This is a genomic window from Streptomyces sp. NPDC005402 (genome assembly GCF_040606575.1).
In the GTDB taxonomy this organism is placed as follows: Bacteria; Actinomycetota; Actinomycetes; order Streptomycetales; family Streptomycetaceae; genus Streptomyces.
Genome location: NZ_JBEXFB010000039.1, coordinates 1 through 55604, shown reverse-complemented (window position 1 = coordinate 55604; position 55604 = coordinate 1). Strand labels below are relative to the sequence as shown.

The 55604-nt window shown below is 70.2% G+C and carries 51 protein-coding genes, 5 tRNA genes and 1 pseudogene; 23 read left to right on the top strand and 34 right to left on the bottom strand.

From position 1 onward, the window contains the following. Positions 1-273 precede the first annotated feature (273 nt). On the top strand, positions 274-990 hold the full coding sequence (ndgR, locus tag ABZT02_RS42510) for an IclR family transcriptional regulator NdgR (RefSeq protein WP_286064918.1): 717 nt from the start codon (positions 274-276) through the stop codon (positions 988-990). Positions 991-1216: 226 nt separating this feature from the next. Here the strand turns inward: ndgR and ABZT02_RS42505 are convergent, their stop codons facing one another. Continuing rightward, the gene (locus ABZT02_RS42505; protein ID WP_356027980.1) at positions 1217-1729 is read right to left on the bottom strand and encodes a DUF4188 domain-containing protein; all 513 of its coding nucleotides are present in this window, start codon (positions 1727-1729) and stop codon (positions 1217-1219) included. Between the two features lie 80 nt (positions 1730-1809). Between ABZT02_RS42505 and ABZT02_RS42500 the strand changes: the two genes are divergently transcribed. After that, complete coding sequence (locus ABZT02_RS42500) at positions 1810-2454, top strand: MerR family transcriptional regulator (RefSeq protein ID WP_356027977.1); 645 nt, start codon at positions 1810-1812, stop codon at positions 2452-2454. Positions 2455-2521: 67 nt separating this feature from the next. On the opposite strand, the gene ABZT02_RS42495 is transcribed toward ABZT02_RS42500, so the two are convergent. The 9 genes from ABZT02_RS42495 to ABZT02_RS42455 form a co-directional block, all read right to left on the bottom strand. Then, positions 2522-2594 (bottom strand) — tRNA-Glu (locus ABZT02_RS42495). Between the two features lie 46 nt (positions 2595-2640). Then, positions 2641-2712 (bottom strand) — tRNA-Gln (locus ABZT02_RS42490). Between the two features lie 20 nt (positions 2713-2732). Beyond that, positions 2733-2805, bottom strand: a tRNA-Glu gene (locus tag ABZT02_RS42485). Between the two features lie 62 nt (positions 2806-2867). Then, positions 2868-2940, bottom strand: a tRNA-Glu gene (locus ABZT02_RS42480). Positions 2941-2980: 40 nt separating this feature from the next. Next, positions 2981-3052: transfer RNA gene (locus ABZT02_RS42475), tRNA-Gln, on the bottom strand. A gap of 91 nt (positions 3053-3143) precedes the next feature. Beyond that, complete coding sequence (locus tag ABZT02_RS42470) at positions 3144-3878, bottom strand: HAD family hydrolase (RefSeq protein WP_356027975.1); 735 nt, start codon at positions 3876-3878, stop codon at positions 3144-3146. 106 nt (positions 3879-3984) lie between these two features. Next, on the bottom strand, positions 3985-5499 hold the full coding sequence (gene gltX / locus ABZT02_RS42465; protein WP_356027973.1) for a glutamate--tRNA ligase: 1515 nt from the start codon (positions 5497-5499) through the stop codon (positions 3985-3987). Further along, complete coding sequence (locus tag ABZT02_RS42460; RefSeq protein WP_356027971.1) at positions 5492-6277, bottom strand: fumarylacetoacetate hydrolase family protein; 786 nt, start codon at positions 6275-6277, stop codon at positions 5492-5494. Before ABZT02_RS42460 ends, gltX begins: the two co-directional genes overlap by 8 nt. 135 nt (positions 6278-6412) lie before the next feature. After that, positions 6413-6595 carry a hypothetical protein gene (locus ABZT02_RS42455; protein ID WP_007384915.1) on the bottom strand — a complete coding sequence of 61 codons (183 nt, stop codon included), beginning with the start codon at positions 6593-6595 and terminating at the stop codon, positions 6413-6415. A 566-nt stretch (positions 6596-7161) separates the two neighbouring features. Here ABZT02_RS42455 and ABZT02_RS42450 point away from each other — a divergent pair. From ABZT02_RS42450 to ABZT02_RS42415, 8 genes are all read left to right on the top strand, one after another. Next, positions 7162-11028, top strand: coding sequence for a nitrate- and nitrite sensing domain-containing protein (locus ABZT02_RS42450; RefSeq protein WP_356027969.1), 3867 nt, complete (start codon positions 7162-7164; stop codon positions 11026-11028). A gap of 9 nt (positions 11029-11037) precedes the next feature. After that, on the top strand, positions 11038-11451 hold the full coding sequence (locus ABZT02_RS42445; protein ID WP_003993189.1) for a roadblock/LC7 domain-containing protein: 414 nt from the start codon (positions 11038-11040) through the stop codon (positions 11449-11451). Between the two features lie 110 nt (positions 11452-11561). Further along, positions 11562-11960, top strand: a complete 399-nt coding sequence (locus ABZT02_RS42440; RefSeq protein ID WP_031054058.1) for a DUF742 domain-containing protein — start codon at positions 11562-11564, stop codon at positions 11958-11960. Further along, a complete protein-coding gene (locus tag ABZT02_RS42435) occupies positions 11941-12516 on the top strand; it encodes an ATP/GTP-binding protein (protein WP_123991819.1) in 576 nt (191 codons plus the stop codon). Before ABZT02_RS42440 ends, ABZT02_RS42435 begins: the two co-directional genes overlap by 20 nt. A gap of 402 nt (positions 12517-12918) precedes the next feature. Continuing rightward, on the top strand, positions 12919-16206 hold the full coding sequence (locus ABZT02_RS42430; protein WP_356027966.1) for a nitrate- and nitrite sensing domain-containing protein: 3288 nt from the start codon (positions 12919-12921) through the stop codon (positions 16204-16206). A 10-nt stretch (positions 16207-16216) separates the two neighbouring features. Beyond that, entirely contained in the window at positions 16217-16630 is a 414-nt protein-coding gene (locus ABZT02_RS42425) for a roadblock/LC7 domain-containing protein (RefSeq protein ID WP_007384910.1), read from the top strand. Positions 16631-16731: 101 nt separating this feature from the next. After that, positions 16732-17322 carry a DUF742 domain-containing protein gene (locus ABZT02_RS42420; RefSeq protein WP_356027964.1) on the top strand — a complete coding sequence of 197 codons (591 nt, stop codon included), beginning with the start codon at positions 16732-16734 and terminating at the stop codon, positions 17320-17322. Beyond that, positions 17303-17884, top strand: a complete 582-nt coding sequence (locus ABZT02_RS42415) for an ATP/GTP-binding protein (RefSeq protein WP_009314218.1) — start codon at positions 17303-17305, stop codon at positions 17882-17884. The genes ABZT02_RS42420 and ABZT02_RS42415 overlap by 20 nt, the downstream gene beginning before the upstream one ends. 151 nt (positions 17885-18035) lie before the next feature. Here ABZT02_RS42415 and ABZT02_RS42410 read toward each other — a convergent pair whose 3' ends face one another. The 3 genes from ABZT02_RS42410 to ABZT02_RS42400 form a co-directional block, all read right to left on the bottom strand. Then, entirely contained in the window at positions 18036-18227 is a 192-nt protein-coding gene (locus ABZT02_RS42410; RefSeq protein WP_037712356.1) for an acyl-CoA carboxylase subunit epsilon, read from the bottom strand. A 57-nt stretch (positions 18228-18284) separates the two neighbouring features. Then, positions 18285-19880 (bottom strand): acyl-CoA carboxylase subunit beta, encoded by a 1596-nt coding sequence (locus ABZT02_RS42405; RefSeq protein WP_356027961.1) that lies wholly within the window; start codon positions 19878-19880, stop codon positions 18285-18287. 151 nt (positions 19881-20031) lie between these two features. After that, entirely contained in the window at positions 20032-22359 is a 2328-nt protein-coding gene (locus ABZT02_RS42400) for a polysaccharide lyase 8 family protein (RefSeq protein ID WP_356027959.1), read from the bottom strand. Positions 22360-22493: 134 nt separating this feature from the next. Between ABZT02_RS42400 and ABZT02_RS42395 the strand changes: the two genes are divergently transcribed. The 3 genes from ABZT02_RS42395 to ABZT02_RS42385 are packed head-to-tail and all read left to right on the top strand — an operon-like array spanning position 22494 to position 23514. Then, positions 22494-23048 carry a YceI family protein gene (locus ABZT02_RS42395; protein WP_356027957.1) on the top strand — a complete coding sequence of 185 codons (555 nt, stop codon included), beginning with the start codon at positions 22494-22496 and terminating at the stop codon, positions 23046-23048. A 28-nt stretch (positions 23049-23076) separates the two neighbouring features. After that, a complete protein-coding gene (locus ABZT02_RS42390) occupies positions 23077-23268 on the top strand; it encodes a hypothetical protein (RefSeq protein WP_356027955.1) in 192 nt (63 codons plus the stop codon). Between the two features lie 24 nt (positions 23269-23292). Next, positions 23293-23514 (top strand): hypothetical protein, encoded by a 222-nt coding sequence (locus tag ABZT02_RS42385; RefSeq protein ID WP_356027953.1) that lies wholly within the window; start codon positions 23293-23295, stop codon positions 23512-23514. Here the strand turns inward: ABZT02_RS42385 and ABZT02_RS42380 are convergent. Together ABZT02_RS42380 and ABZT02_RS42375 are read right to left on the bottom strand one after the other, a co-directional pair. Beyond that, complete coding sequence (locus tag ABZT02_RS42380; RefSeq protein ID WP_356027951.1) at positions 23502-24281, bottom strand: FUSC family protein; 780 nt, start codon at positions 24279-24281, stop codon at positions 23502-23504. The genes ABZT02_RS42385 and ABZT02_RS42380 overlap by 13 nt on opposite strands. After that, entirely contained in the window at positions 24281-24631 is a 351-nt protein-coding gene (locus tag ABZT02_RS42375; RefSeq protein ID WP_356027949.1) for a hypothetical protein, read from the bottom strand. The genes ABZT02_RS42380 and ABZT02_RS42375 overlap by 1 nt, the downstream gene beginning before the upstream one ends. 62 nt (positions 24632-24693) lie before the next feature. Here ABZT02_RS42375 and ABZT02_RS42370 point away from each other — a divergent pair, with 62 nt between their 5' ends. Next, entirely contained in the window at positions 24694-25125 is a 432-nt protein-coding gene (locus tag ABZT02_RS42370) for a MarR family transcriptional regulator (protein WP_356027947.1), read from the top strand. A 143-nt stretch (positions 25126-25268) separates the two neighbouring features. Then, entirely contained in the window at positions 25269-26051 is a 783-nt protein-coding gene (locus ABZT02_RS42365; RefSeq protein WP_356027945.1) for a serine protease, read from the top strand. Between the two features lie 281 nt (positions 26052-26332). On the opposite strand, the gene ABZT02_RS42360 is transcribed toward ABZT02_RS42365, so the two are convergent. From ABZT02_RS42360 to ABZT02_RS42350, 3 genes are all read right to left on the bottom strand, one after another. Beyond that, positions 26333-27730, bottom strand: a complete 1398-nt coding sequence (locus ABZT02_RS42360) for a hypothetical protein (RefSeq protein WP_356027943.1) — start codon at positions 27728-27730, stop codon at positions 26333-26335. A 49-nt stretch (positions 27731-27779) separates the two neighbouring features. Beyond that, positions 27780-30800 carry a glycoside hydrolase family 3 N-terminal domain-containing protein gene (locus ABZT02_RS42355; protein WP_356027941.1) on the bottom strand — a complete coding sequence of 1007 codons (3021 nt, stop codon included), beginning with the start codon at positions 30798-30800 and terminating at the stop codon, positions 27780-27782. Positions 30801-30877: 77 nt separating this feature from the next. Beyond that, positions 30878-31327 carry an ATP-binding protein gene (locus ABZT02_RS42350; protein WP_356027939.1) on the bottom strand — a complete coding sequence of 150 codons (450 nt, stop codon included), beginning with the start codon at positions 31325-31327 and terminating at the stop codon, positions 30878-30880. A gap of 112 nt (positions 31328-31439) precedes the next feature. Between ABZT02_RS42350 and ABZT02_RS42345 the strand changes: the two genes are divergently transcribed. Together ABZT02_RS42345 and ABZT02_RS42340 are read left to right on the top strand one after the other, a co-directional pair. Continuing rightward, positions 31440-32246, top strand: a complete 807-nt coding sequence (locus ABZT02_RS42345) for a helix-turn-helix transcriptional regulator (protein ID WP_356027937.1) — start codon at positions 31440-31442, stop codon at positions 32244-32246. Next, a complete protein-coding gene (locus ABZT02_RS42340; protein WP_356027935.1) occupies positions 32243-32431 on the top strand; it encodes a DUF397 domain-containing protein in 189 nt (62 codons plus the stop codon). Before ABZT02_RS42345 ends, ABZT02_RS42340 begins: the two co-directional genes overlap by 4 nt. A gap of 277 nt (positions 32432-32708) precedes the next feature. Here the strand turns inward: ABZT02_RS42340 and ABZT02_RS42335 are convergent, their stop codons facing one another. Then, a complete protein-coding gene (locus ABZT02_RS42335; protein WP_356027933.1) occupies positions 32709-32843 on the bottom strand; it encodes a hypothetical protein in 135 nt (44 codons plus the stop codon). A gap of 33 nt (positions 32844-32876) precedes the next feature. Between ABZT02_RS42335 and ABZT02_RS42330 the strand changes: the two genes are divergently transcribed. Next, the gene (locus ABZT02_RS42330; RefSeq protein ID WP_356027931.1) at positions 32877-33233 is read left to right on the top strand and encodes a hypothetical protein; all 357 of its coding nucleotides are present in this window, start codon (positions 32877-32879) and stop codon (positions 33231-33233) included. 12 nt (positions 33234-33245) lie between these two features. Here the strand turns inward: ABZT02_RS42330 and cimA are convergent, their stop codons facing one another. The 10 genes from cimA to ABZT02_RS42280 all read right to left on the bottom strand — a co-directional run bounded on the left by cimA (position 33246) and on the right by ABZT02_RS42280 (position 43895). Beyond that, complete coding sequence (cimA, locus tag ABZT02_RS42325; RefSeq protein ID WP_356027929.1) at positions 33246-34850, bottom strand: citramalate synthase; 1605 nt, start codon at positions 34848-34850, stop codon at positions 33246-33248. Between the two features lie 310 nt (positions 34851-35160). Continuing rightward, on the bottom strand, positions 35161-36375 hold the full coding sequence (locus ABZT02_RS42320) for a hypothetical protein (RefSeq protein ID WP_356027927.1): 1215 nt from the start codon (positions 36373-36375) through the stop codon (positions 35161-35163). A 26-nt stretch (positions 36376-36401) separates the two neighbouring features. Beyond that, positions 36402-36626 carry a hypothetical protein gene (locus tag ABZT02_RS42315; protein ID WP_356027925.1) on the bottom strand — a complete coding sequence of 75 codons (225 nt, stop codon included), beginning with the start codon at positions 36624-36626 and terminating at the stop codon, positions 36402-36404. Next, positions 36623-36988: a hypothetical protein gene (locus ABZT02_RS42310; protein WP_356027923.1), complete on the bottom strand. Its 366-nt coding sequence runs from the start codon at positions 36986-36988 to the stop codon at positions 36623-36625. Before ABZT02_RS42310 ends, ABZT02_RS42315 begins: the two co-directional genes overlap by 4 nt. Before the next feature lie 298 nt (positions 36989-37286). Next, positions 37287-37892, bottom strand: a complete 606-nt coding sequence (locus ABZT02_RS42305; RefSeq protein WP_356027921.1) for a TetR/AcrR family transcriptional regulator — start codon at positions 37890-37892, stop codon at positions 37287-37289. Between the two features lie 15 nt (positions 37893-37907). Continuing rightward, a complete protein-coding gene (locus ABZT02_RS42300; RefSeq protein WP_356027983.1) occupies positions 37908-38924 on the bottom strand; it encodes an agmatine deiminase family protein in 1017 nt (338 codons plus the stop codon). A gap of 28 nt (positions 38925-38952) precedes the next feature. Next, entirely contained in the window at positions 38953-40662 is a 1710-nt protein-coding gene (locus ABZT02_RS42295) for an urease subunit alpha (protein ID WP_356027919.1), read from the bottom strand. After that, positions 40659-41357, bottom strand: coding sequence for an urease subunit gamma (gene ureA, locus ABZT02_RS42290; protein ID WP_356027917.1), 699 nt, complete (start codon positions 41355-41357; stop codon positions 40659-40661). Before ureA ends, ABZT02_RS42295 begins: the two co-directional genes overlap by 4 nt. Before the next feature lie 150 nt (positions 41358-41507). Next, the gene (locus ABZT02_RS42285) at positions 41508-42596 is read right to left on the bottom strand and encodes a branched-chain amino acid aminotransferase (protein WP_356027915.1); all 1089 of its coding nucleotides are present in this window, start codon (positions 42594-42596) and stop codon (positions 41508-41510) included. Between the two features lie 255 nt (positions 42597-42851). After that, positions 42852-43895 carry a 3-isopropylmalate dehydrogenase gene (locus ABZT02_RS42280; RefSeq protein WP_356027913.1) on the bottom strand — a complete coding sequence of 348 codons (1044 nt, stop codon included), beginning with the start codon at positions 43893-43895 and terminating at the stop codon, positions 42852-42854. Between the two features lie 141 nt (positions 43896-44036). On the opposite strand from ABZT02_RS42280, the gene ABZT02_RS42275 reads away from it, so the two are divergent. Further along, entirely contained in the window at positions 44037-45599 is a 1563-nt protein-coding gene (locus ABZT02_RS42275) for a metallophosphoesterase family protein (RefSeq protein WP_356027911.1), read from the top strand. 51 nt (positions 45600-45650) lie between these two features. On the opposite strand, the gene ABZT02_RS42270 is transcribed toward ABZT02_RS42275, so the two are convergent. Next, positions 45651-45782, bottom strand: a complete 132-nt coding sequence (locus ABZT02_RS42270; protein WP_020121043.1) for a hypothetical protein — start codon at positions 45780-45782, stop codon at positions 45651-45653. A gap of 277 nt (positions 45783-46059) precedes the next feature. Here ABZT02_RS42270 and ABZT02_RS42265 point away from each other — a divergent pair. Then, positions 46060-46258 (top strand): annotated as a pseudogene (locus ABZT02_RS42265) (maleylpyruvate isomerase N-terminal domain-containing protein); the annotation flags it as partial. 142 nt (positions 46259-46400) lie between these two features. Here the strand turns inward: ABZT02_RS42265 and pruA are convergent. After that, on the bottom strand, positions 46401-48032 hold the full coding sequence (pruA, locus tag ABZT02_RS42260) for an L-glutamate gamma-semialdehyde dehydrogenase (RefSeq protein WP_356027909.1): 1632 nt from the start codon (positions 48030-48032) through the stop codon (positions 46401-46403). Positions 48033-48070: 38 nt separating this feature from the next. Then, the gene (locus ABZT02_RS42255) at positions 48071-48997 is read right to left on the bottom strand and encodes a proline dehydrogenase family protein (protein WP_356027907.1); all 927 of its coding nucleotides are present in this window, start codon (positions 48995-48997) and stop codon (positions 48071-48073) included. A 107-nt stretch (positions 48998-49104) separates the two neighbouring features. Here ABZT02_RS42255 and ABZT02_RS42250 point away from each other — a divergent pair, with 107 nt between their 5' ends. Next, positions 49105-50682 (top strand): helix-turn-helix domain-containing protein, encoded by a 1578-nt coding sequence (locus ABZT02_RS42250; protein WP_356027905.1) that lies wholly within the window; start codon positions 49105-49107, stop codon positions 50680-50682. 82 nt (positions 50683-50764) lie between these two features. Continuing rightward, entirely contained in the window at positions 50765-51397 is a 633-nt protein-coding gene (locus ABZT02_RS42245; RefSeq protein ID WP_356027903.1) for an HAD family hydrolase, read from the top strand. Between the two features lie 63 nt (positions 51398-51460). On the opposite strand, the gene ABZT02_RS42240 is transcribed toward ABZT02_RS42245, so the two are convergent. Then, a complete protein-coding gene (locus ABZT02_RS42240; protein WP_356027901.1) occupies positions 51461-52033 on the bottom strand; it encodes a TetR/AcrR family transcriptional regulator in 573 nt (190 codons plus the stop codon). A 76-nt stretch (positions 52034-52109) separates the two neighbouring features. Between ABZT02_RS42240 and ABZT02_RS42235 the strand changes: the two genes are divergently transcribed. After that, positions 52110-53633 (top strand): MFS transporter, encoded by a 1524-nt coding sequence (locus ABZT02_RS42235; RefSeq protein WP_356027899.1) that lies wholly within the window; start codon positions 52110-52112, stop codon positions 53631-53633. A gap of 55 nt (positions 53634-53688) precedes the next feature. Here the strand turns inward: ABZT02_RS42235 and serA are convergent, their stop codons facing one another. Next, positions 53689-55278, bottom strand: coding sequence for a phosphoglycerate dehydrogenase (gene serA / locus ABZT02_RS42230; protein ID WP_057616389.1), 1590 nt, complete (start codon positions 55276-55278; stop codon positions 53689-53691). Positions 55279-55604: the final 326 nt, after the last annotated feature.

The window sequence follows — 55604 nt, the reverse complement described above, 5'->3', positions numbered from 1 at the left end:
CGATGTAGAGGAGGTCGGGCTCGCCCTCGGCGCGCCGGACGACATGGTCGTCCCAGACCTTCTCCGCGAGTGTCCTACCCATCGCTTTCCCTCCGGTCGGCCAGAGCTGCGCCGACCCAACTAGAAGCTCTTGTGGAGGCGACGCCCACGGCCCCTGTTCCCGGGCACCCGCCGCCTGGCCCGTTGGTCTGCGGGCCGCTGTGCCTACAAGGGTTGCGCGTCTCACGAAAAAAGGAACTTGCGTTTCACAGAGTGAGACGTGAGTATCGTTTCATGGACAACAGTAGCGGCGTCGGCGTCCTGGACAAGGCAGCCCTTGTCCTGAGCGCCCTGGAGTCCGGTCCGGCCACCCTCGCGGGCTTGGTCGCAGCGACCGGACTGGCACGACCCACGGCCCACCGGCTGGCCGTGGCTCTGGAACACCACCGCATGGTGGCACGCGACATGCAGGGCCGTTTCATTCTGGGCCCGCGCCTCGCCGAGCTGGCCGCGGCCGCAGGCGAGGACCGACTCCTCGCGACGGCCGGCCCGGTGCTCACGCATCTGCGGGACATCACGGGCGAGAGCGCTCAGCTCTACCGCCGCCAGGGCGACATGCGGATCTGCGTCGCCGCGGCGGAGCGCCTTTCGGGCCTCAGGGACACGGTCCCGGTCGGCTCGACGCTCACCATGAAGGCGGGCTCCTCGGCACAGATCCTGATGGCCTGGGAGGAGCCCGAGCGCCTGCACCGCGGTCTCCAGGGCGCCCGCTTCACGGCCACCGCCCTCTCGGGCGTCCGGCGCCGCGGCTGGGCGCAGTCCATCGGCGAGCGCGAGCCGGGCGTCGCGTCCGTCTCCGCGCCGGTACGCGGCCCCTCCAACCGTGTGGTGGCCGCCGTCTCCGTCTCGGGCCCCATCGAGCGCCTGTCGCGCCACCCGGGCCGTATGCACGCCCAGGCGGTCATCGACGCGGCGGCTCGCCTCTCCGAGGCGCTGCGCAGGACGGGCTGAGCAGCAGGGGACGGTCGTATCCCCGTCGGCTCAGGACCGGCCTCAACGCCGCGGCAGGACTTGGACCGACGGGAAGATGCCCCACCCAGGGGCGCGGGGAACTGCGCGATCAGCCCCACGGGCCCGCACGTGCCCCCTTCCGAAGCGCGCACGGCGCAGACTCCGCCACCACAGGCAGTCGCCCGTCCGACCCGCCGTCGCGGCTGGTCGCGCAGTTCCCGCGCCCCTAGGGAGTCACACTCCCGGACTTGTGGGCGAACCGCTCCTTCGCGGACCGACCCCGGCGCTCGACCGGCACCTGCCCATGCGCCGCCGCCAGCCCGAACGCCGGCATGTCCGCGTAGATCGACTCGTACGACCCCTCCGGCACCACGTACGCCTCGTGCCACAGGCCCACGTGCTGACGCGCCTTCCCCGCCTTCTCCTTGCGGTTGATCATCGTCCACGCCCGGTGGTGGAACATCTCCGGCGAGTGCGCGTACGCGTACAGCTTCTCCTTCGACTCCCAGTACTGGACGACGTAGTACGTCCGCGGTGACGCCGTCAGCAGTACGTGGGAGAGCAGCCCCCGCTCCGGCGCCCGCGACAGCTCCCGCAGCATCCGGGGCATGGCCAGCAGGACCGGGAGCCAGTGGTGCACGGCCCAGAAGTGGTTGATGCGCATCCCGATCAGCAGGACGACCACGTCACCCTTCGTGGACGCGGTGGTGCGGCCTGCGGCGACCTTCTTCCCGAACATGGGACCCCCCTTGTTGGCAAGCAGCACTATCCGAGTGCGGATGCTTGGATAGTGCCGGTATCCGAGAGGGGCCACAAGAGATGCGGCTGGCCGAACTCAGCGAGCGCAGCGGTGTGTCCACCGCGACGATCAAGTACTACCTGCGCGAAGGGCTGTTGCCGCCCGGCCGCCAGATCAACGCGACGACGGCCGAGTACGACGAGGACCATCTGCGGCGGCTGCGGCTGGTGCGCGCGATGATCCAGGTCGGCAAGGTGCCGGTGGCCACGGTCAGGGAGGTACTGGGCCACGTCGACGACGACTCCCTGCCCCGCGCGATGCGCCTGGGCGCAGCGGTCTGGGCGTTGCCGCAGGTACCGGAGCCGGACGCGGACGACGAGTTCGTGCTGGGCGCCCGGGCCGCGATGGAGGAGCTGCTCAGGACGCTGGGGTGGTCCAACGCGCAGGCCATGACGAACGTCTCCCCCGCGTTCCGTTCCCTGGTGGTGGCGGCGGCCGCGCTGCGGCGTCTCGGCTACGACTGGAGTCCCGAAATCCTCGTGCCCTACGCACGGTTGATGCGCCAGGTGGCCGAACTGGACATGGCGTTCATGGAGTCACACATGTCGGAGGCGGAGAAGGCCGAGGTCGCGGTGCTGGGCGTGGTGCTCGTCGAACCGATGCTGCAGGCACTGCACCGGCTGGCCCAGGAGGAGGAGTCGACCCGCAGATACGGTTGCGAATGAACCCGGGACGCGACTGAACCCGGAACGCAGCGAAGGCCCTCCGCCACAGCGAAGAGCCTTCGTCTCGTACCCCCGACCGGATTCGAACCGGCGCTACCGCCTTGAGAGGGCGGCGTGCTAGGCCGCTACACAACGGGGGCCCTAGCGATCCTGCACGCGTTCAATTTACAACGCCGCAGGTCCGAGCTGGTCTACCTGGACTCGAACCAAGAATGACGGTACCAGAAACCGTAGTGTTGCCAATTACACCATAGACCAATGCAATTCAAGGTAAAGCGTACCCCCGACCGGATTCGAACCGGCGCTACCGCCTTGAGAGGGCGGCGTGCTAGGCCGCTACACAACGGGGGCCCTAGCGATCCTGCGTGAGAGTCAGCGGGTGCGACCCGGACTGACCCTCCGGGAAGGATCTGTACCCCCGACCGGATTCGAACCGGCGCTACTGCCTTGAGAGGGCAGCGTGCTAGGCCGCTACACAACGGGGGCTTCGCGGAGTTGATCTCCGCCTGCAGATGAGCTCTGCGAGCTGGCCTACCTGGACTCGAACCAAGACTAACTGAACCAGAATCAGTCGTGCTGCCAATTACACCATAGGCCACTGGAACGCAAGCCCCTGAGGGGATCTTGTTCTAGTTCGCTCCTCCGGTTCCCGGCCTTTCGGCCCGCTCCCCGGCGGCGCAGGAAGAACATTACCTGAAGGTGGACGGGGCTCCAAAACGGGTATCCGCGCCGAGGATCGCGGGGAGTTCGGCGAGCGAGGCGATGCGGCGTGGCCCGGCGGGCGTGGGGACCTGGGCGTGCACACCGCCGTCGCGGTCGATCCAGACCGACAGCAGTCCTGCCTCGGCGGCGCCCCGGCCGTCGATCTCCGGGTGGTCGCCGACGTACGCCACCTGGTGCGGGTCCAGCTCCAGGGCGTCGCAGGCCGCGAGGAAGGCGCCGGCCTCCGGCTTGGAGACGCCCAGCTCGGCGGCGCACAGGATGACCTCGAAGCGGTCGTGGACGCCGAGGACGCGCAGTTTGTGGTCCTGGACGTGGATGCTGGAGTTGGACAGCACCGCGTGCCGGTGGCTGCCGGCGAGGGCGTCCAGGGCGGGCAGGACGTCCGGGAAGAGGGCCCAGGCGGTCTCGTAGTGCGCGATGTACCGCTGGAACCAGGCGTCGGCCTCCGCGTCGGTCAGCTCCTCGCCGAGGAACACCCGCACCCGCTCGCGTCGCTGCCCCTGGAAGTCGACCTCGCCCGCCGAGAACCGCGCCCACTGGGCGTCGGTGACCGCCCGCCACCTCACGATGGCCCGCTCGACGCTCTCGTACGCCTCCAGCAGCCCCTCGGCCGTCAGATGCAGGCGCATGCCGATGCGGTCGGCACCGGTGTAGTCGAAGAGGGTGTCGTCGACATCCCAGACCACGGCTTGGATGCTCATGTGCCGACGGTAGCCTGCGGCGGCCGCCGGCACACCGGGCCGGCGGCCGATACGCGAAGGGGTGGAGCCCGGAAGTCCGGGCTCCACCCCTTCGCGCGGGCGTGACCTACGCGGCGAGCTTCGCCAGCGCCGCGTCGATCCTCGCCAGCGTCGTCTCCTTGCCCAGGATCTCCAGGGACTCGAAGAGGGGCAGACCGACCGTGCGGCCGGTGACGGCCACCCGGACCGGGGCCTGGGCCTTGCCGAGCTTGAGGCCGTGGGTCTCGCCGGCGGCCAGGACGGCCTCCTTGAGGGACTCCGGCGAGGTCCAGTCCGCCGACTCCAGCTTCTCGCGGGCCGTGCGCAGCAGGGCGTCCGAGCCCTCCTTCATCGCCTTCGCCCAGCTCGCCTCGTCGAAGACCGGCTCCGCGAGGAAGAGGAAGTCGACGTTGTCGGTGATCTCGGAGAGGACCTTCAGGCGGGTCTGGGCGTGCGGGGCGATCGCCTGCCACTTCGTCTCGTCGAAGTCCTCCGGGGACCACGGGGCGAAGGGGGCCCGCAGCCACGGGGCGCAGCGCTCCGTGAAGTCCTTCACGTCGAGCAGGCGGATGTGGTCGGCGTTGATCGCCTCGCACTTCTTCAGGTCGAAGCGGGCCGGGTTGGGGTTCACGTCGGCGATGTCGAAGGCCGCGACCAGCTCGTCGGTGGTGAAGATGTCCTGGTCCGCGGAGAGCGACCAGCCCAGCAGGGACAGGTAGTTGAGCAGGCCCTCGGGCAGGAAGCCTCGCTCCCGGTAGAGGTTGAGCGAGGCCTGGGGGTCGCGCTTGGAGAGCTTCTTGTTGCCCTCGCCCATCACGTACGGCAGGTGCCCGAAGGCGGGCACGGTCTTCGCGACGCCCAGCTCGATCAGCGCCTTGTACAGGGCGATCTGGCGCGGGGTGGAGGACAGCAGGTCCTCGCCGCGCAGGACGTGCGTGATCTCCATCAGCGCGTCGTCGACCGGGTTGACGAGCGTGTAGAGGGGCGCCCCGTTGGCTCGTACGATCCCGTAGTCCGGAACGTTCTCCGGGGTGAAGGTCAGCTCGCCGCGGACCAGGTCCGTGAAGGTGATCGTCTCGTCGGGCATGCGGAAGCGGACGATGGGGGTACGGCCCTGGGCCTTGTACTCCTCGACCTGCTCGGCGCTCAGGTCGCGGCAGTGGCCGTCGTAGCCCGACGGCTTGCCGGCCGCGCGGGCCGCCTCGCGGCGGGTGTCCAGCTCCTCCTGGGAGCAGTAGCAGTGGTAGGCGTGGCCGGCGTCGAGGAGCTTGGCTGCGACGTCCTTGTAGAGGTCCATGCGCTGCGACTGGCGGTACGGCGCGTGCGGGCCGCCGACCTCGGGGCCCTCGTCCCAGTCGAAGCCCAGCCAGCGCATCGAGTCGAGGAGCTGGTGGTAGGACTCCTCGGAGTCGCGGGCCGCGTCGGTGTCCTCGATGCGGAAGACGAGCGTGCCCTGGTGGTGCCGGGCGAACGCCCAGTTGAACAGGGCAGTGCGGACCAGGCCCACATGGGGGTTACCGGTGGGCGAGGGGCAGAAACGTACGCGTGGGGGTACCCCCAGCGCGAGCGAAGTCGAGAGCCTGGGGGAGGGTGCGCTAGCCACGCTTGACAACCTTGTTGGTGAGAGTGCCGATGCCTTCGATGGTGACGGCGACCTCGTCGCCGACGGTGAGCGGCCCGACGCCTGCCGGGGTGCCCGTGAGGATCACGTCGCCGGGGAGCAGCGTCATGGCCTCGGAGATGTTGACGATCAGATCCTCGATCCCGTGGATCATCTCGCTGGTGCGGCCGAGCTGGCGTTGTTCGCCGTTCACGGTGAGCTGGATCGTCAGGTCGGATGCCGTCTCCAGGTCCAGGTCCGTCTCCACCCAGGGGCCCAGCGGGCAGGAGGTGTCGAAGCCCTTGGCCCGCGCCCACTGCTTCTCGCGCTTCTGGACGTCGCGGGCGGTGATGTCGTTGGCGCAGGTGTAGCCGAAGATCACGTCCTTGACGCGCTCGCGCGGGACCTCGCGGCACATACGGCCGATGACGACGGCCAGTTCGGCCTCGTGGTGGACGTCCGCGGAGAAGGACGGGTACTGGATCTCGTCGCCGGGGCCGATCACCGAGGTGGAGGGCTTGAAGAAGGCGAACGGGACGTCCGGGACGTCGTGGCCCAGTTCCCTGGCGTGGTCGGCGTAGTTACGGCCGTACGCCACGACCTTGTTGGGGAGCACCGGCGGCAGCAGACGCACCTTGTTGACCGGGACCTTCGTACCGGAGAGCTCGAAGTCCGCGAACGGGATGCCCTTGATGATGTCGAGGACGAGCTCGTCCGGCCTGTCGCCCTCGACCGCGCCGAAGGCGACGTTCCCGTCGATGGAGAATCTGGCGATGCGCACGGGATCTGGGCGCCCCTCTACTCGGCCGACTGGAGTCTGACGCTCCAGGCTAACGCGGGAAGGGTGCCCCGAGGCTCAGGACCGCGCGGCGCCCGGGCCCCCTCCCCGCAGGGCGGTGATCCGGGCGCGCTACGGTTACTTGGCCGCGGAGACCGGGATCTCCATCAGGACCGTGCGCCGGGGGTTGGCGGTCTGGGCGGGGAGGTCGAGCGGGTGCTCCGGCTGCTCCGGGATCTGCAGTGCGTCGGCGTCCTCGAGGTGCGCCAGCGTCGTGCGCCGCGGGTTGGCAATGTTGCGGAACATCATCGTCGTCTTCACGGTTGTACTCGACCTCGGCTGTGGTGGGTTGGACAGATGCGGCCTTCTTGTAAAGCGTCAGGCTAAACATGCCATTCCCTTCAGAACGCGCGAAGACCCTGTGATCGTCATGTGAGTTTGCTCACTGACCTATGGGCAAACCGGACAATTGCCAGCCTCGACTCACCCCAATGAAACGGACATTGACTCCCTGAAGCCATCATTCCGCTCCTGATCATGGCGACTGGGACACCTACCCCTGCGGGGTGACTCGCGGACCTATGTCCGATATCGACAGGAACGCTTTCCACACCCGGTGACACGACCCTCACGTGGTGTCACGTAGGTCACGGTCTGACCCTCGGACCTTGTTGGAGATCCTGCACTGTGCTGGAATTCCACGGACCGCCGCGGGATCGAACCGGCGCACAGGGGGCGCTGAGAAGCGCCGAGCGGCGGTGAGAAGGGGGAGCCAGCGCCGGTCACTCACGACCATCCGGGGTGCGTATTCAGGGCGCTCCCCACAACGCCGACACCGTGCTCCGCCGTCCTGCGGAGGAGCGCCTGGTCCAGAGGTTGCGACGCTAGTGCAGGGACGTTTCAAGAGGGATGGCAGCGCTTCGGCCGAGCCGGAGCGGCACGGCGGGACTGGCCCCAATGTCGGCAGTTCCTCCCCCCAGCACGCCCAGAACCCGGGCCCGAACCCGTCGGCCGACGGTGGTTCCGGCCCCGGGCGCCCCGGCACGTCGGCGTCCTCGGGCCCGGCGGCCACGCCGCCGGTGAAGCCCCCGAAGGGCCCGAACGGCCCGGGGTCGCGCGTAGCCCTGCGCAACTGGCGCATCTCCACGCGCCTGGTGTCGCTGCTCGCGCTCCCCGTGGTGGCGGCCACCTCGCTGGGCGCGCTGCGCATCAACGACTCCATGAACGACATCCAGCAGCTCGACAACATGAAGCTGCTGACGGAGATGACCAAGCAGGCCACCGAGCTGGCCGCCGCCCTCCAGGAGGAGCGCGACCAGTCGGCCGGACCGCTGGCGCACAACTCCACGGCGAGCAACATCACGGTCAAGGGCTACCGGGACAAGACGGACCGGGCCGCGACCAACTTCATCAACGCCGCCGAGGACATCGACACCTCCAGCAAGGACGGCAACCTCCAGGGCGTCCGCGACAGCCTCGTCGGCCTGGTCCGCGACCTGGACACGCTCAGCAAGATCCGCAGCGACGCCTACGAGACCAAGGGCAACGCGACCCAGACGGTGGAGTCCTACCACCGGCTGATCACCCACCTGCTGGACCTCTCGCAGGACATGGCCGAGGCCACCAGCAACCCGGACATGATCCAGCGCACCCGCGCCCTGGCGGCCTTCTCCTCCGCCAAGGAGTACGCGTCCATCCAGCGCGCGATCCTCGCCGCGGCCCTGCCGGCCAACAACACGACCCTCGGCAACCTCACCGAGAACGACCGGCTGTACGCCCAGGGCGCCCTGGAGAGCGAGGAGTCCGACCTCAGCAGCTTCCGGAGCATCTACGGCGACGACGGCGCCGAGGAACTCCTCAAGCCGGTCGAGGACGGCAGCTCCACCATCGAGGCGTCCGACCAGTACGCCGGCCGTGCCTTCGGCCGGCCCGAGGGCCTCGCCGACCTCGACCGGCGCTCCTACAAGGACTGGGTCGACGACAGCTCGACCAAGATCCAGCAGATGGGGAACATCGAGCACACGCTGCTCGAGGACATGGAGCAGAAGGCCCGCGAGCTGCGCAGTGCCACCGAACGCGACGCGATCATCGCCGGTGCGCTGATCCTGATCGTGCTCGGTGTCTCCCTGGTCGGCGCCTTCGTCGTGGCCCGGTCCATGATCCGCTCGCTGCGCCGCCTGCAGGAGACCGCCACCAAGGTCGCCCAGGACCGCCTGCCCGAGCTGGTCAAGCAGCTGTCCGAGGCGGACCCGCAGGACGTCGACACGTCCGTGGAGTCGGTCGGTGTGCACTCCCGGGACGAGATCGGCCGCGTGGCCGCGGCCTTCGACGACGTGCACCGCGAGGCGGTCCGCCTCGCCGCCGAGCAGGCCCTGCTGCGGGGCAACGTCAACGCGATGTTCACCAACCTCTCGCGCCGCTCCCAGGGCCTCATCCAGCGTCAGCTCTCGCTCATCTCCGAACTGGAGTCCCGCGAGGCCGACCCGGACCAGCTGTCCTCGCTCTTCAAGCTCGACCACCTCGCGACGCGTATGCGCCGTAACGGTGAGAACCTCCTCGTCCTCGCCGGTGAGGAGCCCGGCCGCCGCTGGACCCGCCCGGTCCCGCTGGTCGACGTGCTGCGCGCCGCGGCCTCCGAGGTGGAGCAGTACGAGCGCATCGAGCTGTCCTCCGTGCCGACCACCGAAGTGGCCGGCCGGGTCGTCAACGACCTCGTGCACCTGCTCGCCGAGCTGCTGGAGAACGCCACATCGTTCTCCTCCCCGCAGACCAAGGTCAAGGTCACCGGTCACGCGCTGCCCGACGGCCGCGTCCTGATCGAGATCCACGACACCGGCATCGGCCTCTCCCCCGAGGACCTCGCCGCGATCAACGAGCGGCTCGCCTCGCCGCCCACCGTGGACGTCTCCGTCTCCCGCCGCATGGGTCTGTTCGTGGTCGGCCGGCTGTCCCAGCGGCACGGCATCCGCATCCAGCTGCGCCCGTCCGACTCCGGTGGCACGACCGCGCTGGTCATGCTGCCCGTCGATGTCGCCCAGGGCGGCAAGAAGCCCCAGCCCAAGCCCGGTCAGGGCGCCCCCGGTGCCCCCGCGGCGGCGCAGGCCGCCGCCGGTGTGGCCGCGGCCCGTCGTGGCGGCGGCAACGGCCAGGGCGGCGGCGTTCTCGGCGGTGCGCCCGGTGGCGCGGGCGGCGGCGCTCTCGGCGCCGGTGCCCCGTCGGGCGGGCGGCTCAACGCCGGTCAGGGACCGCGGGCCGCGCTGCCCGGCAGTGGCCAGGGCGGTCGCCCCGGTGCGCCGGGCGGGCAGCGTGGACCGCAGGGTCCCGGTATGCCTCCGCAGGGCCGGCCCGCTCCGGCCGGTGCCGGGTTCGGCGGCCAGGCGCCGGGTGCCCCGCAGGGTCTCCAGGCCGCGGGCACGAGCGGTCCGGGCCAAAACGCCTTCAGTGGCCAGGACGCTTTCGGCGGCGGACAGGACGCCTTCGGCGGCCGGGGTTCCGTGCCCCCGCCGGCGCAGGCCCCGAACGCCGGCCAGGCCCCCGAGCCGGGCGGCCGGCGCCGTCGGCCGCAGCTGCCGGGCCGCGGTGGTCCGCGGGCCGAGCTGCCGGGCGGCAACCAGCCCCGCACGCCGAGCTGGAGCGACGAGAACGCGCAGCCGCCGGTGCCGCGCGCCTCGCTCGACGTCCCGCGCGGCCACGACGAGCAGGACCCCGCCGCCACATCACGCATGCCGCGGATCGAGGACCACCGGGGTCCGGCGAGCACCTCCGAGTTCCCCCGCCCGGACTTCGACGCCCCGCAGAACACCGGTCAGTTCCCGATGCAGGGTGCGAACGGCCCGCAGGGCGACTTCCCCCGTCCGGGCGCGGTCGGCCCGCAGAACACCGGCCAGTTCCCGCGGCCGGGATCCAACGGCCCCCAGGACACCGGCGAGTTCCCCCGTCCCGGCGCGAACGATCCGCAGAACACGGGTGGCTACGTCCGCCCGGACGTCTTCGGCACTTCGCCCGCGCAGAACGGCAGCTCGCAGACCGGGCAGTTCGCGACTCCGTCGGCGTACGACAACGGCTCGACGGGCCAGTTCGCGATGCCGGGCTACGACGGGAGTTCCACCGGGCAGCACTCGCTGCCCGGCCGTCAGGACCCCGCGTCCACGGGCCAGTTCGAGCGCCCCCAGACCAACGGTGCCGACTTCGGTGCCCCGCGGCCGCCCGTGCCGCCGCGGCCGCAGCAGCGGCCGGTCCGCCAGGAGCCCGAGGCGCTGCCGCCCGCGGGTCCCGGTGACGGCCGTACGCCGCTGTACGACACGTTGGAGACCAACTGGTTCCACGGCAGCCAGCAGCAGGAACAGGAGCAGTCGGCCAACGGCAACGGCTCCTCCCCGGCTCAGGCCCCGCGGCAGCAGCAGGCCTCGGCGTCCCCACAGAGTTCTGCCGGCGCTCCGCAACGGCCCGCGGCCTCCGCGGCCTGGCGCAGTTCGCCGAACGACGACCTCGTCCGGCAGGCGGAGCGTGTCCGCCAGCCGGCCGCGGGCGGTGTCACCACCTCCGGTCTGCCGCGCCGGGTACCCAGGGCGAACCTCGTCCCGGGTACGGCTCAGCAGCAACAGCACCAAAGCGGTCCGGCTGTCTCGCGTGCGCCTGATGACGTGCGCGGTCGGCTGACCAATCTCCGTCGGGGTATCGCGCAAGGTCGTCAGGTCGGCGGCAACGGCCAGACGGGCAGTTTCCCGAACCCCACTCACCAGCAGGAGCGTTAGTTGAGCCCGATGAGCCAGGCGGCACAGAACCTCAACTGGTTGATCACCAACTTCGTGGACAACACCCCCGGGGTGTCCCACACCGTCGTCGTGTCCGCCGACGGCCTTCTGCTGGCGATGTCCGAGGGCTTCCCGCGCGACCGTGCCGACCAGCTGGCGGCCGTCGCGTCGGGGCTGACCTCGCTCACGGCGGGTGCCTCGCGGATCTTCGAGGGCGGCAGCGTGGCCCAGACCGTCGTGGAGATGGAGCGGGGATTCCTCTTCCTCATGTCCGTCTCGGACGGTTCCTCGCTCGCGGTCCTCGCGCACCCGGAATGCGACATCGGCCTCGTCGGCTATGAGATGGCACTGCTCGTCGATCGCGCGGGGGCCGTCCTCACGCCCGATCTGCGAGCCGAGCTGCAAGGCAGTCTGCTCCACTGACCCCACCGGATCCACCCGTCTCACCAAATCACCGTCCGGCCGCCACAATCCCCCCACCGGCCTCACCAGACGGCTAGCCAGACCGACTTGCTGTCCCGCCCGGAGGATTCATGACCCCGCCCACCGCCTCTCATGATCCGTACGCGGAGCCGTACGAGGATGAGGGCGACCAGCCGCTGGTACGTCCGTACGCGATGACCGGCGGCCGGACCCGGCCGCGCTACCAGCTCGCCATCGAGGCCCTGATCAGCACCACGGCCGACCCGGCGGCAATGATGGGGCTCCTCCCCGAGCACCAGCGCATCTGCCACCTGTGCCGTGAGGTGAAGTCGGTCGCCGAGGTCTCGGCGCTGCTCGCCATGCCGCTCGGGGTGGCCAGGATCCTCGTCGCGGACCTCGCCGAGGCCGGCCTGGTGGCCATCCACCAGCCGGGCGGCGACGAGAACAACGGCGGCGCTCCCGATGTGACGCTGCTCGAAAGGGTGCTCAGTGGACTTCGCAAGCTCTGACGCGGGGCGGACCACCACCTCCGCGAAGATCGTGGTGGCGGGTGGCTTCGGCGTGGGCAAGACCACGTTCGTCGGGGCCGTCTCGGAGATCAACCCGCTGCGTACCGAGGCCGTCATGACGTCCGCGTCAGCGGGCATCGACGACCTCACCCACACCGGGGACAAGACGACCACCACGGTCGCCATGGACTTCGGCCGCATCACCCTGGACCAGGACCTGATCCTGTACCTCTTCGGTACACCCGGCCAGGACCGCTTCTGGTTCATGTGGGACGACCTGGTCCGCGGCGCCATCGGCGCGGTCGTCCTGGTGGACACCCGGCGTCTCGCCGACTGCTTCCCCGCGGTCGACTACTTCGAGAACAGCGGCCTGCCGTTCGTCGTGGCCCTCAACGGCTTCGACGGGCACCAGCCGTACGCTCCCGAGGAGGTGCGCGAGGCCCTGCAGATCGGGCCGGACGCGCCGATCATCACGACGGACGCCCGGCACCGGTCGGACGCCAAGAGTGCCCTGATCACACTGGTCGAGCACGCCCTCATGGCCCGCCTGCGGTAACGCCCCAGGGACGTGTCGACCCGCTCCCAAATCAACATCGCCATACGGCAGTTGTCGTAGATGTCCCGGAGCCGGCTGTGGCCTTGGACACGGTCGGCCCCGGTGTTCATAACGTTTCGGCAGAGGAATCGGGTGGTACGGCCACGCGTGGTTGCCAACCGGTCTCGCTGCGCTCACAACGGCCCCGTCTTTTGACGGGGCTCGCTCTTTATGACCGTTTTATCTGGGGTTTACATCACGCGGAATCCGCGCGTACCACTGTTTGGAGGTGTGCAGGCCGTCGTGCTGGAATGCCTGAACTGCCCAATAGTCAAAGACGTACTCATCAGTCGATGACGTATTGGGCGCTGAGAGACTGCGGCACAACGTAGGTGCCGACCCCTCCGAGAGGTTGTTGGTCGAGTGAGGCGAAGCAAGAACGGTCCCGAGCCGTCGGCCCGGGGCAACTTCACCCCGCCGCCGCGCGGAGCGGCGTCCGCCCCTGTGTCCGGTCCGGAGCCGACGGCTGCGCCGCCGTCCGGCGGTGGACGGTTCTCCCCGCGCAACTGGCGGGTGCCCACCCGGCTGAACGCGATCCTGCTCATACCCGTGATCGTCGGCCTCGTCATGGGCGGCTTCCAGGTCAAGAGCTCGATCGACACCTGGCGGGAAGCCGAGGACGCGGAGAACACCGCGCGCCTCGTCCGGGCCTCCCTCAGCTACGCCGACGCCCTCTACCAAGAGCGCGACAGCACCGCCGCCCCCCTGCTGAGCGGGGAAGGCCAGGACAACGCCACGGTCGTCGCCGCCCGCAAGAAGACCGACCAGGCCGCCGACGCCTTCGACGAGGCCGCCCAGAACATGCCGCAGAAGGCGGGCCTCGAGCGCCGCCTCCAGCTGTTCCGGGACGGCGAGGGAGGGCTCCAGACGCTGCGCGCGGGCGCCTACACCTCCTCCAAGCTCACCGGCGTGAAGACCGAAGAGGGCTACACCCAGATCGCGCACCCGCTGACGGAGTTCGCCAACGAGCTCGGCCTCGGCACCGGCAACATCACCAGCTACGGCCGTACGGTCTACGCCATCGAGCTCACCAAGGCGGCCCTGTCGCTGCAGCGCTCCATCGGCATGCACCTGCTGATCAAGCCCGGCCCGGGTCTGAGCAGCTTCGCCAGCCAGAAGGTCGCCCTCTCCTCGTACGCGTACCTGGAGGGCATCGCCGTCGAGGAGTACGTCGGCGGTGGCACCGCGGCCGACGCGGCGAAGCTCGACGCCGCCAAGAAGCAGATCCAGACGGACGGAGCGGCGCTGGCCAAGGAGGCCGCCGCCAAGAACCCGGACTACGTCCCGCCGCCGTCCAACCCGACGGACATGGTCTCCAGCATCGCCCAGCTGCCGTCGATGGACGACAGCGCCCGTGGGGCGCTCGCCAAGGACGGCATCACCGCCGAGAACTGGTGGGCGGTCAACACCCTCAAGTACAACGCCTACCGGCAGATCGAGACGGACCTGGCCGACACCGCGGTGAACGAGGCCGCGAACATCGCCGACGAGGCCAAGCGCGACGCGTTCATCGTGGGTGCCGCCGTCGTGGTCGCCCTGCTCCTCGCGTTCATCCTGGCCGGTGCGGTCGCCCGGCAGATGTCCCGCTCGATGCGCCAGCTGCGCAACGCCGCCTTCGGCATCGCCGAGCAGCGGCTGCCGATGCTGGTCGACCAGCTCTCGCGCACCGACCCCGGCCGGGTCGACACCCGGGTCGCGCCGATTCCCATCAACACCAGGGACGAGATCGGCGAGGTCGCCCGCGCCTTCGACCAGGTCCACCGCGAGGCCGTACGACTGGCCTCCGAGCAGGCCCTGCTGCGGGGCAACATCAACGCGATCTTCACCAACCTGTCCCGGCGCAACCAGTCGCTGATCGAGGGCCAGCTGACCCTGATCACCGAGCTGGAGAACAACGAGGCCGACCCGGACCAGCTGGAGAACCTCTTCCGCCTGGACCACCTCGCGACCCGTATGCGCCGCAACGGCGAGAACCTCCTGGTCCTCGCCGGCGAGGAGCCCGGCCGCCGCTGGGACCAGCCGGTCCCGCTGGTCGACGTCCTGCGTGCCGCCTCCTCCGAGGTGGAGCAGTACGAGCGTGTCGAGCTGTCGGGTGTTCCGGAGGCCGAGATCCACGGCCGGGCCGTGACCGACCTCGTGCACCTGCTGGCCGAGCTGCTGGAGAACGCCACGACGTTCTCCTCGCCGCAGACCAAGGTCCGCGTCACCGCGACCCGGCTGCCCGACGGCCGCATCATGATCGAGATCCACGACAAGGGCATCGGCCTCACCGCCGAGGACTTCGCGGACATCAACCACAAGCTGGCCAACCCGCCGACCGTGGACGCCGCGATCTCCCAGCGCATGGGCCTGTTCGTGGTCGGCCGGCTGTCCGACCGGCACGGCATCCGCGTCCAGCTGCGCCCCTCGGGCGAGCAGGCCGGCACCACCTCGCTGGTCATGCTGCCCGACGCGATCACGCACGGCGGTGGCGGCGAGCACCAGCCGGCCGCCGACGAGTTCACCGTCTCGCAGATCATGCCGGAGCAGCAGTACCAGGGTGAGGACTTCAACAACGGTCTGCCCATGCGTACGGCAGCGGAGCTCGGCTTCGACGACAGCCGCTACTCCGAGGTCCCGGACGACATACGCGAGCTGGACCCGGTCGGCCGCTCCCTGATGCGCGAGGAGCGCCGGGCGGCCCTGGAGGCCCAGAGCCAGGACGAGCCGCCGGCCCTGCAGGGTCCGGAGTCGTCGTACACCGACGCGTTCGACGCTTCCCGCGCCGCCCCGCAGGCCGGCTACGACAACAGCCGCAACGGCTACCCCGAGCAGCAGCCCGCCGCGTACGACCAGCAGACGTCGTACGAGGAGGCTCCGCAGGCGCCGTACGAGGGGCAGCGGCAGACGGCGTACGAGGAGCCGAACCGTCCGGCGTACGAAGAGCCGTACTTCGCGCAGAACGGCGGCCTGCCGCAGAACGACACCTTCTCCCCGGCCGGCGGCTACCCGGAACCCTCCTATGCGGAGCCGGTCCAGGAGGAGCCCGCGGCGGTGCACGCCACCGCCCCGGAGCCCTTCTCGGGCTTCGAGGAGCGCCGCTACCAGGATGACTGGCCGCAGTCGGACGGCTACCAGGGCGGCTACCCGGACCAGTACGCTCCGGAAGCGGAATCTGCGCAGGCCGCTGACGTGAGTGAGCGCGACCGCGTAGGCTTCGACCGTCCGGGGCCGGCCCCCGCCTCCGTGGGTCACAAGCTGACCGACGCCGGGCTTCCCCGCCGTGGCTCCACCGGGAGCGGCGCGAACGGCTCGAACGGCACGCGGAACGCGAACCAGGAGCCGTCGGCTCCGGCGCCGGAGAGCAACGGCAGCGGCGACAGCTGGCGCTCGGCCAACGACGCGCGGTGGCAACAGGCCTCCCAGCTCCGGAAGCCCAAGGCGGGCGGGGTCACCTCCTCCGGTCTGCCGCGGCGGGTACCCAAGGCCAACCTGGTCGAGGGAGCCGCCGAAGCCACTCACCAGGGGGGCCCATCGGTCTCCCGTGCTCCCGAGGACGTCCGGGGCAGGCTGAGCAACCTGCGTCGCGGTGTCCAGCGGGGCCGCAACGCAGGCAGTGAAACGAACGGTCAGGGCTTCGGTTCTGACAGCACCTACAACCAGGAGCGTTAGTGTGAGCCCGATGAGCCAGGCGGCGCAGAACCTGAACTGGTTGATCACCAACTTCGTGGACAACACCCCGGGGGTGTCCCACACGGTGGTGGTCTCCGCCGACGGACTCCTTCTGGCGATGTCCGAAGGCTTTCCGCGCGACCGAGCCGACCAGCTTGCGGCCGTCGCCTCCGGTCTGACCTCGCTGACCGCGGGTGCCTCGCGCATCTTCGAGGGCGGCGCGGTGAACCAGACTGTTGTGGAGATGGAGCGGGGATTCCTCTTCATCATGTCCGTATCCGACGGTTCGTCCCTCGCGGTTCTCGCACATCCGGAGGCGGACATCGGTCTCATCGGGTACGAGATGGCTCTTCTGGTGGACCGCGCCGGTTCGGTCCTGACGCCCGATCTGCGTGCGGAGCTCCAGGGCAGCCTGCTCAACTGACAAACAGACGGTGCGTTTTGGCGTCCCGGGGCCGTAAGGTTTCGGGACGCGGCTCCACACAGCGTGATGGGTGCCCCGGCACAGTCGGAGGAGGAGAGAGAGTGGCAACACCCCCAGGTGGTTCATCTGGCAATTGGTCGTACGGCCCTGGCCAGGGCCAGAACGACGGTTCCCAGAACTCGAACCGCTACAACTTCCCCTCCGCACCCAGCCAGCGGCGTCAGCAGCCGTACGCGCCCCAGGGCCCGCAGGGTCCCGGTCCCTCGCCGTACGACCAGCCGCCCGCCCCGCGCATCCAGCCCGTGCAGCCGCAACGACGCTCCTCCGAGCCTTCACCCGCGGGAGGCGCCAGCAACCCCCTGGTGCGTCCGTACGCCATGACAGGCGGCCGGACTCGCCCGCGCTACCAGCTCGCCATCGAGGCGCTGGTGCACACCACCGCGCAGCCGCATCAGATGCAGGGCCAGTTGCCCGAGCATCAGCGGATCTGCAATCTCTGCCGAGAGATCAAGTCGGTAGCCGAGATTTCGGCGTTGCTGACCATTCCCCTCGGCGTGGCCAGGATCCTCGTCGCCGACTTGGCGGAGGCGGGACTGGTCGCCATCCATCAGCCCGGCGGCGACGAGAGCGCCGGCGGCCAGCCAGACGTGACACTGCTCGAAAGGGTGCTCAGTGGACTTCGCAAGCTCTAGCGGCGGTCCTTCCCGCTCCACCACCTCGGCGAAGATCGTGGTGGCGGGTGGCTTCGGCGTGGGCAAGACCACGTTCGTCGGGGCCGTCTCGGAGATCAACCCGCTGCGTACCGAGGCCGTCATGACGTCCGCGTCAGCGGGCATCGACGACCTCACCCACACCGGGGACAAGACGACCACCACGGTCGCCATGGACTTCGGCCGCATCACCCTGGACCAGGACCTGATCCTGTACCTCTTCGGTACACCCGGCCAGGACCGCTTCTGGTTCATGTGGGACGACCTGGTCCGCGGCGCCATCGGCGCGATCGTCCTCGTGGACACGAGGCGCCTTGCCGACTGCTTCCCGGCGGTCGACTACTTCGAGAACTCGGGGCTTCCTTTTGTGATCGCCCTGAACGGCTTCGACGGCCAGCAGCCGTACAACCCGGACGAGGTGCGCGAGGCGCTCCAGATCGGCCCGGACACCCCGATCATCACGACGGACGCGCGGCACCGGGCGGATGCCAAGTCTGCGCTCATCACCCTGGTCGAGCACGCGCTGATGGCTCGCCTGCGGTAGTAGGCGGCTCTTGCGGCCACTGGGCTGCCACGGACGGTTGTACGCCGTCTGCGGGTGCTCGGTGGCCGTTCGCGCAGTTCCCCGCGCTCCCTGGGCAAGACTGAGGGCCCCTCTTTCGAGAGGGGCCCTTAGTCGTTCGTACGGAAAGAGCTCAGTGCCAGCTGTGCGGGGCGCGGAAGCCGCCCTCGCGCTCCAGGCGGCGCCAGCCGGCCCTGGGGCGGCCTCGGTGGGCCGGGGTCTCGGAGGGCTGGGCCGCGGCGCGAGCCAGCAGGATCGCCGTGATCGCGGCGACTTCCTCGGGCTCGGCGTGGCCCTTCTCGACGCGGATGTCAGGGGTGCTCATAGGTCACAGTCTCCGTGAGAGAGGTTTCCGCGAGGGTGTCGCGGAGGGTCCGCTGGGTTACTGCGGAGGGTTGCCGTGCTTACGGGAGGGCAGGTCGGCGTGCTTGGACTGGAGCATCGCCAGGGACCGGATCAGGACCTCGCGGGTTTCCGCCGGGTCGATCACGTCGTCCACCAGGCCACGCTCCGCCGCGTAGTACGGGTGCATGAGCTCGGACTTGTACTCCTTGACCATGCGGGCCCGCATGGCCTCGGGGTCCTCGGCCTCGGCGATCTGACGCCGGAAGATGACGTTGGCGGCACCTTCGGCACCCATCACGGCGATCTCGTTCGTCGGCCAGGCGTAGGTGAGGTCCGCACCGATGGACTGGCTGTCCATGACGATGTAGGCACCTCCGTACGCCTTGCGCAGGATCAGGGAGATCCTCGGCACGGTGGCGTTGCAGTAGGCGTAGAGCAGCTTGGCGCCGTGCCGGATGATGCCGCCGTGCTCCTGGTCGACGCCCGGAAGGAACCCGGGGACGTCCAGGAAAGTGACGATCGGGATATTGAAAGCGTCACACATCTGGACAAAGCGTGCAGCTTTTTCCGATGCCTCGATGTCCAGGACACCGGCGAGCGTCGAGGGCTGGTTCGCCACGATGCCGACGACCTGGCCGTCCAGGCGGGCCAGCGCGCAGATGATGTTGCGGGCCCAGCGCTCGTGGACCTCCAGGTAGTCGCCGTCGTCGACGATCTCCTCGATGACCTTGGCCATGTCGTACGGCCGGTTGCCGTCCGCCGGGACCAGGTCGAGGAGGACCTCGCCGCGCCGGTCGGCCGCGTCGGCGGACTCCACCCGCGGCGGGTTCTCCCGGTTGTTCTGCGGGAGCATCGACAGCAGGTAGCGCACCTCGGCGAGGCACGTCTCCTCGTCGTCGTAGGCGAAGTGGCAGACGCCCGACGTCTCGGCGTGCACGTCCGCGCCGCCGAGGCCGTTCTGGGTGATCTCCTCGCCCGTCACCGCCTTCACGACATCCGGTCCCGTGATGAACATCTGGGAGGTCTCGCGGACCATGAAGACGAAGTCGGTGAGGGCGGGGCTGTAGGCCGCGCCGCCGGCGCACGGGCCGAGCATCACGCTGATCTGCGGGATGACACCCGACGCCCTGGTGTTGCGCTGGAAGATGCCACCGTAGCCCGCGAGGGCACTGACACCCTCCTGGATACGGGCGCCCGCGCCGTCGTTCAACGACACCAGCGGCGCTCCGGCCGCGATAGCCATGTCCATGATCTTGTGGATCTTCGTGGCGTGGGCCTCGCCCAGCGCGCCGCCGAAGATGCGGAAGTCGTGGGCGTAGACGAAGACCGTACGGCCCTCCACCGTGCCCCAGCCGGTGATGACACCGTCGGTGTACGGCTTCTTGGCCTCCAGGCCGAATCCGGTCGCCCGGTGCCGGCGCAGCTGCTCGACCTCCTGGAAGGACCCCGGGTCGAGGAGGAGCTCGATGCGCTCCCGTGCGGTCAGCTTGCCCTTGGCGTGCTGCGCCTCGGTCGCCTTCTCGCTGGGGCCGGCCAGGGCCGTCGCACGGATTTCGTGCAGCTCGGCCACCCGCCCGCGCGCGTCCGTCGGCTCGCCCGTCGACTCACTCGGCGCCTCATCCAAAACGGTCATGTAGCGACCATACGAACACCCGCGAGAAAAGCGAGCCGTCGACTCCTCACAGTCTCCGGCCCGTTTTCCTGGTGCGACCGAACAGAACCCTGGAAGCATGCAGGCGTTCTGACTGCTCAGGGGGCCTGCTGCTTGTAGGGGTCGAACAAAGTCAGAGCGTGAGAGCCACCTCACATCCGTGTGGGGCGCATGCCTTCCCCGGAGTGACGCGCAGGTGCAGCAGGCGGCCGGTGGCAAGCACCTCGACCGTGTCGTCGGCCCGCACGACCGAGCGCACGGGCCGGTTCCAGACGATCTCCAGCGGTTCGCCCGAACGGGGTGGCTCGCCGACGCAGAGGGTAGCGGTACGGCCGCTGCGGCGGACCAGCACGCTCGCCCCCGCCGACGCGGTGAGCGGGCCCGCCGTACCGGCCCGCCAGAAGTTCGCGGCGGTCAGGCCCAGGCGGTCGACGCGGACGGCCTGACACGTGCTGTCGTTGGCGAGGACCGACAGCCAGTGCCGGTCGGCGGCGCGAGCGGCGACGGTGCGGCGGGAGGCGCCGGGCAGCAGGACATAGGCGTACGAGGCGTCGACGGGGTCGGTGCCGTGGTCGAGCCAGAGGGTCTGCCAGCGCCGGGTGCGCCGTTCGGTCGTACTGGAGGTGTTGATGTCGGACCAGGCGCCGGTGCGGTCCTCGCGCAGGGTGTGCAGGCCATCGGGGACGAGCCAGCCTCCGTGCCCCTCCAGATGCGCCCAGCCCCGCCCCCGCGCGAAGGACTGGGTGCCGCCCTCCCCCAGGTTGCGGTTGTCGACGATGGTCTCGACCGGGACGCCGTCGGCGCAGGTGATGCCCGCGCCGAGGCAGATCACCGCGTCCGCGACGCAGAACCACGACGTGCGGGCCTCCAGCGTCGACCCCAGCCCCTTGAGGTGCTGGCCGATCGCCGCGTACTCGCCGTCGGTCGTGCCGCCGACCCAGCGGACGTCCGGCTTGGGCTCGCCCCACTCGCCGCCGGCCCGGTCGGGAAGGCGCTTGGTGGAGACGGTCGTCCCCGGGAGGCGGTACCAGTCGACGGTGGGCCAGTACCAGTCCGTGTACTGATCACTGCGGCCCGCGGCCCACCAGGAGAGCATTCCGGCGCCGGTGTGCCAGCCGCGCGGGTTCTCGCCGTTGCCGCATTCGTAGGCGGCGATGCGGTCGCTGGCCATGGCGATGTTCGCGACGAAGCCGGGGCGGCGGTGGACGGCTCTGTCCATGGCGGCGAAGAGTGTGTGCCCGACGGGTTCGGGGACGGCCGGGACGGAGGAGGCGGCCACCGCGTGCAGCCGGGCGAGGTCGGCGACCCCGAACTGAGGTGCCGCCAGAATCGGCGTGACCGTGTCCCGTTCGATCCAGCCCTTCACCAGGCCGTGCCAGCGGGTCCGCTCCTCCTCGCTCGCCCCGCCCGCGAGCAGCGCGATGGCGGCGATGACCCCCTGGCCGTGGTAATGGTCGCCGCGCATCACATGGCGGTCGTCGCTCTTGAGGTAACCGCGGCTGATGGCACGGCCGTTGACGCTGTCCATCACCAACCCGTCGTGGATCAAGGGGGCGTAGGCGTGCTCGACGCTGTCGAGGACGGTCTGCCTGTTCGGGTCGGTCACCTCCCACTCGGAGCCCGCGAGAAGGGCGAAGAGACGGCCGAGACCGTCGAGCATGACCTGGCCGTAGGTGCCGGAGTAGGCGACCCAGGTGTGCTGGACGAAGGAGCCGTCGGCGTAGAGACCGTCTCCCTTCGTGACGTACGGGAAGACCGGCGAGAGGGCGTCTCTGGCGAGGGTGATCCGGTCGGGGGCCCTGCCGAGGATGCCGCGCAGGGCGACGGAGCGGCAGAGGTCGACGCGGTTGGCGCCGGTGGAGGTGCCGGAGTAGTCGGTGAGCATGGTGTCGGGGATGAAGTGGTCGACGGCGGCGCAGGCCGCGGTCTTCTGAGCGTCCGTGAGGTGGTCGTGGAGGGCGGCCGTGATGTCCATGAGGAGGCGGGGGCTGCCGATCTGCCATTCCCACCAGTTGCCGTACCGGGTGGTGGAGGGGTTGTAGACGGTGGCGGAGAGGTGGTCGAGGCCGCCGAGGACGTCCGCGAGGAGCGTCTCGTCGCCGGTCGAGCCGGTGCCCCGCTGGACGTAGGCCTGGGTCATCGTCCACAGGCGGCTGTAGCTCCGGGTGATGCCGCCCGGGGGGTCGTAGGGCAGGCCGGCCCAGAGGGAGGTGGGCGTCGGGGCCATGGTGGCGCGGAAGCCGCGGGCGAGCTCGCCGGTCTCGGCGAGGCGGGAGGCGTACGGCTCCGACGCCGGGTCGTAACCGGTGCCGAGGGCGATGTCGAGCCAGCGCCGGCGGAGGGTGCCGTAGGGGTCGGCCGCGTCGGCGCGGGCGGGCGGGGCGGCGGTGGCCAGGAGCGCCGCCGCGAGTAAGACGGCTCTGCGAGTGGGTCGCACGGGGGCTCTGCGCTGCGGGTTCATAACGGGCCATGTACCACCGCGGGGCGATCGCGCCAACACCGCGCGGATGATGTTGAAACCTGTATGGAATAGGTCTACGGTCGTTCGCGTTGAGTGGTTCAAGATTCAACATCCTCACTCCAAGGAGCTCCGTCATGGCGAACACCGACCTGACCGCACTGACCGGCGACTACACGATCGACACCGCCCACTCCACGATCGGCTTCACCGTCCGGCACGCCATGGTCACCAACGTCAAGGGCAAGTTCGACGAGTTCAGCGGCTCGCTGCACCTGGACGGCGGCGACCCGTCCGCGTCGACGGCCTCCATCGACGTCAAGATGGACAGCATCGACACCGGGTCCGAGGACCGCGACGGGCACCTCAAGAGCGCGGACTTCTTCAAGATCGAGGAGTTCCCGACGATGACCTTCCGCTCCACCAAGGCGGAGGCGCTCGGCGACGAGGACTACCGCATCACCGGCGACCTGACGATCCTCGGCACCACCAAGCCGCTCACCATCGACCTCGAGTTCAACGGCGCCGCGAAGGACCCGTTCGGCAACGAGCGCGTGGGCTTCGAGGGCAAGGCGGAGATCAAGCGCTCCGAGTGGGGCCTGACCTGGAACGCGGCCCTGGAGACGGGCGGTGTCCTGATCTCCGACAAGATCAAGCTGACCTTCGACATCTCCGCGATCAAGAACGCCTGACGCCTTTGCCGCGGATCAGGTGGTGCGGATGCAGGTCGTACCGCTGTACGGAGCCGTGGGTGCCGGAGAGACCGGTGGCCGTAGTGCTCAACAGGCGTGCGCCGCGCGGTCGTATCGCCGCATCATGGGCCGTATGACCAACACCCCCGCCTGGATCACCGTCGCGTCGTACGAGAACGTCCGCGGCCGCCCGACCCCCCTGGCCGCCGTGCGGGCTTGACTGCGGGAGCGCGGGATCGACTGGATGCCCTTCGTCGTCGAGCGCGAGGTGCGGTTCGGTCTCGCGTGCGGGCCCGGGGAGGACGGGCGGTGGCGGGGGTGGTTCACGGTGGACGTGGCCGCGGAGGCGTTGTGGCGGCTCGGGTTGCACCCGGGCCAGCCGTCCTCCGTGGTCGACGGGCCCTCACCGCCGGGGTGGTGGCATGCCGCCGGGGAGCGGTACGCGCTCGGCCGTCAGGTGTCCTGAGCGGCGCCGGACCGCAGGACGGCGGGCTCGGCCGGGTTCCCCGTGGCACGGCCCGCCTCGTTCGGCCGCACGGCACCCCGTGTCGCCGTCCGCCGTTTCGGGACCGGCAGCAGCCACCACGCCGATGCCACCGTAAGTACGGCGCCGACCGCGATCGCCGCGAGGCGGATGGGCAGGAGGCTCGTCGCGTCCTGGCCGAACCAGGCCAGGAGGAGCGAGAGCGCGGTGGTCATCCCGGCCGCCCAGTAGGCGTAGTTGAGGGGGCGCAGCCACAGGGCGATCGCCAGGACCGTGAACATCAGGACCACCGAGTCCGGGCCGGTGATCCCGGCCGCGGCGACACCGGTCGCCAGCACGGTGCCCGCACAGGCCCCCGCGAGGCGCTCGATTCCCTTGCGTACGACGTCCGTTCGGCCGCGGTTGCCGCTCGCGGCGACGTACGCCGTCAGGACCGCCCAGGGCCAGTGGTCGTCGAAGAGGAGCCGGCCGGCGACGAAGGCGGCGGCGATCGCGGCCGCCATCTGCAACGCCATGCGGGTACTCGGGCGCGGGCGGAGACGGGACGGGCGGCGGGGCGCCGGATTCGGCGGCTCGGGATCGGGCCGCCAGGGACCGTACCGGTCTCCCAGCCCCTGCACCAGCCACACACAGCACACCGCGAGCACCCCTATCAACGCCGCCCAGGCCCAACTCACCAGCGCGCCCTGGGCCTTGGGCGGCAGCGCCGGTCCGGGGACGACCAGGAGGGCGACGAACGGGAGGGTCATCAGGGTGCCCGCCTTCGTGGCGGTGGGGCCGTAGCGGCGGATCCAGACGGGGCCGAGATCCCGGCCGTGAAGACGGCCGCGCCGAGAACAAAGTGCGCGGAGATCAGTCGGCCGACCGGGATCGAGACCGCCGCCGTCGCGGGCAGCAACGCGAGCGCGATGAGTCGGCGGCGGATGTCCGCGGTGCGCTGGGTTCCGGCCAGGGTGAGGGTGAGGGCGACCGCGAGGACGAGGACATCGGTGTGCAGTCCGGCGACCGCCTCCAGACAGAGGGCGAGAGACCAGGAGAGCAGCACGGAGGTCATGGTCAGAGCGGCTTCGTACGCGTTGCGTATGAGTTTGACCGTCACTTGAGCGAGAGTACGGCCATTGGGCGAGGCGCAGGTAGTAAGTATCTGCGTACGATTTACCCATGGAATCCCTCGCCTCCGCCGCCCGTATCCGTCGGGGCGTCGTGCGACTGAACCGGCGGCTTCGGCAGGAGCGCGGTGACGGCAGCCTCCCTCCGAGCCAGTTGGAAGTGCTCGGGCACCTCCATCGGCACGGGCCCGCCACCCCTGGCGAGGTCGCGGCGGCGCTGCGGCAGCGACCGCAGTCGCTCACCCGGGTCTTCGCCGAGCTGGAGGCCGAGGGGCTGGTGGCACGCGAGGCCGGGACCGTGGACCGGCGTCAGTCCGTGCTGTCCGCCACGGAGGCGGGGCGGCTGGCGCTGGAGCGGGACATGGCCGAGCGGGACGCGTGGCTGGCGGGGGCGTTGGCTTCCTTGAGCGCCACCGAGCGCGGGGTGCTGGAGCTGGCCGCGGAGTTGATGGAGCGGGTCGCCGACACGGAGACGCCTGGCTGAATCGCACTCCTTGTGCGCGAGGTCACAGGATTCCCATAATCCATCAACAGATTTGACCGGCCCATGTCATAACTTGGGCGTTCCTTTTATGGCCCTGATTGGCATGAGCACGTCAAAGCCACCCCCACCTGGGAGGCATCACCTTGAAGAGACTCCTCACCGCCCTCAAGAGATGTCTGGCGGTCGGAGCCGCCGCGCTCGCGATCGCCAGTCTCCAGCCCGTGTCGGCCGCGCAGGCCGCGCCCTCGCCCGTCGTCGGCGGCAGCCGTGCCGCACAGGGCGAGTTCCCGTTCATGGTGCGGCTGTCCATGGGGTGCGGCGGGGCGCTGTACACCCAGCAGATTGTGCTCACCGCCGCGCACTGCGTGAACGGGACCGGGGCGAACACCGGCATCACCGCGACCGCGGGTACCGTCGACCTCCAGTCGAGCACCGGGCGGGTCCAGGTCAGGTCGACGTACGTCTACCGGGCGCCCGGATACAACGGGGACGGCAAGGACTGGGCGCTCATCAAGCTCGCCTCGCCGATCAACCTTCCCACGCTGAAGATCGCGACGACGACGCAGTACAACACCGGGACCTTCACGGTCGCGGGGTGGGGTGCGGCCACCGAGGGCGGGGCTCAGCAGCGGTATCTGCTGAAGGCCACCGTGCCGTTCGTGAGCGACGCGACCTGCCGGGGATACAGCGGGTACAGCGGGCTCATCGCCAACGAGGAGATCTGCGCGGGGTACGCCTCGGGTGGGGTCGACACCTGCCAGGGAGACTCCGGCGGGCCGATGTTCCGGCGCGACTCGGCGAACGCGTGGGTGCAGGTGGGCATCGTGAGCTGGGGCATAGGGTGCGCCCGGGCGAACGCACCCGGGGTCTACACCGAGGTGTCCACGTTCGCCTCGGCCATCGCTTCGGCGGCTGCGTCGCTGTGAGGTGACGCGGGTCTCGTACGGTCTTCCGCGGGTCCGGTGCGTTGGTGCCGGGCCTGCGGTTTTCCGCCCCCGCCGCCCCTACCCGTCCCGTCCTTCAGGGGGCGCTGCCCCCTTCGCCCCCCCGTTTCCGGGGGCCAGCCCCCGGGCCCCCGCTCCTCAAACGCCGGAGGGGCTGGATTAGGCGGAGGGGTTGGATTGCCGAGGGGTTGGATAACTGAACGGGTTGGATTACTGGACGGGCTGAATAACTGGACGGGCTGCATTGTCATGCGGGCCCTCGCTCAGAAGCCGCCGCCTCCGAAGTCCCCTCCCCCTCCGCCGAAGTCTCCGCCGCCTCCGAAGTCGCCGCCCCCGCCGAAGTCTCCGAAGTCCCCGGAGTCGAAGTCCGAGCCGGAGAGGTCGCCGCCCTCGTAGCCGCCGCCGAAGTCGCCGTAACCGGAGCCGTAGTCGGCCGCGTAGGCGGGCGTGGCCATCATGCTGCCGAGGACCGTGCCGACCAGCAGCCCGGGGAGGAGGCCGCCGCCGAAGTAGCCGCCTGCCCAGGGGCCGTAGGCCGGGCCCGCGTCCCAGTAGGGGCGGCGGCCCTGGTCGGTGTCGACCTCACGCATCACCGGGTCGCGGCCGTCGGCCAGGCGGGTGGCGTCCGCGGCGCAGACCGGGACCTCGCGCGGGGCACCGCCCGGCGGCGTCCAGGTGGCGTCGGTGACGGAGGGGCCGTGGCGGGGGTCGAAGAAGCAGGGAACCCGGCGCTCGGGAAGCGGCCGGCCCTCGCGGCGCGCCGCGAGCTGGGCCAGTGAGAAGCGGCCGTCCTCCAGCGTCTGGGTGACCGTCCTCACGTCCTCGGGTCTCGTGGCCGCCCCCATGAACGACTTGGCCTGCTCGTACGCGTCCAGCGCCCGCTCGTAGTCCGCGCGCATCGCGTCGTCGGCGCCCGCCTCGGCCGGATGGAAGTCCAGCCGGTCCAGCTCCTCGCCGAACGCCGTGATGTCCTCGTCCACCACCACCCGCAGCTGCTCCAGCGCGGCCCGCTGCTCCTCCGCGTGCCGGCGCCGGTTGCGCCGCACCAGCGTGTACGCGCCCGCGCCGCCCGCCACGAGCACCGCGCCGACCGTGATCAGTGCCGTGGACGAGACACCGCCTCCGTCGTCCGCGGACGACCAGGTCGACGGGGCCGAGCCACCCATGTTGGTGACCGCGGCGGCGGTGAAGTCGGTCAGCTGGGCGCGGGTGTCCTCGCCCTCGACGGTGGTCACCAGGTTCCGTACGGCCGCGTTCGGCAGGACCGAGGAGTCGGCGCGGGCGTCGAAGGCGTCGCCCAGCCGGACCGCGTAGACGCCGGTGATGCCGGTCGCCGTGCGCAGCTTGGTGAACAGGTCCTGCTTCGGGTAGTCGGCGGGCAGCACCGCGACGAACAGCGGCTTGTCCGCCTTGGTGATCCGGTCCGCCAGGGCGTCCGCGTCCTTGGCGGACAGCTGGGCCGCGGCGGCCGGATCGACGTACACGGGACTCCTGCGAAGGGCCTGGCCGATCGCCGAGACGCTCGTCGCGGGCTCCGCAGTCGTCGTGGCCGAGACGGGCGGGGCGGCCGCCGCCAGGACGGCCAGGGCCGCAAGCACCAGGGCGAACAGCAGCCCCGGAAGGCTTCGGGTCCGTACTACGGCCTGCGCGATGGCCTTCATACTTCGACGCTACCCGAAGCCCCCCGAAAGAGGCCTGTCCGGCCGCCCCTCAGGCCGCCCGGTACGCCTGCGTCAGCTTCCGCACCGCCTCTCCGTAGCGGCCGGTCAGAAGGAGGTGATCGGCGTCGGCGAAGGGTGCCGCGACGGCGGCCGTCATGCGCCGGTCCGTCTTCCGCTGGACGATCAGCCGGGCCTTCTCGACGAGAGCGCGGCCCCGGTCGTCGGCACCGGCCCGTTCGGCCGCCCTGGCCGCGGTCCCGAGCGCCCTGAGCGTGGCCGCCCCGCCCTCCGGGACCTTGGTGAGTGTGGTCAGGCCCCAGCCGTACGGGAACTGCGGGTCGTACGTCGGGTCGCCGACGTTGATCGGCAGCTGGGTCTGCGACCTGGGCCAGGTGACGGGCAGCCGGCCGGTGAAGGCACGCCTGCCGTACAGGACGTCCGCGACGCCGTCGCCCTCGGTCCCCGGCAGCCAGGAGGCGACCAGGGCGTCGATGTCGCCGAGCCGGTCGCCGATGAGCTGCGGCCGTCCGGAGACGATCAGCACCGCGCACTTCATGGCCGCGCACACCTTGTCGACGGCGGCCCGGTCTGCGGCGGACAGCTCCAGGTCATGGCCGTTGCCGACGTCCCCGACGCCCTCGGCGTACGGGGTCTCGCCGACGACGACCACACCGACGTCGTAGCCGCTGGTCGGGGCGGACGCGTCCTTGGAGTACGTCAGGGCCGGGGAGTTCTTGCGCATCGCCTCCAGGATCGTCGTGCCGGGGGTGATGTCGCCGGAGGAGCCCTGCCAGGTGACGGTCCAGCCGCCGCTCTGGTTGCCGATGTCGTCGGCGTCGGACCCGGCGACGTACACCTTCTGCGACTTCTTGAGCGGCAGGAGCCCGCCGCTGTTCTTCAGCAGCACCTGCGACTCGGCGACCGCCTCGCGCGCCACGGCCCGGTGCCCGGCGGAACCGATCTTCGAGGCGCCGCTCGTGTCGGCGTACGGCTTCTCGAAGAGCCCCAGCCTGAACTTCTGCGTGAGGATGCGGGACACGGCGTCGTCGATCCGCCGCTCACTGACGCGCCCGGCCCGCACCTCCTGGACGAGCGCGGTGTGGAAGTCCTTGTAGGCGTAGGGGGCCATGACCATGTCGACGCCGGCGTTGACGGAGGTCCGGACGTCGCTCGCGTAGTCGCCGGGGATCTGGTCGATGCCGTTCCAGTCGCTGATGACGAAGCCGTGGAAGCCGAGCTTGTTCTTCAGGACTCCGTTGATCATGTCGGCGCGGGCGTGCATCTTGACCGGGCCGAGGCCGTCGCCGACGACGTCGAGCGAGGAGTACGACGGCATGACCGTGCCGACGCCACGGTCCACCGCGCTCTTGTACGGCGCGAGGTGGATCGCCTCCAGTTGCTTTCGGGTGACCGTGGTGACGCCCTGGTCGATGGTGTAGGTGCCGGTGGTGGAGGAGCCGTACGCGGTGCCGCCGTCGCCGACGAAGTGCTTGGCGGTGGCGAGGACCTTGTCGTTCCTGTGGAGGTCGGCGCCGTCCCTGGCGCCTTGGAGGCCCTGGATGACCGTCTCCATCGACTCGACGAGGGCGGGATCCTCGCCGAAGGACTCGTAGGAGCGGCCCCAGCGTTCGTCACGGGTGACGCAGAGGCAGGGGGCGAAGTCCCAGGGGATGCCGGTGGCCCGGACCTCGGCGGCGGTCACCGCGCCGGTCTTCTGGGCGAGTTGGGGGTCGCGGCTCGCGCCGAGGCCGATGTTGTGCGGCATGACGGTGGCGCCGACCAGGTTGTTGTGACCGTGGACGGCGTCGACGCCGTAGATGAGCGGGATCTGGAACCGCGTTGCCTGTGCCCGGAGTTGGAAGGAGTCGATCATCTTCGCCCAGGCCTCGGGGGTGTTGGGCGTGGGCGTCGAGCCGCCGCCGGAGAGCAGCGAGCCGAGGTCGTCGGCGGTGATGTCGGCCCCGGTCCCGACGGCTCCGCGCTCGGCCTGGGTCATCTGGCCGGCCTTCTCCTTCAGGGACATGCGGGAGAGCAGGTCGGCGACGCGCTTGTGCACAGGGAGTTTGCTGTCGAGATACGGCAGCCCGTGCGCGTCGATGACGACCTGCGGGGTCTCGGCGGGGGCCTTGGCGCCGGTGACGGTGAGCTTGAGGGGGATGGTCTCGGCGGTCTCGGCGGCCGCCTTGTCCTTGAGGGTGTGGACCCGGATGGTTCGCGCGGTGCCGGAGGTGGTGCCCGCGGGGAAGGTGAACTCGCCCTTGAGAGGGGTGAAGTCGGAGTTCGAGGCGGAGCCGCCGGCCGTCTCGTAGGCGACGGTCACGGGCTCGTCGATCGGTGCGGAGCCGGTGGTGGCGACGGTGACCTTCACGTGGGCCGTGCCGCCCTCGTCGACCGGGTAGACGGCGGAGTCGGTGAGCACCGAGGCGCGCAGCGACTGGTCGGCCCTGCCGTACAACTCCACGCCGTCCATGGCGAACCGGCCCGGGACGCCGACGGGGAGGGTGACGGCGTACCCCCACATCTCGGTCAGCCCCAGGACGTGGTCGATGCCGCCGACGGGCTGGTAGTCGGTGCGGTACGCGAAGTCGGTGAAGGGGATCTCGACCTGTTTCCAGCCCGTCCAGTCATCGGTGAAGGAGGTCGTCCACAGCTCGGAGGCCTCGCCGTTCGCACCGCCGTCCTTGAGCTCGAAGGCGACCTTCTTGCCGTTGTCCTGTCCTTCCCACCAGAAGCGGATGCCCTTGTGGGCGGACCAGTCGTGGGCGGGTTCGGCGAAGGCGAAGTCGTGCGTGAAGCCGCCGTAGCCGCTGATGTCGTAGGAGCCGGAGAGGACTTGACCGCCCTCGGGGGCGTCATCTCGCGTGCCGAGCCCGAGAGTTGGCGGGTCGTCGGTGTCGCCGCCCCAGGTGAAGATGCCGCCTGCGGGCGGATTCGCGAAGGGGACTTCCCCTTCGAAGCGGTCGACGGGGACCGGGGGCGGGTCGTCGGCTGCCCTCGCGTTCAGGACGGGCAACAGGGCCGTCAGCAGTGTGGCGGAGGCGAGCAGGGCGGTTCTTCGTACGGAACGCATGGAGCTTCCCCCTTGGCTCTCGTGGTCCACTCATGACTTACCTCACGCCGTGAGTGAACTGACGTCCCAGTGGGCCGTCAAGACACCCGGCACCCCTTGAACTCACACCAGACGACTTTGCCCGGATCCCGTTCCCGCACGCCCCACTCGTCGGCCACGGCGGCCACGGCGGCCACGGCGGCCACGGCGGCCACGGCGGCCACGAGGAGGAGACCGCGCCCGCGTTCCGAGTCGGGCCTGGTGTACGGGGTGCGGAGTTCGCCGGGGCCACTGTCGTGGACCTCGACGCGGAGGACCCCGTCGGTGGTGAGGGCGAGATCGAGACGGAAGCAGCGGTGGGGCGGGACGCCGTGGAGAAGGGCATTGGTGGCGAGTTCGCTGACGCAGAGGAGGACGTCGTCGCTCCGCTCGGTCACGCCCCAGCCGGTGAGGGTGGTGCGCGTCAGATCTCTGGCCACGGCTACTGACCTGCGGTGGCGCGGGTAGAGGGCGGTGCGGGCGTGGAGGAGTTGGGCTTGGGGATTCACGGCGCGACTGTCACAGGGAGTGACTAGGGTGGGGCAGTGAGTGAGGTCGTAGTTCTGATTGCTACGACCTCACTACGAGAACTCGGGGTGCGCACGGGGGAAGGGGACGACCATGTCGAAGAAGGTCGGTTCGTGGCAGGCGGTCGGCGCACTCGTGGCGCACTTTCGGAAACAGGCCCGCCTGACGCAGGAACAGTTCGCCGAGATGGCGAGCCTCCACGTCGACACGGTGAGGTCCATCGAGCAGGGGCGGCTGGCCCTCCAGCCGGACCGGGCAGAACAGTTCGACGAACTGCTGGATACGAAGGGGGCGTTGGCGCTGCTCGTGGAGCGGATGCCGGTGCGGGAGAAGGTGGTGCAGTTCGCGCAGTCGTTGGTGGATCATGAGCAGGAGGCGTTGAGCGTCCTGTCCTACGAGAGTCTGGCGATTCCCGGACTGCTCCAGACACAGGACTACTGCCGCGCTGTCTTCAACTATCGGTATCCGGCCATCGGCACCGAGACGGCCGAGCAATGGGTGAACGCCCGCATGGAACGGCAGTTGGTACTGCAACGGGAGCGGCCTCCTGTGTGCCATTTTGTCCTGGAGGAGAGCATCCTCCGGCGGCCCGTCGGTGGTCCGGAGGTGATGCGGGAGCAGTTCCGCCGGATCCTGGAGTACACCGAGCCCACCCACATGAGCTTTCAGATCATGCCCACGTCCGTGACACCGCATGCTGGACTCGGCGGACCCATGGTGCTGCTGGTGACGCCGGGGCACGAGCGTCTGGTCTACCTGGAAGTACAGAGTGCCAGCTTCCTCGTTGAGGATCCCGACGAGGTCAGTGACTATGAACTGAAGTATGGAATGCTGCGGTCACAGGCCCTCTCGCCGCGCGAGAGCGTACGCCTCGTGCACGGATTGCTAGGAGAACGATGAGCACCGCACTTCAGTGGATCAAGTCCAGCTACAGCAGCAGCGAAGGCGGCAACTGCATCGAGGTCGCCGCCCAGCCGTCCGCCGTCCACATCCGCGACTCCAAGAACACCGGTCCCACCCTCACCGTGGCGCCGGGCACTTGGACCGCCTTCATCGGGCTCGCTCGGCGGGACAAGCAGGTGTAAGGGGGCATGGCCGTCGGGGCATACGAGTGGGTGGACGAGGGTGAGAAGGCCGTCTACCAGAGGGCGTTCGCGCATGTCTCTGTGACAGACGACTGAGCGAGTTGCTGGAGTTACGGCCCGCAATCACACATGAGGCCGTCGCGGAAGCGATGTCTTCGTCGCCGTACGTCGAGAGAGTGCTGGGCGAGGGCCTGCGTCAGCCCAAGCACAGCCGGTATCGGCAGATCCATCGGCTGGCCGCTGCGCACCGTTGGACGATGCCGACGGACTGGTCGCCTCAGGAGCTGATCACGCTCAGGAACGTCGCCAGGTACATGTGGCTCCTGATCGCGAGCGTCACCGGCGTCTCGCTGCTCCTCGCGCCGGGCCGTCCCTGGTGGTTCACGAACCCGGGAATCGCCGTCCTCCTCATGTCACTCGGCGCTCCACCCCTGCGCCATATCAGGTGGGTTCAGGGTCGTCTCACCGAAGGCATCGGCATCCCGAGGAAGCCCGCCAGCTGATCGACGAGGCCGCCGCCTACGCCTATCTCTCCCTCACCTTGCTGGACATCTTCGGCAGACCGGGCTTCAACCAGCGCCGGGCGGAAGCAGCACGCCGTTCTCCCGACGGGAACCCCGACCTGCTCGCCGAGGCGCGTCAGGAACTGGCCGTGTCGCCGTACAGCACCCGCCCAGTCATCGACGGCATACGGCAGGCCTGGCTGCTGGATTCGGTGGCCGCACAGGGGCCGCGGCCGACGGTGATGATCCCGCCGCCCCGCGGCACGGCCTGTACGGCGGGGCATCACCCCGCCGCCTGACCTGAATCGGACCTACTCGGCCGGCTCCACGCCCGCCCGCAGCAGACCGTAGGTGTACGCGTCCTCCAGCGCCTGCCACGACGCGGCGATCACGTTCTCCGCGACGCCGACAGTCGACCACTCGCCCGTGCCGTCCGACGTGGAGATCAGGACGCGGGTCGTGGAGGAGGTGCCGTGGACGCCCTCCAGGATGCGGACCTTGTAGTCGACCAGGTCGAGCTTGGCGAGCTGGGGGTAGATCTTTTCGAGGGCCACGCGCAGGGAGCGGTCCAGCGCGTTGACCGGGCCGTTGCCCTCCGCCGTGGCGACGATGCGCTCGCCCTTGGCGAAGAGCTTGACGGTGGCCTCGTTGGCGTGGGTGCCGTCGGGGCGGTCCTCGACGATCGCACGCCAGGACTCGACGCCGAAGTACTTCAGGGGCTTGCCCTGGACCTCGGCACGCAGGAGGAGTTCGAAGGAGGCGTCGGCCGCCTCGTACGTGTAGCCCTTGAGCTCGCGCTCCTTGACGCGCTCGACGACCCGGCCGACCAGTTCGCGGTCGCCGCCGAGGTCGATGCCGAGCTCCTTGCCCTTGAGCTCGATCGAGGCGCGGCCCGCCATGTCGGAGACCAGCATCCGCATGGTGTTGCCGACCTGCTCGGGATCGATGTGCTGGTAGAGGTCCGGGTCGACCTTGATCGCGGAGGCGTGCAGGCCCGCCTTGTGGGCGAAGGCCGAGACGCCGACGTAGGGCTGGTGGGTGGAGGGGGTGAGGTTGACGACCTCGGCGATCGCGTGCGAGATGCGGGTCATCTCGCGCAGCTTGCCGTCCGGGAGGACCTTCTTGCCGTACTTGAGTTCCAGTGCGGCGACGACCGGGAAGAGGTTCGCGTTGCCGACGCGCTCGCCGTAGCCGTTGGCCGTGCACTGGACGTGGGTCGCGCCCGCGTCGACGGCGGCGAGGGTGTTGGCGACCGCGCAGCCGGTGTCGTCCTGGGTGTGGATGCCGAGCCGGGCTCCGGTGTCGGCGAGGACGGTCGCGACGACCGCCTGGACCTGGGCCGGGAGCATGCCGCCGTTGGTGTCGCAGAGGATGACGACGGAGGCGCCGGCCTCCGAGGCGGCCCGTACGACGGCCTTGGCGTACTCCGGGTTCGCGCGGTAGCCGTCGAAGAAGTGCTCGCAGTCGACGAAGACCCGGCGATCCTGCGAAACCAGGTACGACACCGTGTCGCGGACCATCTCCAGGTTCTCGTCCAGCGTCGTCCTGAGGGCGAGCTCGACGTGCCGGTCGTGCGACTTGGCGACCAGGGTGATCACGTCCGCGCCGGCGTCCAGGAGGGCCTTGACCTGCGGGTCCTCGGAAGCCTTCGCGCCGGCGCGGCGGGTCGCGCCGAAGGCGACGAGCTGGGCGTGCTTGAAGTCGATCTCCTGGCGGGCGCGGGCGAAGAACTCGGTGTCCCGCGGGTTGGCGCCGGGCCAGCCGCCCTCGATGAAGCCCACGCCGAAGTCGTCCAGGTGCCGTGCGATGGCCAGCTTGTCCGCGACGGTGAGGTTGATGCCCTCCCGCTGGGCGCCGTCGCGCAGGGTGGTGTCGAAGACGTGGAACTGATCGTCGAGCTCGCTGGTTGCGGTCATGGTCTCAAGGCTCCTGAGGATTGGATCTCGGTCGTACCGGAATGACCGGCTCCACCGCCTCCACATACTCCCTCGCGCTCTCGCTTCTGGCTGAGGGTGGGCCAGAAAAAGCGAAAAACCCCTCGCGGGTGCGAGAGGTCTGCGCGCGGGTCGAAGACGACGGTGTCCGCCCGTACCTGGTCGTACGTGGCGGTCACTGCGGACCGGCGCGCCTGCTGCCAATAATCGTGGCGAACGAGAGCACGGGGGCAGTCTGGCACAGCCCGCCCCCGTGCTCACCCTCCGTCTCAGGATGCGAACACTGTGCTGGTCACCGCAGGTGCCGTACGAACGCGTCGGCGCCGTCGTTGGTGTCGCCGGCCGGGATCAGCGTCGGGTCGGAGGACCGGAAGAGGATCCGGCGGGCGCCGTCGGCGATCCGGCCCGGCAGGACGTCGGCCGTCGCGGTACCGCCGGTGGTGTCCGGGGTGACGAGCGTGGTGGTGCCCTTCTCAAGGTCCCGCAGATAGACGGGGTACTCCTTGCCGTATCGGCTGCCGGGCTCGGTCCCCTCCGACATGAAGGTGAGATAGCGGCTGTCGGCGCTGATCGCCGCGCTCCGGGTGGAGACCTCGCCGGGGCCGCCCTGGGTACCGTGGATGCGCTGGTTGGTGCCGGTGCGGATGGTGTGCACGAACACGTTCCAGCTCGCGTCGGTGTCGCCGGGCACCAGGTGGGTGTCCCGGGACTCGAAGACGACCGTACGGCCGTCGCCGCTGATGGACGGGTTCAGTGACTCCTTCTCGGTCCCCGAGCCGTCGTGGGAGCGGTCGATCTGGATGTGCTCGCCCGTGCCGCGGTCGTACATCCAGATGTCCCCCCAGTCGTCGCCGCGCGGGCCGTTGGCGTAGTTGTACTGGTAGACGATCCGGCGCCCGTCGTCGCTGACCGTGGGCTGGGAGGCGTTGCGTGGTTCCCAGGTCGGCCTGGGGTGGCTGATGCGCTCGGTGGTCCCCTTGACGCGGTCGCGCAGGAAGACCACGCCGGTGTGCTCAGCGGTGTCCTGGAGCGTGTAGACGGCATAGCGGCCGCCGGGGCTGACGGAGATCTCGGCGGGCCGCCCGCCGAAGCCCTCGGGGACCTCGATCCCGAACCCGACCCGCTTGCCCGTCTCGATGTCGTGGATCCACACCTCCGAGGACTCCGGGCCGTACTCGGCGTAGACATAGCGGCCGTCGTTCAGGACCGCCACCAGACCTCCGAAGCCCGCGAAGCGGAGCTTGCCGGTGTGCGGGTCGCGCAGGTACATACCGCTGTGCGGCACATCGGGGTCCAGGTCCTCAGCGTCCGAGGACAGAGCGATGTGGCGGCCGTTGCGGCTGATGACCGCGGTGCGTGTCTCGCCGTTGCCCGCCTTCCCCTCCGGGGTGACGCTGACCGGCTCGGTGTACGGAGCCCTGGGTGCGGCACTCGCCGCGGGTCCCGTGAGTGCCGCGGTGGCGAGGGCCGCCACGAGCGCGGCCGCGAGGCGCTTCTTGCTGTGCATGGTTGATCCCCCGTGATCGGTCGTCGTCATTGCACTGTCCTCAGGAACACGTCCGACACCCCGTCGGTGTCCCCCTCCACCAGATCGAGTGACGCCGACTCGAACGCGACGACCGTGCCCTCGGCGTTGATCGAGGGGTGTCCGGCCGTGCCGCCGACCCGGGTCGTGGTGCCGGTGTCGAGGTCACGGACGTAGGAGTCACGGCCCCGCTGGTAGGCGACCTGGCGGCCGTCCGCGCCGAGGAAGGTCACCGTCGCGTGCGCCGCGGCCTTCTCCAGGGCTCGGTGTCCAGGTCACGGACGTACACGGAGCCGCCCTGCTCGAAGGCGATGTACCGGCCGTCGTAGTTGATGGACGGGTTGCCCGCCGCTCCGCCCGTGGGCGCGCTCACCACGGCGGTGTCGCCGCCGTTGAACTTGAAGCGGTGGATCCGGGGTTGCGGATCCGGATCGGCGTCGGTGGCGGGCAGGGTCGCCGCGAAGGTGAGCCACTGGCAGGTGGGATCCCCCACGGGCTGTCCCATCCAGGTGAAGCGGACGCCCTGGTAGGAGCGCAGGCTGGTGAGCTTGCCGACCGAGCGGTTGCGGACAGGTACCGGCCAGGGTGAGCACAACCACCGTTCCCAGCAGGGAGCGGCCGTTCGGGGTGATGACGCCGGCGCTGGAGGCACCGTCGCCCTGGGTGCCGTCGGCCGCGGTGCTGAGACGGTCGACGCGCGGTGCGGCGGATGCGGTGGTTCCGGTGAACGCGACGAGCGAGGCCGCGCCCAAGAGACATGGCGGCTCTGGACATGTTCCCCCTGGGACCCCCGTTGACGCACCCCCGGCCCCGCGCCAAGGGCTCCCCACGAGGCAAACGCACCACTGACCACAGGGTCAATCGGCCTTATTGCGTACAACCCGGGCGGAAGGTCACGCGTCCGCGAGGAGGCTCTGGTCGAGGAACTCCCTCACGTGGCCGAGAATCATCCCCCGGTCCGTCCCGCGCAGCCCGATCGCCACATGGATCGAGAAGCCGTCCAGGAGGGCCCGCAACCGGGCCGCGAAACGGTCCGCGTCGACCGCGCGGAACTCGCCCCGCGAGACGCCCTCCGCGAGGAGCGCGACCAGATCACGGTGCCAGGCGCCCTCGATGGCGGCCTGACGGTCACGGGCGGCCGCGTCCTCGGCGGCGCTCTGCGAGCGGTTCCAGACCTCCAGCCAGAGCGTCCAGTGCGGGTCGCGGTGGCCGTGGGGGACGTACAGGTCGACGTACGCGTCGAGCCGTTCGCGGACGGTTGCCGTGCGGGTCAGCAGCCGGGCGCGCTCGGCGCCGAGCCGTCCCTCGCTCCACTCCAGGGTCTGGAGCAGCAGTTCGTCCTTGGAGCGGAAGTAGTAGAGGAGGTGGCCGCTGCTCATGCCGACCTCGCGGCCGAGCGCGGCCATGGTGAGCTTCTCCAGGCCCCGCTCGGCGATCATCTCCATGGCCGCGGCGAGGACCTGCTCGCGGGGCGGGGCCTGTCTGCGGCCACCGGCCATGTGCCACTCCTCGAACTAGATCCTCGGCTGCTGCTGGGTGATGCAGTGGATGCCGCCACCGCCCGCAAAGATCGTACGGGCGTCGGCCTGCGTCACCGTGCGCTCCGGGAACAGCCGCCGGAAGATGCCGGCGGCGAGCTCGTCGCGCGGGTCGTCGAAGCCGCAGAGCACGACGGCGCCGTTGCAGAGGTAGTGGTTGATGTAGGAGTAGTCGGCCCAGTGGCCGTCGGCCTCCAGGACGGTCGGCGCGGGCACCTCGACGACCTCCAGGCGCCGCCCGCGCGCGTCGGTCGCCGACTTCAGCAGGCCCACGACCTCCCTGGTCACCTCGTGGTCCGGGTGCGCCGGGTCCGGCTGGACGTGCGCCACGACCACGCCCGGGCGGGCGAAGGCGGCGACGATGTCGACGTGGCCCTGGGTGCCGTAGGTGCCGTAGTCGCCGGTCAGGCCACGTGGGAGCCAGATGGCCCTGGTGGTGCCGAGCCTGGCGTGGATCTCCGCCTCGACCTGCTCGCGGGTCCAGCCGGGGTTGCGGCCGGCGCCCAGCTGGACGGTGTCGGTGAGCAGGACGGTGCCCTCGCCGTCCACGTGGATCGCGCCGCCCTCGTTGACCAGCGGGCTGCTCAGCACCGGCACCCCGGCGAGGTCGGCGATTTGGCGGGCGATCTTGGAGTCGTGCTCCCAGCGGGCCCAGTCCTGGCCGCCCCAGCCGTTGAACACCCAGTCGACGGCGGCCAGTCGGCCTTCCCCGTCCTTGACGAACGTGGGGCCGATGTCGCGCATCCACGCGTCGTCGAGCTCACGCTCCACCAGTTCGACGTCCGGTCCGAGCAGTTCGCGCGCGGACTCGGCGTGGCCGGGGCCGTGCACCATCGTCACCGGTTCGAAGCGGCGCACCGCGCGGGCCACGGACGCCCAGGCGGCTCGGGCCGCGGCCAGTTCCCCGTCGTCGGTGAAGGTCGGGTTGGGGCCGGGCCAGGCCATCCAGGTGCGTTCGTGCGGGGCCCATTCGGGGGGCATGCGGTAGGTCATGCGGTGCGTCATCGGGGTCCTACAAGTCCTAGAGGAAGTACAGGCGGTTGAGGGAGACGGACTCGGCCGGCTCGGAGTGCAGCGGTTCTCCGTCCAGGGTCACCAGGCCGGTGCGCCGGTCCACGTCCACCGCTCCGGTACGGGAGTTGAGGCGCAGGTCGGCCGGTCCGATGCCGCGGGTGCCGCGTACGGCGACTCTTCTCCTGCGGCTCGGCAGCCGGTCGTTGCCCTGGTCGAGGGCTGCCTGGGCGACGAAGGCCACGGAGATCTCGGCCGGGGTGGCGCCGTGCGCCCCGAACTGCGGTCCCAGGACGAGGGGTTCGCAGGTGTCGGTGGCCGCGCCAGGGTCGCCGACCACGCCGTAGGCCGGGAAGCCGGACTTCAGGACGAGTTGCGGCTTGGCGCCGAAGTACTCCGGTCGCCACAGCACGAGGTCGGCCAGCTTGCCGACCTCGATGGAACCGACCTCGTGCGAAAGGCCGTGTGCGATGGCCGGGTTGATGGTCAGCTTGGCGATGTAGCGCAGCACGCGCTCGTTGTCGTGCTCCTCGGGCGCTCCGAACTCGGCCTTCATCTTCCCGGCCATCGCGAAGGTACGGCGGACCGTCTCACCGGCACGCCCCATGCCCTGCGCGTCGGACGAGGTGATGCCGATCGCGCCGAGGTCGTGCAGCACGTCCTCGGCGCCCATGGTCCCGGCGCGGATGCGGTCACGGGCCATGGCGGCGTCGCCGGGCAGGTCGGTCTTGAGGTCGTGGACGGAGACGATCATGCCGTAGTGCTCGGCGACGGCGTCCCGGCCGAAGGGCAGGGTGGGGTTGGTGGAGGAGCCGATCACGTTCGCGACTCCGGCCATCTTCAGCACGTTCGGGACGTGTCCGCCGCCGCAGCCCTCGATGTGGAAGGCGTGGATGGTGCGGCCGTCCAGCACGTTCAGGGTGTCCTCGACGGACAGGCACTCGTTCAACCCGTCGCTGTGCAGGGCGACTTGGACGTCGTGTTCCTCGGCCACCCGGAGCGCGGTGTCCAACGCGCGAGTGTGGGCGCCCATGTCCTCGTGCACCTTGAAGCCGCTCGCCCCGCCTTCGGCCAGCGCCTCGATCAGGGGGGCCTGCGCGGAGGACGAACCCCGGCCCAGGAAACCGATGTTGACCGGCCAGGCGTCGAAGGCACCGAACGCGTGCCGGAGCGCCCAGGGAGAGTTGACCCCGACGCCCCACACGGGCCCGAACTCCTGCCCGATGATCGTGGTCACCCCGGACGCCAGCGAGGCCTCCATGATCCGCGGCGACAGCAGATGGACGTGGGTGTCGACGGCCCCCGCGGTGGCGATGAGCCCCTCGCCGGACACGATGGAGGTACCCGTGCCGACGACGACGTCCACCCCGTCGAGGGTGTCGGGGTTCCCGGCCCGCCCGATCGAGCAGATCCGCCCTTCCCGGATACCGATCGAGACCTTCCGGATTCCCAGCACGGCGTCGATCACGACCACATTGCTGACGACGACGTCACAGGTCTCCCGTACCGCGGCGGCCTTGAGGTGCAGCCCGTCCCGTGCGGTCTTGCCGAAACCCGCGAGGAACTCGTCGCCGTAGCGCTGCGAGTCCTCCTCGACCCGGATCACCAGCCCCGAGTCACCGAGGCGCACACGATCCCCGGCACGGGGGCCGTGGGTGGCGGCGTACTCGTGGGGACTGAGCCGACGAGCCTCGACCGGTGGACCCGCGGGGCGGCTCATCGGACACCTTCCTCGTCGTCCAGCACACCCAGATACCCACAGGCCGCGGCACGGCGCAGTGCCTCCTCGCGGGCGCCGGGCGCGTCCAGTGGTCCGTCGACCAGGCCGGCGAAGCCGACGGCCACGCGGGCGCCGCCGATCGGGACCAGGCCGACCTCACCCGACTCCCCTGGCCCGAACCGCACCGACGAGCCGGCGGGCACCGCGAGCCGCATGCCATAGGCCTCGGCCCGCGGGAAGTCCAGGCGCGGGTTGGCCTCGAAGAAGTGGAAGTGGGAGGTGACGGAGACGGGCACCGACGCGGTGTTGGTGACCGTCAGCCGGACGACCGCCTCGGGCTCGGCGTGTTCGGGCCCCGGCAGCAGCGCGCCGGGCGCCCGTTCACCGAGCCCCCCGCCGATCGGATCACTGACGACCGCGAGCCGCGAACCGTCCTCGAAGACCGCCTCGACATGGACCTCGGTGACGACGTCCGCGACGCCGGGCAGGACGTCGTCGGGCCCGAGCACCGACCGGGCGCGCTCGACGGCCTCGGCCAGCCGAGCCCCGTCCCGGGCGGCCTCGCACACCGTGTCAGCGACGATCGCGGTCGCCTCCGGGACGTTCAGCCTCAGACCACGGGCTCTGCGCGCCCGGGCCAGCTCGGCGGCCCCGAAGAGCAGCAACCGGTCGCGTTCGGTGGGGGTCAGCCGCATGTCGTTCCTCCTTTAGAGCAGCACTCTAAATGAGGGGGGTCGGCAAGCAATAGGCCAGAACTAGTCGGCTGGATCACATCGAGCGGCACTCAAACAAAAGACGGGCCCGCCCGGACGACGTCCGAGCGGGCCCGTGACACGAGCGGGGACTCAGCCCAGCTTGTGCATCCAGCCGTGCTTGTCCTCCCTGACACCGCGCTGGATGCCGAGCAGGGCCTCGCGCAGCTTCAGCGTGACCTCGCCGGGCGTGCCGTCGCCGTGGGTCCAGGCGTCCGTCTTGGTCTTGACGTGGCCGATCGGCGTGACGACCGCGGCGGTGCCGCAGGCGAAGACCTCGGTCAGGGCGCCGGAGGCCGCGTCGGCACGCCACTGCTCCAGGGTGACCACACCCTCCTCGGCGGTGTACCCGAGGTCGCGGGCGACCTGGAGGAGGGAGTCGCGGGTGATGCCCTCGAGGATGGAGCCCGTGAGCGACGGCGTGACGATCCGGTCGCCGTAGACGAAGGCGATGTTCATGGAGCCGGACTCCTCGACCTTGGTGCGGGTCACCGCGTCGAGGTAGACGACCTGGTCGCAGCCGTTGGCGGCGGCCTCGGCCTGCGGGAGGAGGGAGGCCGCGTAGTTGCCGCCGGTCTTGGCGTCACCGGTGCCGCCGGGGACGGCGCGGACGTGGTCCTCGGAGACCCAGATGGTGACCGGCTTGACGCCCCCGGCGAAGTAGGCGCCGGACGGGGAGGCGATCAGCATGAAGAGGTACTCGTTGGCCGGGTGGACGCCGAGCGCGGCCTCCGTGGCGAACATGAACGGGCGCAGGTAGAGGGACTCCTCACCGCCGTGCGGCGGGACCCAGTCGGCGTCCTGGCCGATCAGCGCGTCGAGGGCCCCGAGGAAGAGCTCCTCGGGCAGCTCGGCCATCGCCATCCGGCGGGCGGAGTTGCGGAAGCGGCGCGCGTTGGCCTCGGGGCGGAACACGGCGACCGAGCCGTCGGCCTGGCGGTAGGCCTTGAGGCCCTCGAAGATCTCCTGGCCGTAGTGCAGCACGTGGGTGGAGGGGTCGAGGGAGATCGGCCCGTACGGGACGAGCTGCGCGTCGTGCCAGCCCCGCCCCTCGGTCCACTTGATCGTCACCATGTGGTCGGTGAAGTGGCGGCCGAACCCGGGGTTGGCCAGGATCGCCTCGCGCTCGGTGGCGGAGAGCGGGCTGGCGGAGGGCTTGAGCTCGATCGTGGGCGTCGTCATGAGTGGTTGTCCTTCACCGGTTGTGTAGTGACGGGCCGCGCTCACGCCCCTTTACTGTCAGTGACCAGTGCTAGGACGTCCGAGCATTCCCTCATTCCGCGGCTCCGCGTTCGATTATCGCAAGCGGGGAGCCGGGGAAGAAACGGCGTGAAATGCGACCCAGGGGATGATGGTGTCACCCGGCGGGGGACATGCGAAAGCCGCCGGGTACGAGTGACCCGGCGGCTTCGAATGCTTTTCGAGTGGCGCGCCCGGTCAGCCGGCTACTCGTACGGCCAGCGCGTCGCCGATCTCCGACGTGGAGCGGGCGGGCTTGCCGGTGCGCTCGGCGAGGTCGGCGGAGACCGCCTCCTCGATACGGGCGGCCTCGGCCTCGTAGCCGAGGTGGCGCAGGAGCAGGGCGACGGACAGGACCGTGGCGGTCGGGTCGGCCTTGCCCTGGCCCGCGATGTCCGGGGCCGAGCCGTGGACGGGCTCGAACATGGACGGGAAGTCGCCGCTTGGGTTGATGTTCCCGGAGGCCGCGACGCCGATGCCGCCGGAGACGGCCGCGGCGAGGTCGGTGATGATGTCGCCGAAGAGGTTGTCGGTGACGATCACGTCGAACCGGGCCGGGTCGGTGACCAGGTAGATCGTGGCCGCGTCGACGTGGATGTAGTCGGTGGTGACCTCGGGGAACTCCGCGGCCACCTTGTTGAAGATGTTCGTCCACAGGTGTCCGGCGAAGGTCAGCACGTTGTTCTTGTGGACCAGCGTGAGCTTCTTGCGGGGGCGGGCCTGGGCGCGGGCGAACGCGTCGCGGACCACGCGCTCGACACCGAAGGCCGTGTTCACCGAGACCTCGGTGGCGACCTCGTGCTCGGTGCCCTTGCGGATGGTGCCGCCGTTGCCGGTGTAGGGGCCCTCGGTGCCCTCGCGGACGACGACGAAGTCGATGGCCGGCTCGCCCTTGAGGGGTGTGTCGACACCCGGGAGCAGCTTCGACGGACGCAGGTTCACGTGGTGGTCGAAGGCGAAGCGGAGCTTGAGCAGGAAGCCGCGCTCCAGCACGCCGGAGGGGACCGACGGGTCACCGATGGCGCCGAGCAGGATCGCGTCGTGCTTCTTCAGCGCGTCGAGGTCGGCGTCGGTGAGGGTCTCACCGGTGGCGTGGTAGCGCTGGGCACCGAAGTCGAAGTCCTTGGTCTCCAGCTTCACATCCTGCGGAAGGACGGCGGAGAGGACCTTCAGACCTTCGGCCACGACCTCCTGGCCGATGCCGTCACCGGGAATCACTGCGAGATTGATGCTGCGAGACATGCGGGAACCCTACTCCTCGTCCCATGGGATGACATCGTCTGTCCGCGATACGGACACCGGGCGGGACCTCGCGTCAGCCCTTCGGCTCCCGTTCACCCGAAGGTACGGTGGCCGTCGGGGTCCGCTGGGAAGTTCACCACCATGGACCTCCCCGACGTCGGCATTCCGCCTCGGCTCGCGCGCCGGATGAGCATGGCCGAGCAGCACGAGTACCTGCGGACGAAGCTGTCCCGGCGCCGCACACTGGTGACCGCGGGCGCGGTGGCCGGCGGCCTGCTGACCGGCTGCTCCCCCGACGGATCGTCCAGGGCGACCAGCACCGCCGCCCCCTCCACAGCGGCCAGGGTGCACGGTTCCGCCGTCTCCCCCTTCGGCCGCCACCTCGCCTTCGGCGCCGACCCGAGGACCGGGATGCGGATCTCGTGGCAGGTCCCGCTCGCGGTGCGGAGGCCGTACGTCCGGGTCGGCCTGCGGCCCGACGACCTGAGCCGCAGGATCGGGGCCGAGCTCCGCGACCTGCACACCCCGGGGCAGACCGGCGTACGCCTCGCCCTCGACCAGTACTACCTGCACGCGGCCCTGGACGGACTGCGCCCCGGCACGACCTACTACTACGGCGTCGGCCACGACGGCTTCGACCCGGCGGACGCGAGCCACCGCTCGACGATCAGCAGTTTCCGGACCGCCCCGGCGAGCCCGGAGACGTTCGTGTTCACCGCCTTCGGCGACCAGGGGGTCGGCACCGCCGCGGCCGCCAACGACAACCTCCTGCTGCGCCAGAAGCCCGCCTTCCACCTCCACGCCGGCGACCTCTGCTACGCCGACGGCAACGGCCAGGGGCTGAAGTCGGACGGTTACGACCCGGGCTTCTGGGACCTGTTCCTCAAACAGAACGAGGAGGTCGCGCGGAGCGTGCCCTGGATGGTGACGACCGGCAACCACGACATGGAGGCCTGGTACTCCCCCGACGGCTACGGCGGCCAGCTCGCCCGCTGGTCCCTACCCGAGAGCGGCCCGGACCCGCGCTCGGCGCCGGGCGTCTACTCCTTCACGTACGGCAACGTCGGCGTCGTGGCACTGGACGCGAACGACGTGTCGTACGAGATCCCCGCCAACCTCGGTTACACGCACGGGAAGCAGACGGCGTGGCTGGACAAGAGGCTGGCTGAGCTGCGGGCGGACAAGGGGATCGATTTCGTCGTCGTCTGCTTCCACCACTGCGCGTACTCGACGTCCTCGCACGCCTCCGACGGCGGGGTGCGCGCCGAGTGGCTGCCGCTGTTCGAGAAGCACCAGGTGGACCTGGTGATCAACGGGCACAACCACGTGTACGAGCGCACGGACGCGATCCGCGGCGGCGAGGTCGGCCGGTCGCTGCCGATCGGCGGCGCCACCGACCCGACGCGGGACGGGATCGTGTACGTCACGGCCGGCGGGGGCGGCCGGGACCTGTACGGCTTCCCCGCGGGTGTGAAGGAGAGCTACGAGGGGCGCGTGCACGACCACGAGTCCGTCGAGACCTTCCAGTGGACGAGGTCGAAGCAGCCCCGGAAGGAGACGGTGGAGTGGTCGCGGGTGCGCTACCGCGGGTTCTCGCTGCTCTCGGTGGAGGCGCAGAGCGGGGCACGGCCGCGGCTGACGGTGTCGGCGCTCGCGCAGAGCGGGGAGCGCATCGACCATTTCGAGGTGCGGCGCGGGTCTTGACGGGCCCGCGCCGCACCTCGTACGGGTGCGGCTCCCGGCTGTGGGGACCGGTCAGTGACCGGTCGAGCCGCCGTTGTCACGGCGGTCGAGGGCGCGCTGCAGGGCTGCGGCGGCGTTCTTGCGGTCGGACTCGCTCGTACGGGAGGTGTGACGGACTCGACGGCGGGCGGTCGTCTCGGCCATGAGAAATCGACTCCTTCGCATTCCAGGGAAGTCCAGGAAAGGGGACAACGAGACGCCGGAAGGGGCGGGGAGCGACGGGCCGCAGGGGTTGCCTGCGCGGGGCCCGGCTCACGACCGCCATTCGCTTGATCGAGCGAGACGTTCGGCTTCTACAAAGCTAAGGGAGGACGGCCTGTCTGTCTCCACAATTACTCGGACTTCCTACTATCTGAGACGGTGGAGTGGATCACATGGGTCTGACCTGCGCTTTCGTCGATGCCGGGGAGGCGCCCCCCCAGTGCCGACCTGCTCCGACTGGTCGCTGTTCGATCTGGTGCACCATCTGGGCCGGGTGCACCGGCGCTGGGCCGCCAGCGTCGCCGCAGGACCCGCCGACGGCCCGTCCTGGACCGCTCCGAAGGACACCCCGGCCCGGACCGCGGCTGCTGGACGTGGTGGGGGCGTCGCAGTCATCGCAGTCCTCGGGTGCCGTGGCGATCGCGGTGGACTCCCTGAAGCTCCACGGGGACCGACGTGTCTTGACCCTGCTCCAGGACTGGGAGCCGGAGGACCAGGACGTGACGACACGCACGGAGGGGCCGGGCAACAGCCCGGCCCCTCCTGGTGACTGACGGGGCGTCAGCCCATGTGCGGGTACGGGTAGTCGGTCGGCGGGACCAGCGTCTCCTTGATGGCGCGGGTCAGGGTCCAGCGCTGGAGGTTCTGCGGGGCACCGGCCTTGTCGTTGGTGCCGGAGGCGCGGCCGCCGCCGAAGGGCTGCTGGCCGACGACGGCGCCGGTCGACTTGTCGTTGATGTAGAAGTTGCCGGCCGCGTAGCGCAGCTTCTCCATCGTGTACGCCGCCGCCGCGCGGTCTCCCGCGATGACCGAGCCGGTCAGCGCGTAGTCGGACGCCGACTCCATCTGGGTCAGCATCTCCTCGTACCGGTCGTCCTCGTAGACGTACACCGCGAGGAACGGGCCGAAGTACTCGGTCGTGAAGACCTCGTTCTCCGGGTCCGTGCACTCGACGACGGTCGGGCGGACGAACCAGCCGACCGAGTCGTCGTAGGAACCGCCCGCGACGATCGTGCAGGTGGGGTCCGACTGGGCGCGGTCGATCGCCGCCTTGCTCTTGGCGAAGGCACGCTCGTCGATGACCGCGCCGATGAAGTTCGAGAGGTCGGTGACGTCACCCATGGCGATGCCGTCGACCTCGGCCGCGAACTCCTCCCGGAAGCCGCTGTTCCAGATCGACGCCGGGATGTAGGCCCGGGAGGTCGCCGAGCACTTCTGGCCCTGGTACTCGAACGCACCGCGGGTGAGGGCCGTCTTGAGGATCGCGCGGTCGGCCGAGGGGTGGGCGACGACGAAGTCCTTGCCGCCGGTCTCGCCGACCAGGCGCGGGTAGGTGCGGTACTTCTCGATGTTGGCGCCGACCGTCTTCCACAGGTGCTGGAAGGTCTTCGTCGAACCGGTGAAGTGGATGCCCGCGAGGTCCTGGTGCTCCAGGGCCACCTTGGAGACCTCGATGCCGTCGCCGGTGACGAGGTTGATGACGCCCTTGGGCAGTCCCGCCTCCTCCAGCAGCTGCATCAGCAGGACGGCGGCGTGGGTCTGCGTCGGGGACGGCTTCCACACGACCACATTGCCCATGAGCGCGGGCGCGGTCGGCAGGTTGCCCGCGATCGCCGTGAAGTTGAACGGCGTGATCGCGTAGACGAAGCCCTCCAGCGGGCGGTGGTCGAGGCGGTTCCAGACGCCGGGGGCGTTGGCCGGGGGCTGCTCAGCGAGCAGGTCACGGGCGTACTTGACGTTGAAGCGCCAGAAGTCGACCAGCTCGCAGGGCGTGTCGATCTCGGCCTGCTGGGCGGTCTTGGACTGGCCGAGCATGGTGGACGCGGCCAGCGTCTCGCGCCAAGGGCCGGAGAGCAGTTCGGCGGCGCGCAGGATGATCGCGGCACGGTCGTCGAAGGACATCGCGCGCCAGGCGGGGGCGGCGGCGAGGGCCGCGTCGATGGCGTCCCGGGCGTCCTGCTGGGTGGCGTTGCGGAGGGTGCCGAGGACGGCCTTGTGGTTGTGCGGCTGCACGACCTGGAAGGCCTCGCCGCCGCCCAGCCGCTTCTCACCACCGATGGTCATCGGCAGGTCGACCGGGTTCTCGGCCAGCTCCTTGAGCTTCACCTCCAGCCGGGCCCGCTCGGGCGAACCGGGGGCGTAGCCGCGCACCGGCTCGTTGACGGGGGTGGGGACCTGGGTCACAGCGTCCATGGGTTCCGTAACTCCTTGAACTTGAGCGGGTGTTGGGCTCAGCCCTTGCTGATCATGCTGCGGACGAAGAAACGCAGGTTCGCCGGCTTCTCCGCGAGTCGGCGCATGAAGTAGCCGTACCAGTCGGTGCCGTAGGCCGTGTAGACGCGCATGCGGTGCCCTTCGGCGGCGAGCCGCAGATGCTCGTCGCCCCTGATCCCGTACAGCATCTGGAACTCGTACTCGTCGGGCTTGCGGCCCGCCTGCCGGGCGAGTTCCTGGGCGATGGAGATCAGGCGCGGGTCGTGGGAACCGACCATCGGGTAGCCCTCGCCCTCCATGAGGATGCGCAGGACCCGGACGTACGCCTTGTCGATCTCGTGCTTCTGCTGGTGGGCGACCTCGGCGGGCTCCTTGTAGGCGCCCTTCACGAGCCGCACCCGGCTGCCCGCCGCGGCGAGCCTGCGGGCGTCGGCCTCGGTGCGGAAGAGGTAGGCCTGGATCACACAGCCGGTCTGCGGGAAGTCCTTCCGCAGTTCCTCGTGGATGGCGAACATCGAGTCGAGGGTGGTGTGGTCCTCGGCGTCGAGCGTGACGGTCGTACCGATGGCGGCGGCGGCCTCGACGACGGGCCGGACGTTGGCGAGCGCGAGCTCGTGACCCCCGGGAAGCGCCTGGCCGAACATCGACAGCTTCACGGACATCTCGGCCCTGGTACCCAGCTCAAGGGTTTTCAGCCGGTCGACGAGCGCGAGGTAGGCGTCCCGGGCGGCCTCGGCCTGCTCGGGCGTGGCGATGTCCTCGCCGACCACGTCCATGGTCAGCTCCAGACCCTTCGAAGTGAGCTCCTGGACGATCGGGACGATCTCGTCGACCGTCTCGCCGGGGATGAAGCGGTCGACGACCTGCTTGGTCACCGGGGCCGCCGAGATCAGGCGTCGCATCCGGTCGCTTCGCGACGCGGCAAGAATCACGGGACCCAGCACGGGGCACCTCCACAAACCAGCAGATAGAACCACCGTGAAACCTAAGGATCCCTCCGATCCTCGACCATCGACAGCTGTCACGCATCCGTGCCGCAGATCTCAGACAGATGTATGAAGAGGCGGCGGAATTGCGCGAGAATGCCCGGGTGACGTCCGAATCCGCAGCCTTCAACCGCGCAGGTGACTACCAGGAGCTGGTCGACGAGATCTCGGAACTCCTGGGCGTCCCGGCGACCCTGGAGAACCGCGACTTCGAGCTGATCGCCTTCGGGGCGTACGACAGTGAGGGCGACCTCGATCCGTCGGCGCTGGACCCCGTCCGCACCCGCTCGATCCTGACCCGGCGCTCCACGGCCGCGGTCCGGACGTGGTTCGAGGGCTTCGGCATCACGCGGGCTTCGGGTCCGGTGCGGATTCCGCCGACCCCGGAGGCAGGGGTGTACCGGGGACGTATCTGTCTCCCCGTACGTCATCGGGGGGTCGTCCTCGGTTACGTCTGGCTCCTGGACTCGGACCCGGGCCCGACCGACCGGCAACTGGACGCGGCGATGCGGGTGACGACCCGGATCGGCGCGCTGCTCGCGGACGAGGCACAGCACGGGGCCGACCTGAGCCGGGAGCTGCGGGCGGTGCTGACCGCCGAGCGCGGCTGGCAGGCCGACATGGCGGTGGCCGCCCTGCGCACGGCGCTGGGCTCCCGCGGTGACGGCCCGTACGCCGTGGTGTGCGTCGCCCCGTGGCCGTCCGCCGACCCGGACGACGCCCCGTCGGCCCGCACCATCCCGCACGCGACGGCCCTGTGCACGGTGCCGTGGGGCACCTCGGCCCAGTCGCTGGCGGTCCTGGTACGCCTACGGGCGACGGACACACTGACCCCGGCCGGCTCGACGGCGGCCCGGTTGCTGGAGCGGGCGCGGGGTGTGGAGGGGGGCGGGGGCGCCTACGGCGAGGCAGGGGGCGGGGCCGGTCGCGGCGGAGGCGCCCAGGGAGAAGCAGGCGGCGGAGGCGGTCGCGGCAGCGGCGAGACGAGCGCGGGCAGGTCGACTGGGACCGACGGGCCTCGGGCAGCCGAGAACAAGGGCAGCGCACCGGACGACGGCAGGGCCGGCAAGAGCAACGACAGCGGACCGGGCAGCGCTCGGAGCGGCGGCAACCTGCCGGGGAGCGGCAGCAGGACCGGGCCGGCCGAGGGAGCCCGGGGCGAGGCACGCGGCACGGCAGCCTCCGACGCGGCACGCGGGATGGCGGCGCCGGGCCCGGCAACCCCCCGAGGCACCGTGGCCGCCGGTGTCGCCGCCGCCCGGGTGGGCCTCGCCGAGCTCGCCCCCGCCTGGCAGGAGGCGTCCGCCGCGGCGCGGGCCGCGCTCGCGGAACCCAGGTTCGGGCCGGTGGCGGAGTGGTCCCGCATCGGCCCGTACCGCCTGCTGACCGCGCTGCCCCCGGAGACGGCCCACGACCCCGCCGTACGCCCCCTCCTCTCCCCCGCCCACCGCGAACTCGCCCGCACCGCCGAGGCCTACCTCGACTGCGCGGGCCAGGCCGGCCGCACCGCCGCGGAACTGGGCATCCACCGCCAGACCCTCTACTACCGCCTCTCCCGCGTCGAACAGCTCACCGGCCTGGACCTGGACGACGGCGAGGATCGGCTGTTGCTGCACATGGCGCTCAAGGGGGCGCGACTGTAGGCCCTCAGCGAGCCATGCAGCATCCGTACGCGTCACCTCGTCATCTCGTCGCCTCGCCACCGAACGAGCGAGAATCGTCCGGATGCGCCTGCTGATGATCGACCTCGACAACACCCTCGTCGACCGGGACGCCGCCTTCCGCGCGGCCGCGACCGACTTTCTCGCCGAACACCGGCTGCCCGCAGGGGACTTGGACTGGCTGCTGACCGTCGACGCGAGTGGTCACAAACCACGGCGGGAGGTCGCGACCGCGCTGTCCGAACGGTACGACGGCATCGACGCCCAGGACTTCCTCGACCACGGCGCGGCCGACCGGGTCACCTTGTCCGACCCGGTCCGCGAGGCGCTCCTCGCGGCCCTCGACGGCGGCTGGTCCTGTGTGATCGTGACCAACGGGCGGACCGTCCAGCAGGAGACGAAGATCCGCAACACCGGTCTCGACCGGCTCGTGAACGGCTGGGTGATCTCCGAGGCGGTCGGCCACCGGAAGCCGGAACCGGAGATCTTCCACGCGGCGGCCGCCGTCGTCGACGCCCCGCTCGACGGCTCCTGGATGATCGGCGACTCGGCCCCCGCCGACATCCGCGGCGCGCAGGGGGTCGGCGCGTGCAGCGTGTGGGTCTCGGCCGGCCGACCGTGGACGGAACAGGACTACCGGCCCACCCTCACGACCCCCGACACCGCGTCCGCCATCCGCAGGGCGACCAGCGCCTGAGCCCGCTGCCCACGCCCACCCCCACCTCATCGCGCAGGCGGCCAGGGACGTGGGCAGAGCGGGTCACCCGCGCGTGGCCGCCTCGATGACCTGGCGCAGGCCCTCGGTGAGGGTGTCCGCGTCGGGCGCGCTCTTCGGGTCGAAGCCCCACTGGCCGATGAGTCCGGTCATCAGCGCCAGATAGAACCGGCCGAGGGTGTCGGCGGTCTCGTCCGTCACCTCCTCCTCCGGCACGCCCATGAGGATGGAGACCAGGCCACGCCCGCCCTCACGCTGGGCACGGACCAACTGCTCGCGCACCTCGGGCAGTTGGTCACCCATCCCCATGACCTCCAGGCTGAGCCGCCATATCGAGCCGGGCTCCCGCATGGTGTCGACGATGTTGGCCCACACCTCCCGGAACCGCTCCAGCGAGCCGGGCGCACCGGTGAATCCGTCACCCCCCTCGAAGGGCACGTCCTCCACCAACGCGATGTACGCCTGGCCCAGAAGCGCGTCCTTCGACCCGTAGTGATAGCCGATGGAGGCCAGGTTCGTCCCGGACTCCTTGACGATGTCCCGCGCGGTCGTCCGCAGGAACCCCTTCTCCAGCAGGCAGCGCTTGGCGCCTTCGAGCAGATCCTCGCGATGTCCCATGGCCTCAGCCTATCTAGACAAGCGATTTATACAAGCGTCATAGACAACCGTTTAATACGCTCGTATAGTCACCGGCATGACGAACCCGACTCCCGCCCATGCCCTGGCCGGCCGCCGCGAATGGACCGCACTCGGCGTCCTGATGCTTCCGCTGCTCCTGGTCTCGATGGACGTCTCCGTCCTCTACTTCGCGATCCCGGCGATCAGCGCGGATCTTGAACCGAGCGGCACCCAGCAGCTGTGGATCTTCGACATCTACGCCTTCGTCCTGGCCGGCCTGCTCATGACGATGGGCTCGCTGGGCGACCGCATCGGCCGCCGCCGGCTGCTGCTGCTCGGCGCGGTCGCGTTCAGCGCGGCCTCCCTGGTGGCGGCGTACGCGAACAGCGCCGAGATGCTGATCGCGGCCCGCGCGGTGCTCGGCATCGGCGGCGCGACCCTGATGCCGTCGACGATGGCGCTGATCCGCACGATGTTCACCGACTCCGGCCAGCGCGCGAAGGCGATCGGCATCTGGTCCGGCGTGATGACGGCCGGCATCGCCCTCGGCTCGGTGCTGAGCGGCGTCCTGGTCGAGTACTTCTGGTGGGGCTCGGTCTTCCTGGTCAACCTGCCCGCGATGGTGCTGCTGCTGGTCCTCGGCCCGATCCTGCTGCCCGAGTCCAAGGCCTCCTCGCCCGGTCGCTTCGACTGGCTGAGCGTCCCCCTGTCGATGGCCGCGGTACTGCCCGTCGTCTACGGCCTCAAGGAGATCCCGTCCGAGGGCTGGAACGTCCGGTACGTCGTCTCGATCACCGTCGGTCTGCTCTTCGCGGCCCTCTTCGTACACCGTCAGCGCACGACCGCGAACCCGATGATCTCCCCGGCCCTGTTCCGCGGCCGCGGCTTCGGGCCCTCCGTCGCCCTGAACCTCATCTCGTCGTTCGCGCTGATGGGCTCGGCCTACTTCACCACGCAGTACCTCCAGTCCGTGCTCGACAAGAGCGCGCTGGAGGCGGCCCTGTGGGCGCTGCTGCCCTCGGTGCCGATCGGCGCCGCGGCCCCGCTCGCGACCTCCCTGGTCCAGAAGGGCGTCGACCGCGCCCACGTCATCACCGCGGGCTTCGCGATCGGCGCGGTCGGCTACGCGCTGCTGGCCTTCACCGGCACGGACTCGATGTGGCTGGTCCTGACCGGGTGCGGGGTCCTCGCCGTCGGCATCGTCACCGTGATCTCCCAGATCACGGACCTCGCGATGGGCAGCGCCCCGGTGGAGCGGGCCGGGTCGGCGTCCTCCCTCATGGAGACCGGCGCGGAGTTCGGCGGCGCGCTCGGTATGGCGGTCCTCGGCTCCATCGGCACGGCGGTCTACCGCCACGACATGCCGGGTTCGGCGCCGGACGCGGCTCGCGAGACGCTGGGCGGAGCGCTGGCGGTCGCCGACCGGTTCCCGGGCCTCGCGACGGCGGCCCGGGAGGCGTTCACCAGCGGGATGCAGGGCGCGGCGATCACGGGGGCGGTGCTGCTGGTCGGGGCGGCGGCCCTGGCGGCGGTGACGCTGCGAGGAGTCGAGGTGCGCGAGCAGGCGCCCGAGCCGGAACCGGAGAAGTCACTCGCATGACAAAAGGCTGGGCGGGCCGAGAGTTCCCGGTCCGCCCAGCCTTTGTCGTGAAGCGTCAGACCAGGTTCACCGCACGGGCCGACGTCGCCCCGATCTCCTCGGCGACCTCGGTCAGCACCCCGGCCGGAACCGTGTCGTCCACGGTCAGGACCGCCAGCGCCTCGCCACCGGCGATCGCCCGCGAGACCTGCATACCGGCGATGTTGATACCGGCCTCGCCGAAGATCCGGCCGACCGTACCGACGACACCGGGACGGTCCTCGTACTTGAGGACGACCATGTGGTCGGCCAGGGCCAGATCGACGTCGTACTCACCGACGGCGACGATCTTCTGGAGGTGCTTCGGTCCGGCCAGCGTGCCGGAGACCGACACCTCCTCGCCGCTGCCGAGCGTGCCGCGCACGGTGACGACGTTGCGGTGGTCGGCCGACTCGGAGCTGGTCGTCAGCCGCACCTCGACACCGCGCTCCTGCGCGAACAGCGGAGCGTTGACGTACGACACCGTCTCGGCGACGACGTCCTCGAAGACACCCTTGAGGGCGGACAGCTCCAGCACCTTCACATCGTGCTGGGTGATCTCGCCGTACACCTCGACGTCGAGGCGGACCGCGACCTCACCGGCGAGCGCGGTGAAGATCCGGCCGAGGCGCTCGGCGAGCGGGAGGCCCGGCTTGACGTCCTCGGCGATGACACCGCCCTGGACGTTCACCGCGTCGGGCACCAGCTCACCGGCGAGCGCGAGGCGCACCGAGCGGGCGACGGCGATACCGGCCTTCTCCTGCGCCTCGTCGGTGGAGGCACCGAGGTGCGGGGTCGCGACGACCTGGTCGAACTCGAACAGCGGGGAGTCCGTGCAGGGCTCCTTCGCGTACACGTCGAGACCGGCACCCGCGACGCGGCCCTCCTTCAGCGCCGAGTACAGCGCCTCCTCGTCGACGATCCCGCCGCGCGCGGCGTTGACGATCCGCACGCTCGGCTTGACCTTGCGCAGCGCCTCGTCGCCGATGAGACCGACGGTCTCAGGGGTCTTGGGCAGGTGGACGGTGATGAAGTCGGAGACCTCGAGCAGCTCGTCCAGGGACAGCACCTTGACGCCCATCTGGGCGGCGCGGGCGGGCTGGATGTAGGGGTCGTAGGCGACGACCTTCATGCCGAACCCGGACATGCGCTGGGCGACCAGCGCACCGATCCGGCCCAGACCCACGACACCGAGGGTCTTCTCGGCCAGCTCCACGCCCGTGTACTTGCTGCGCTTCCACTCGCCGTTCTTCAGCGCGGCGTTGGCCTGCGGGATGTGGCGGGCGGTGGCGACGAGGAGACCGCAGGCCAGCTCGGCGGCGGTCACGATGTTCGAGGTGGGGGCGTTGACGACCATCACGCCGGCCTTGGTGGCGGCGGACACGTCGACGTTGTCCAGGCCGACGCCGGCTCGTGCGACGACCTTCAGCTTGTGCGCGGCGGCGATGGCCTCGGCGTCCACCTTGGTGGCGGAGCGGATCAGGATCGCGTCGACCTCGGCGATGGCCGGGAGCAGTTCGGCTCGGTCCGCTCCGTTGCAGTGCCGGATCTCGAAGTCGGGGCCAAGCGCGTCCACAGTCGCGGGCGACAGCTCTTCAGCGATGAGTACGACAGGTTTCGAGCTCACGTGAGTCCTCACAAGTCCATTGCGGACGGCCGTCCCGACGGCCGCAGGCGGTGGAGGGGCTAGCCGCGTGGAAGACGCACGACGTTGTGGGCCTGACGCGTATGTTGTGCGCCAGTGTAGTGGCGCGGCGGAGGTCGTCTTGCGCCTCTGCGGAAGGATCACCCTTCCGTGATGCGACGGGTTGGACAACGGGGCCGGAGCTGCCCGCTCCGGCCCCGTGGCCTGAGGCTTACGCCGCTTCGTCGACCCACGACATGAGCTTGCGCAGCTGCTTGCCGGTGGTCTCCAGGAGGTGCTCGGAGTCCTGCTGCTTGTACTCGTTGTAC

What these genes read in the sequence shown, in the direction of transcription:
- ndgR (WP_286064918.1), top strand. Translation starts at nt 274, where the DNA reads ATGGACAACAGTAGCGGCGTCGGCGTCCTGGACAAGGCAGCCCTTGTC.
- ABZT02_RS42505 (WP_356027980.1), bottom strand. Translation starts at nt 1,729, where the DNA reads ATGTTCGGGAAGAAGGTCGCCGCAGGCCGCACCACCGCGTCCACGAAG.
- ABZT02_RS42500 (WP_356027977.1), top strand. Translation starts at nt 1,810, where the DNA reads ATGCGGCTGGCCGAACTCAGCGAGCGCAGCGGTGTGTCCACCGCGACG.
- ABZT02_RS42470 (WP_356027975.1), bottom strand. Translation starts at nt 3,878, where the DNA reads ATGAGCATCCAAGCCGTGGTCTGGGATGTCGACGACACCCTCTTCGAC.
- ABZT02_RS42445 (WP_003993189.1), top strand. Translation starts at nt 11,038, where the DNA reads ATGAGCCAGGCGGCACAGAACCTCAACTGGTTGATCACCAACTTCGTG.
- ABZT02_RS42440 (WP_031054058.1), top strand. Translation starts at nt 11,562, where the DNA reads ATGACCCCGCCCACCGCCTCTCATGATCCGTACGCGGAGCCGTACGAG.
- ABZT02_RS42425 (WP_007384910.1), top strand. Translation starts at nt 16,217, where the DNA reads ATGAGCCAGGCGGCGCAGAACCTGAACTGGTTGATCACCAACTTCGTG.
- ABZT02_RS42410 (WP_037712356.1), bottom strand. Translation starts at nt 18,227, where the DNA reads ATGAGCACCCCTGACATCCGCGTCGAGAAGGGCCACGCCGAGCCCGAG.
- ABZT02_RS42405 (WP_356027961.1), bottom strand. Translation starts at nt 19,880, where the DNA reads ATGACCGTTTTGGATGAGGCGCCGAGTGAGTCGACGGGCGAGCCGACG.
- ABZT02_RS42400 (WP_356027959.1), bottom strand. Translation starts at nt 22,359, where the DNA reads ATGAACCCGCAGCGCAGAGCCCCCGTGCGACCCACTCGCAGAGCCGTC.
- ABZT02_RS42395 (WP_356027957.1), top strand. Translation starts at nt 22,494, where the DNA reads ATGGCGAACACCGACCTGACCGCACTGACCGGCGACTACACGATCGAC.
- ABZT02_RS42390 (WP_356027955.1), top strand. Translation starts at nt 23,077, where the DNA reads ATGCAGGTCGTACCGCTGTACGGAGCCGTGGGTGCCGGAGAGACCGGT.
- ABZT02_RS42385 (WP_356027953.1), top strand. Translation starts at nt 23,293, where the DNA reads ATGCCCTTCGTCGTCGAGCGCGAGGTGCGGTTCGGTCTCGCGTGCGGG.
- ABZT02_RS42380 (WP_356027951.1), bottom strand. Translation starts at nt 24,281, where the DNA reads ATGACCCTCCCGTTCGTCGCCCTCCTGGTCGTCCCCGGACCGGCGCTG.
- ABZT02_RS42370 (WP_356027947.1), top strand. Translation starts at nt 24,694, where the DNA reads ATGGAATCCCTCGCCTCCGCCGCCCGTATCCGTCGGGGCGTCGTGCGA.
- ABZT02_RS42360 (WP_356027943.1), bottom strand. Translation starts at nt 27,730, where the DNA reads ATGAAGGCCATCGCGCAGGCCGTAGTACGGACCCGAAGCCTTCCGGGG.
- ABZT02_RS42355 (WP_356027941.1), bottom strand. Translation starts at nt 30,800, where the DNA reads ATGCGTTCCGTACGAAGAACCGCCCTGCTCGCCTCCGCCACACTGCTG.
- ABZT02_RS42345 (WP_356027937.1), top strand. Translation starts at nt 31,440, where the DNA reads ATGTCGAAGAAGGTCGGTTCGTGGCAGGCGGTCGGCGCACTCGTGGCG.
- ABZT02_RS42340 (WP_356027935.1), top strand. Translation starts at nt 32,243, where the DNA reads ATGAGCACCGCACTTCAGTGGATCAAGTCCAGCTACAGCAGCAGCGAA.
- ABZT02_RS42335 (WP_356027933.1), bottom strand. Translation starts at nt 32,843, where the DNA reads ATGAGGAGGACGGCGATTCCCGGGTTCGTGAACCACCAGGGACGGCCC.
- cimA (WP_356027929.1), bottom strand. Translation starts at nt 34,850, where the DNA reads ATGACCGCAACCAGCGAGCTCGACGATCAGTTCCACGTCTTCGACACC.
- ABZT02_RS42320 (WP_356027927.1), bottom strand. Translation starts at nt 36,375, where the DNA reads ATGCACAGCAAGAAGCGCCTCGCGGCCGCGCTCGTGGCGGCCCTCGCC.
- ABZT02_RS42305 (WP_356027921.1), bottom strand. Translation starts at nt 37,892, where the DNA reads ATGGCCGGTGGCCGCAGACAGGCCCCGCCCCGCGAGCAGGTCCTCGCC.
- ABZT02_RS42300 (WP_356027983.1), bottom strand. Translation starts at nt 38,924, where the DNA reads ATGACCTACCGCATGCCCCCCGAATGGGCCCCGCACGAACGCACCTGG.
- ABZT02_RS42295 (WP_356027919.1), bottom strand. Translation starts at nt 40,662, where the DNA reads ATGAGCCGCCCCGCGGGTCCACCGGTCGAGGCTCGTCGGCTCAGTCCC.
- ureA (WP_356027917.1), bottom strand. Translation starts at nt 41,357, where the DNA reads ATGCGGCTGACCCCCACCGAACGCGACCGGTTGCTGCTCTTCGGGGCC.
- ABZT02_RS42285 (WP_356027915.1), bottom strand. Translation starts at nt 42,596, where the DNA reads ATGACGACGCCCACGATCGAGCTCAAGCCCTCCGCCAGCCCGCTCTCC.
- ABZT02_RS42280 (WP_356027913.1), bottom strand. Translation starts at nt 43,895, where the DNA reads ATGTCTCGCAGCATCAATCTCGCAGTGATTCCCGGTGACGGCATCGGC.
- ABZT02_RS42275 (WP_356027911.1), top strand. Translation starts at nt 44,037, where the DNA reads ATGGACCTCCCCGACGTCGGCATTCCGCCTCGGCTCGCGCGCCGGATG.
- ABZT02_RS42270 (WP_020121043.1), bottom strand. Translation starts at nt 45,782, where the DNA reads ATGGCCGAGACGACCGCCCGCCGTCGAGTCCGTCACACCTCCCGTACG.
- pruA (WP_356027909.1), bottom strand. Translation starts at nt 48,032, where the DNA reads ATGGACGCTGTGACCCAGGTCCCCACCCCCGTCAACGAGCCGGTGCGC.
- ABZT02_RS42250 (WP_356027905.1), top strand. Translation starts at nt 49,105, where the DNA reads ATGTATGAAGAGGCGGCGGAATTGCGCGAGAATGCCCGGGTGACGTCC.
- ABZT02_RS42245 (WP_356027903.1), top strand. Translation starts at nt 50,765, where the DNA reads ATGCGCCTGCTGATGATCGACCTCGACAACACCCTCGTCGACCGGGAC.
- ABZT02_RS42240 (WP_356027901.1), bottom strand. Translation starts at nt 52,033, where the DNA reads ATGGGACATCGCGAGGATCTGCTCGAAGGCGCCAAGCGCTGCCTGCTG.
- ABZT02_RS42235 (WP_356027899.1), top strand. Translation starts at nt 52,110, where the DNA reads ATGACGAACCCGACTCCCGCCCATGCCCTGGCCGGCCGCCGCGAATGG.